Raw genomic sequence first — 41,330 nt, forward strand, 5'->3', positions numbered from 1 at the left:
TCACTGCTCCCCGCCACACAAGGCTTGGATGCCTTAGGAAAGACGGCGGACTTTATTACTCACCCCCAAGAAAAAGCCGAGGCCGCTTATCAGGAGAAGCCAAGCAGGATTATAAAGACCTGCAAAGGCTTTGGAACCAACCCAAAGAAGAAATTTCAAAAGGGACAGAAAAACTGGGCAACGCGGTTCAACACGAGTGGAACGAATTTACGAAACCTTTTGAAAGCAGCAATCCCAATGTGAGGGCCAAGGCTTGGGGTAAAACAAGTTTTGATGTTGGATCGATATTTGTTGGTGCGGGAGAGATGAAAGGAGTAGTGGCGGTTGAGAAAGAGACTTCTCTGCTGAGTAAGGCTGCAGGCCTTGAAGAAGCAGGGTTGAATATTTTAGCTCAAACTGAAAAGAAGATTATCCCCGAGGCAGCAGAGCTCATGGCTCAGGGAGCAAATGGGTTTGAAAAAGAAACTTTGCTTTCAAAAATAAATTCTGAGAATGCGCCCGTTGCACTTTACAAAAAATTACCCGCGGGTTTTTCCTCTCAGAATGAACTGAAAGAATTTGCAAATATTTTCAAAGAAGGATTAGCTCAATCTGCTGATCCTGATGCTCTTGGAATTCTTAGAGGCAGCGCGGTGACTGGCATTAAACATGATTCTGGATTGCCTTTTGATGTGGGGAAGAAAAGTGATTTTGATTTGGCGGTGGTGAGTCCGAAGTTGGTAAAAAGGGTTGAAGAGATGGGCATGCCCTTACGAGGTGGAGGGACTAGGAGTGGGCCACTCGGAATTATAAAGCCAAAAGACAGAACTATTTTAAAACAATTACAATTGTTAGAGAGTGCTGAACAGTTGAAAATATTATCAAACAGAAAAATCTCAATAATGTTTTACGAAACTGAAACACAGCTAAGCCAACGAGGAAAATATATTAAGTTTTAGTTTTTGGAGAATATATTATGGAAAAATCATTAGTATTTGGAATAAAAAATTATGAACAAGATGATATTAAAAATATTTTAGAAAAAGTTTTATCTATAAAATTTAATGAACATTCTTCCGAGGAACAAGACTATTTATTTGCTGGAGATGACAATGCGGAAAATTTTGTAATTCACCATAACTATAATGATGAATACTGGGATTATCCAAATCATAAGGAGTGCAAAATAATATTAATTATAAACGTTACGTCTCGTTACGAATACCTTCAAAAACTCCTCACCGAAAAAATTCCTGAACTAGTTTTGTTGGAAGTGTTTGAAGAGTGATACCTCACCCTACCCTCTCCTACTTTAGGAGAGGGGACATACGGGGAACTAAATTTTTCACCCTCTCCTGAGGCAGGAGAGGGCCGGGGTGAGGTATCACTCGGGCATCACCCGCTTTTTATCACTATGAATCCTCTAACCACGCCCTACAATCATTCTCTCTTAAAAGAAAAAAGAAGAACTCTTCGAAAAGATCAAACCAAAGCAGAGACAATTCTTTGGCATCACCTACGGCATCGCCAATTGAATGGAATCCGCTTTAAACGCCAATACAGTGTCGAATTTTTCATAATAGATTTTTATGCACCTTCACTGCGATTGGGAATTGAACTAGATGGCGGACACCATGATAATCCAGAAATAAGAGCACAAGATCAATTCAGAACCACAGTATTGAACAATATAGACATTCAAATTTTAAGATTTTGGAATAGTGAAATTTATGAAAATTTGAAGGGCGTATTGGAGGAGATAGTCAGGGTGTGTCAGCCGTCTTCATACCTCACCCTGACCTCTCCTAGGGTAGGAGAGGGTTAGGGTGAGGTACGAATCTAAGCTTTCACCTTCCTCAAAATTCTCGCCCCACCCAACACTAAAATTGACGCAATCCAATATTCATACCTCACCCTGCCCTCTCCTACCTTAGGAGAGGGAGATAACGAGCACCCTCCACTGCTAGAAGCTGCTGCGGCAGGGGCTACTGTTACGCTTTGGTCGGTGGTCACGATTGAAGCTGGGTTACCGACCGCATTGTAAGTGCCATCGCTGGCGGCAAAGCGGTAGCTGTGGCTGCCTTCGGCTAGGGTGTGGGTGGCGTGGTAGATTTTGCCGTCGGTGTAAGTCGTGTCGGTGGAATCGGCTGCAGTCATGTCTATCGCTGTGCCATCGACGGTTACCGTGATTGAGCTTGGTGGCTCGTTATCGGCATCGGTGTAGGTGACTTGAAAGACGCCTGTTGTGGAATCTACCAAGGGGCTTGAGAGTGTGGGTTCTTTGTTGCCCAGTAATGTTACAATTTTATTGCTACCAGTGACGGAGATGAGGAGGTCGGCGTGGCCATCGTGATTGAAGTCGTCGGTGACGATTTTGAAGGGGTTAGTACCCAGGTTTTGTGTGAAGATGGGAGTGGTGACAAAAGTGCCATCCCCGTTACCTGCGTAAACTTGCAGCACACCTTGGTTTACAGCCCCATCTGCGTTGCAGATTACTGCAACATCATTTTTAGAGTCGGCATTGAAATCGGCAATCACTAAATTATAGGGGCCATTGCAGACAGAGAGTGTTGTTGCTGTAAAGGCCGTACCAGTACCGTCGTTGAGGAGAATACTCAGGGTGTCATCATCGTGGTTCGCTACAATTAAATCTTGGGAAGTATTGTTATCTAACAAGCCGGCCTGAATACCTTGGGGGTTGTGGCCGACATCTAGGATGGCGATTTTGGGATAGGGGGGAATTGAATCACCAGCCCTACCGGAATAGATAAAAACTTTGTTTGTAGCAGTAGTCACAGCTACATCAGAATAGGCATCGGCATTAAAGTTTGAGACAGTTAATTTATTTAGAGTAACTACAGTCCCTTCTTCGTCTCTAAATGATGGAAAAGCACCAGCACCATTGCCTTGGAAAAAGACAAGGAGATTATCTTCAATAGAAATAATATCCAAATTACTATCATTATTAACATCTGCATCAAAGATATCATTATTATGACTAGTACTCACATTAGTAGAATTAAAATGCACTTTGCCATTAGAGATATTCTGATAAGTCAATAAATCTGCATCAGTTAAATTTGAATAATAATAAATATCTAAATGGCTATCTTTATTAAAATCTCCTGCAATTAAGTCATAGGGCGAAACAATAGTAGAGGTGTTTGGGTCTGCAATTAAAGTATAGGCTCCATTTGCCCCCAAACTCATTTGAGAAATCACATTTTGAGTAGGAAATACAACAAAGGCATCCAAGCTTGTTGAGCCTGTGAAATTCCCAACCAAAACTCCTTGAGGAGCATGATCAAAAGCAGTATCGCTATAACGAGTAAAATAGTTTGGTGCAGCAAAAGCATTCGAGGCTGTAAAAACTAACAAAAGAATTATTCTTTTCATCCCAGAAATCTCCTTATTTTAAGGGCTTGTAAAATTAATCATTGTTTCTGCTTTATTGTACAAATCATTCGCAGTGCACTCAAAACGGTAGCTTCGAATGTCAGCAGAAGCAACAGAAACAGGGTAGTTAACAGGAAAACTAGTCCCAGAAACAAAAGAGGAACCACAAGCTGCACCCTCAATCCTACACCAACTCCCCGTCACCGTTTGTCCAGTTTCAGGACTTACCGGACAATCGCCCTGCAAAGTCACAGTTGCTGTTGGCGTACAACCCGTTGTTCCAGGTCTGCAAGAAAGTCTTCCATCACCGATGGTTTCTATCGTTGCCTCCGGCCTCACATGCACACTAAAGGGCATTGTCGGATAAGATACTGATGTATTATTGGTCTCACTACTCTCCACAAGACTATTCTCCGTATCCACCCTTACCTTTGCCGTAAAATCATTTCCAAAATCAGTGGCCGCAAAAGGAATGTCTGCTGTACCGATCGTAGATGCACCGGCTGCAATGCTCGCGATGTCTTGGGGGGCAGAGCTATAGAGTAAATCTGTTCCCTTGTATACATCCACAATCGCCTTACTAGCTGCGGCTATTGCAGTGCCGTTATTTGTCACTGTAAAGTTTACGGCGATGCTGCTCCCCGCTACTCCAAAGGCACATCGCGTTGTATAAGTAGTGCTTGTACCACTCGTCACAGGTGCTCCACAAGATTGCGGATAGGTAATCGAAGTTACCGCTCCACTCAAATCCACATGAGTCACCGCAAATGTAAGCGTCGTAAATACAGAAGTATTGCTGGCCACGCTGCTATCCAGCTCGGTTAGAGCTTGATTGTCATTCACCTGTACTGCAAATTGATAAGTGCTGTCCATCACTTCTATCGGCAATTGAAAATCAATTTGCTCATCGCTGGTCACCAAGGTTGACGTTGGATTTCCAGCGAGCGCATGGGTGCTTAATGCGATAATCGTAGTGAGGGGTCTCGATGTGGCTGGGATGAGGGCTGTATTTTTTATCCAGAGCACCGCTTCTACCCCTACCGGCACATTGGCAGATGAAGTGCTTTTGAGCCTGTATTTTAATCGATAATGTTTCCCCGTCACCAAGGGGTCTGCAGCTGTCAGGGCTCTTTCTGTGGTTTCTGAAAGAATTTCATACAGTAGGGCCACCATCGGCCTGAAGCTCGATGTGCTTCACATTAAACAGCTCTGTGCTTGTTCTTTGATTATTTGTTGAAGTCAATTCCTCCCCCTCCACACGAGTTGAATTGAGCACCACTTTAATTGCATAAGGCAAAGATTCGTCAAGTGCTGTTGTTCCATTTAGTGCTGGAATTTTTACCCTTACAGATTCAGACACTGGATCATTTGTTCTAAAATCAAAGCTGGGGCTTGCAATGGGAATTCCACTTCCATCCAATACGCTCAAGGCAATATCCGCAGCACCTGCTCGAGTCAAAACGATTTGATAAGGCACGCTTAAAGCTTCCTCGGTTCCACTTTTTGTGGCCTGAAAATGAACTTCATAACTTTGATTCTTCAAAATCTCCGCCCCGCTTGTCAGGGCAGTCTCGGAAGCTGCGGGATATAAACTCACCGTTCCCTCCACCACTTCCAAATCATAATGACGTACTTTAAATGCTGCGCTACTACTATTGTTTGCAGGCGTTGGATCGTCATCGCCTCGCTCTACACTGGCAATCACTTTGAGTTGATATTCCTGATTAGGATTCAGGCAGGCACCCGGGCAGCCAGAAGGAATGTGGAGGGTATCTGTGCTGCGGGACAGATCTTGTCCTACGACTATAGATTCAATCGAGGTACTGCCAGGCAAATCGAGGGGCGTTGATCCGGTGAAAATAGTTCCCGTTGGAACCAGTTGATAACGGATATTCACTCGACCCGAGCTGATGTTCCCATGATTAGTCACATGATAACTCACCGGATAATCGGTATCCGATAAAAGGTGCCCGCTTACGGTAGGGGCCAAAACGCGGTCGACGGATAAATCCACAAAAGGCACCTCATAGCTCACCTGTAGGCCGGCACTCGTTACGGCAGGAATTTCTCTAAACGAATCGGTACCCACTAGTGTGGGGCCTGTGATCGTTCCACTCAGGCTGGAGAGCTGAGAGCCAATTTGGGTGTTGTTCGCTTCGGCGTCTTGCACGCTCAGGTGATTCTTTTCAACAATATTGCCCCAAGGCTGAGAAGAGTTGGTATCTACAAAAATTTGCAGCGCCCGGTGGGCATGGCTATTAGAATCGGTGCTGGCACAACGAACCACATTATTTCGGACGCGAACTGCAACAGGGACTCTTAGAATTTGACCGGGGTTAATCGTCAGCGAATCGGAGGTCGAACTCACAAGAATATTATCGGAATACACGCACGCATCGGCTGTTCCATCACCTACCCGAACATAAAAAGGCCGATTCACGGGGCCGTCCCCATCATTTTTAATATACACGTCGATCGTAAACGAATCATTCACTGGGTGTATTTGATTGTCACAAGTAGCGCTGCTGCAAGCACTCAGGGTATCTCCCCCAATTCCATAAATTCTCAGATCCGGCGCCACCAAGCGGATGGGGAGGTAGGTGATGTTATTATTTTCATGCGTGCCTTCGTAATAATCTCCTACCGGTTTTTCGTGACTGACCGGATCAATCTCCGCTTCGATGGCCACATCCCCGGTGGGGATATTATCCCAGGCGGCAATACTTGCAGCCGTGAAATTAAAAGGGAAGGCAGAAACACTTTGGTGAGAATCTGCATCGCTAATTCCCAGTGGGGGCACTAGAGCGGGTTGTGTGATTAAGCTATAAAGATCTGCGCCCGAATGGTCGGCGCGTTTTAAATTCAGTTTTAAGGTGGAAGTGCCTGAGGTGGCCAGAGTGCCCTGGTTGCGGACCTCGTAGTCTAGAGAAATAGCATCCCCCAAATTAAAGCTTCGAGTCGTAGGAGTTGTGGTACCTGCAAAATTAAGCACATCCACCACCAGATCGACGGCCTTGGCATAGAGGGGAATCTTGAGCACGTTATCGGCATTTTTAAAATCATTCAGCGTCTGGTAAACTCCATCTTTCAGCAGGGGAGTTTTGTCGCTTGCTGTACAAAAGCTTTCTCGGCCCGTGGCCTGGCTATCCGTTTTAATTGCTTCTGCCAGCACGAACAGGCAGGCGGGGCCTTCTACGATTTGATAATTGTTGATGGGAAATACCAAAGGAGGAATGGCCACTTCCTGCCCCGCTTCCAAACGATTCTGGCAGAACTCGGCCCCTCGCAGTTCGATGTCCTGAGTGTCGGCGCTGTTATTCGTGAGCAGGTTGCAATCTCTCGAATACAAGGTACGGATACGAACCGGATACACCTGATTATTTAAATGGCTCGCTTGATCAATCAGGGCCTGCGCTGCAGGTTCGTCCAGGTCCACCTTGCCATTGGCCTCATCCATTTGCCCCGCCAGCTGCAACAGACTTTGATAATAAGTGCCTCTCATGTTGAGGGGGTCGTCGTTGTCGCTATTGCTATACACGGCACTTAGCCCTGTGCCTGTCTTTGCCAGCGGATAGGACCCTGCATTTTTGACTTTGCCCAGGTTGAGGGTGAGGCTGTTTTCTTTCAGCAGATTAAACTCGTAGACCGTGCCGGTAGGAAGGCTGCTATAGCTCGTACTCCCCGCATTCTCCAAACGGAAGGCAGTGGCATCCAAGCCAATGCTCGCGGTATTTTGAGAGATGAGATCGTTGTTGGTTCCAAAGAGTTGCAGATGCAGATTGTGAATAAAACTGGGTTTCTCAGTGGCCAGGATATTATTGTGGTTATCCAGCTCGTCCAACACGCCATAAGCAGAACCTCCAATCACAATGTGGATAGGATCCACATTAATTTTAAAAAAATGATCTTTCCCCTGCGGGGTAGTCCCATCACTTCGCAACAGACTGACATGGGCCGAACGCAGGCCCGCAAAGGCCCCGGAGCTCAAGGGATGCAGACTGGAGCTGAGCGAGGCTGTCTGGGGCTGCACATCCGAAAAAACACTGTCGGGATAGGCCGCTAGATCTCTTCTTAAGGTGACCGGGGCAGGATCGTCGGTAAAATAATATTCCAGAGGTACCCCTTGATCGTAATCTTCAGAGCCCTGATTCACGACCGCATAATTTAAAATAAAATCCTCCCCCGCCAAGGCCACGTAGGGCGCTTTGACCAGGATGGGGAAGAGATCGGGCAACAAATCGTTATTCTGATTTTTTTGTAAAACCACGATTCCCTGGTTGTCTCCACACTGACCAAAAGAATCTTTGCCCGGCCCGGAATATTTGTTGTGCAGCTGCGGATAACCACTCACGGCCTCCTTGGGAATTTTTACCAGCAAGGTGGTAAGAGAAGAACTTTGGGTTTTGATGAGGACTTCAGAAGAAGCAATGCCTTTAGAATCGATAAAAGGAGGAAACAGCACTTCGTTATCCCGCACACTGCTGCCGAAACCGGTTCCGCTGATTTCGATATAACCCACCTCAGCATAAGCGTTGCGGGGGTTGACACTGGTACAGAATTTAACCTCCACCGGCTTGAAGGAAATGCCTTTGTCTACCTCGGCAAGATCCCCCGACAAATCGGGACTGAGCGAAGTAAACTGGGGATTCTCGGCCAGGCTGGGCAGGCTGAGGGTAGAAATTCGGATACGATCGCCTTGCACGCTATTCGGCACGCTGTAATCAAAGCTGCCATCCAGACGGGCGTAAAAGGTGTACACCCCTTTCTCATTTCCCGAGGCATCCAGATGTTCCACGCGAATGAGCACCCCCGATTGCACGGAATGCGCATCCCCCACAATTCGTGCATTGCCGTTAGAATCGGGAGAAAGAGTAGCAATAATGCCTGCGTTGAGCACCATCACATGACCCGGATGCGAGGCAGGATCTTTAGGGTCCGTGGGTGCAGGCTGCCATTCGGAAACAGGATTTCGACTGGCACTCTGCGCAGGCACGGCCCACACGCCATTCATCAACTCGGTCACATTCGCATAGCCATCCGCGTCGTCATCAAAATCGTAACGCCAAGTGGCAGAAGCAAAACTCACTGCGGCGTCCTGCCCATTCACAATCGTTACAGGAGTTTCAATGCTGGCAATCACAATATCACCCTGGGTTTGCGAGCGGTGTGAAAGTGTGATTTTAAAAATAAAGTCGCCTACGGCTAATGCATCCAGATGCAGGCCTTCCGCGGGAATAATCTGTAAGGTCGTGCCCGCTTGGGGATTATTGGCATCCACAGGAACATATTTGATTTCAAGATCCTGGCTGCGAAGGGCTGCTGGGCTCGGATTATCAGTGGTCGGAGGGGGAAGGACTTCGAATTTTCCAATCAGGTTTAGGCTGCTTTGGATATCATTCAGCGAGCTGGATAACCCCAGCTGAGGGGTGGCGAGCGCGGGGGCTTGAGTTTGTGCGGGAGCCGTTTGAGATTGAGAGCTGTCGGCAAGGTCTGGTGTTTCTGATCCAGAACCGCAGGCCAGCAGGCTGCTGCAGAGGATGAGGCTGAGTGTGATTTTGGTGAATAGATTTTTCATGGTGGTTTCCTTCATTTATTCCCCTCTCCACTTGGGGGAGAGGGTAGGGTGAGGGGTTCATTCACTGGCTTCCAATACTGACTCAACGCTCCCTCACGGTTCTCATAAAATTCATTATTTCAATTCTGTAGTTGTACTTTTCTTTCGGAGTAATTTTGAAATGCCCACAAAAGTGCACCCATTTATTTTTCCCCTCACCCTGGCCCTCTCCCCCAAGGGGAGAGGGGAATCCTTATACCCCCCTCTCCTCGAAAATGCTCTCGCATTTTCTCCCCCTCCAGGGGGGAGGAAGTTCCTCCCCTACGGATGCGGCAGCCCGCCCACACTGGCGGATCCCATGGGTACAGCAGCGGGTGGGGCATCTCCTCCTCCGCCCCCTTTTAAGGCCATCGCGGCACCGGCGCCACCGCCGGCAACCACGGCTCCTAAAATCAGATAAAAGGGCCAGGTTTTGTAAAAGGGTTTTTGATGCTTATAGCTCGCCAGATAGCGGCTGCCCTTGCCTTCGACGGCAATCAGGTCGGTCCATTGAGCGGGAGTCTTTTGTTGCAGCAGATCCTGGAGGGCGTGGGCGATGCTCACGTCGTAGTCGCTTAAGTTTGCGTCGATATCCGCATAGGCGCGGCCTAGTTCCTGGCCGCTTTGGGTGTCGACCGCCACTACAAATAAATCGTAATTCTTCTCCGATTTCTCTAAGCGAGCGGCAAATATTTTATCGGAGAGCAGCAGTTTGCCGACATCGGCCATTTTTGAAATTTGAGAGGCGTAATCTTTTTTGCTGATCACCTCGCCAATGAGGGCATCGAGGCTTACGGATTCGCCGGTCTTATTGAGGTTGAGGGCCAGTTTGTTGATGTAATCGTCCGCCGAGTTGGCGACGATCATCACGTTCTTTTCCCAGTCTTCAAAACCATCTTTCTGCAAGGTGATTTTTTGAACACCGAGGGGAAGATCTTTCAGCGTGGTCGGGGTACTGCCCATGTCTTTGTCACCGATAAACACGCGAGCTACGGTCGGGGTAGTTTCGATGCGCAGGCTACCGTTTTTAATCTTTTTGTAACCTTCTTTGGCTTGATAGAATTTTGCAATGACGCCGGGGGAGTATTGAGTGGGGTCCAGTTGCCGATCGGGGTCTAAGGCCGCCGCGTTGAGAAAGGCAGTCTCTGCTTCTTTGTCTTTATTTTGTGCCTCTGCAATCAGGCCTTGAGTGAGATAGGCCTCACTGATCTTTCGGGCGACCGCGGGGCTGGCATCAAAGGCCGAGATGACCGACATCGCCTCTTTCATGATGGCAGAGGCCGAATCGAATTTAAAATCGTCGTAGAGTTTTTTGGCCTGAGAGACGAATTCGTCAATTTGCTTGGCCGCTACAATTTCCTGATCGAGATTTTTACTGAGGGCCTTTCGCATTTCGCTGCGATTATAGACCAGAAACCTGCCGCTGTTTTTCACCTCGCGCCTAAAGGCGTTTGAGATTTCACGCAGCTCCAGGGCAGAGAGGCTGGTGGAATAGACATCGAGCACCGCGGCGATGGGGAGTTTCGATTTGAGAGAGGCAATTTCTTTTTTGGTTTTGGCTTCTTGGACTGGGTTTGCTGCAGCGGGCTCAGGAGTTGGGCTTGCCTTTATTCCTGAAAGATCGCTGGGTTTTAAATCCATGTTTTGTTCTTCGGGTTTTGATTTTATTTCTTCAGTTTTTTCCTGATTGTCTTTTTGAGGGACACTCTTTCGTTGGCTCCAAGGGTCTGCCCAGAGCACTTGGACGTGGAAGAAGCTGAGGAGGACGATGAAGCTGATGTGTTTTAGGATTTGTTTTTTCATAGTTATACCTCACCCTAGCCCTCTCCTACATTAGGAGAGGGGATAAGAATTAATAGCCAAACTCTTTTCTCAACTCCCGCTGGGTCTTCTTGTTCGGGGTTCCTGTGACAGGCAGCCCTTTGTCTTTTTGAAATTGCTTCAAGGCTTCTTTCGTTTGAGCCCCCACATCGCCATCCACCAGACCGGCATTGTAGCCTAGCTGCCTGAGTCTCGCCTGTACGCCTTTCACCTCATAGCCCGGGCGTATGCGTTCGATGTGCACCGGCGTCTGGCTTTCTTCTAAAAAGATTTTATAAGGTTTGTTGTCTTGCAGCATAAACACCACGCGTTTCGAGCCATCGGCTGAAACAGTGCCTGCTGTGGACTCGCGAAGGTTGGAGGGCGTGGAGGGGCTTGAAGTGTTCATCGAAGCAGAAGAGGTATTGCTTTGCGAGCCTTCGAATAAAAGGCCTCCTTCGTCTTCACTGCCCATTTTGAGTTGGGATTCCCGGTCGCCTTTCTGGATGGCGCTAAACAGTTTCGATTTGGAGAGGGCCTCCTGAATTTGTTCGGGAGTTTTCTGGATGCGAAGAATCAGTTCGGTGTCTGTCTTACTAATCTGATACACAGGAAAGTTCTGCACCACGGTATCGATAATAATGCGCAGACGGTCGGGCTTCATGGCGAGGCGCACGCGGGGAATGATATTCTGATCGCTCATTTGACTGAGATTCACAGCCCCCGTATTTTCAACTTTCGGAAAATCGAGGAGGAGTCGACCGGGATTCATCAATTTCTCTTCCACAAGTTCCATCAGGCCGCCAGAGGCTTCTAGCTTGAGCTGGCTGATGGTGGAAGAACTTTCAAAACTCATTTTCTTCAGTTGAAACAAACTTTTTGACGCAGTGCTGGACTTTGTTTCTTGCGCGTGCACGAAGCCCATCACTGGAAATAGCGACAGGCAGACAACAAGAATCCACAAGCCGAAAAAGCGCATGCTTTTGCTCATAAACTCCCCCTTTAATTTTTCTTTCCTGAACCCCGGTGAATTTTAAACGTGAAAGCCCTGCTCTCGAAATAGCAGGCTTTCAGAACCAGTAAACATGCATACCCTAGGGCGATGCACTGTTTTATGTGTTTGTGGAAGGCATTTTGCCGTTATTGTGTTAAAGTTTTTTTGTCAACACAGAAAAGCAATAAATATCAAAAAGCTATGCCGCATTGCGGCAGCGGAAGAGAATTTGACTAGCCTTGATTGAATGAGATAGGCACGCTCATCGCTATGAATTCTACCCAACTCGGTCGCTACCAACTCACCGACAAACTTGCCTTGGGCGGGACTGCGGAAATTTTTAAGGCCAAACTTTTAGGCGTTGAAGGTTTTGAAAAAACGGTGGTCATCAAGCGTATTCTGCCTCACTGGTCTTCCAACCATAATTTTATTTCGATGCTCATCGATGAAGCCAAAATCATGGTGAAGCTTTCTCATGAGCGCATTGTACAGGTGTATGAGCTGGGAAAAGAAGAAGACAATTACTACATCGCCATGGAGTACGTGCACGGTGTAGATTTAAAGCGCCTGCGCGATTGGCTGACTAGAAATAAAACAAAATTATCACTGGCGGAAGTTGTCCATATCACGATCGAAGTACTGAGAGGCATCGATTATATTCATCGTCAGAAAGATGAAGAAGGAAAAAATTTACAAATTGTTCATCGTGATATTTCCCCCCAGAACATTTTAATTTCCATCGAAGGAACCCTGAAAATTACCGACTTTGGAATCGCGCATGCCGCCTCACGTTCTTACGAAACCGCCACCGGAGTGCTGAAGGGAAAGTTTGCCTACATGTCTCCTGAACAAGCACAAGGCAGCTTGCTCGATCAACGCACCGACATCTTTGCCTTGGGAATTATTTTTTATGAATTACTCAGCGGTCAGCGCATGCTCAGTGGAAGAAGTGATCTTCAGGTTTTGGAACAGGTGAAAAATTTTAACGTCGACCGCTTTCCCTTGCAATGGCCGGATGACAAAGAGTTGTGCCACATCATTCGCAGGGCTCTGGAAAGTGATCTCAAAAAACGATATGCCACGGCTCAAGAATTTTTGAAGGATCTGATCGAATATAGGACCCGGCACGGTTTATTTATCGATTCGGACAGCATTGCTGAAAAAGTTTTTCAAGCCCTGGAGTCGCGTAGCCACGAAAATAAAAAACAAAACACAATTCCACAAAAGCAGATCTTGGCGCAATCTGCCAATTTTCAACAGGCCGCTACCCAGGCGGATGGAGAAGCCACACGTTTTTTGGATGAAACCTTGAGCTATCCGATAGCCCTGGAGCGAACCAATACTTTGGTAGAGGCAGACCTTGAAAAAATTATTCCCAAGGCGGCAAAGAAAATCGAGCCCAGCACTGCCCTGAAAAACCATGCTCCTATTTCGCAAAAACAAAAAAATAATTCCTGGCCAAAAGTTCTGGCTTCTTCATTTTTATTTTTTATTTTTTTATTTCTGGGGCTTTTTGTTTACACCAATTTTTTCAAGACAGAAAAAAAATCTACTCTTGCGCCTAAACCCGCGGAGACGCTTCCTGTATCACAGATTATTTCTGAGAGCAGTGAAAGCAAACTCAGTGTGGTAGAGCCCTCCAAAAAACAAGAAACAGAAATGGAATCGAAAAGAAAAAAAGAAGAACCCAAAAAATTGAAAGAAAATAAAAAGGATTTGATCGCGAAAGAAAAATCCAGCGCGGATTTACCCGAAAAAGAATCCGCCCCCCCTAAAGGAAAGGGCCTGCTCTCTGTAAAAGCTAATCCTTGGGGCAAGATATCGGTCTCTGGCGTAGTGAGCGGCAGCGAAAGACCTGTGGCCTCAAATGTTGCTTATGGCAATTACAGCATCAGCGTTGCCTACAAAGGGCTGTCTGGAAATTGGAAGACACTTTCTCGCAATGTTCGGGTAGCAAAGGCGTCTACTTCTTGTATCGCCAATTTCAGACCCGATGGTGAGGGGAGCTTGAGTTGTCGGTGATTTCCGGGTTTCACGATAGCTCAAGTTCCCCGCTCATCGATTTCGATTTACTTAAGAGTCATCTGTGGATCACTCAAATTAACCCCCTTGATCATTTGGGGATCGCTGAGGTTTATTTTGTTGAGCATCTGAGGATCACTGAAAGCTGAGGCTTTTACTATGCCTAAATTCTTTCCATTGATCATCTGCGGGTCACTCAAGTTCACACCCTTAATCATCTGGGGGTCACTGAGATTCACTCCCTTGATCATTTGAGGATCACTGAGAGCTGATGGGGCTTTTCTCACCACGCTTAAATTCTTTACATTAATCATTTGGGGATCACTCAAATTAATCCCCTTGACGTTTACTCCCTTGATCATTTGAGGGTCACTGAGAGCCGAGGCCTTCACCATTTCAAGGTCATTTGAATTCACTTCGTTAGTTATTTGGGGATCACTCGAATCATTCTCATTGTAGACCTCTTTTAATTCAACCTCTTCCCTCTGGATAGCCAAGACAGTTTTTAACTGTTCCAGGCAACTTTGTAATTGCGCTACTTCCAGCTGATCTGAAGCTTGAAAGCAGACCTCATCCACCTCACCCGATTCTGCTGCTTGCAAAGAACCCGCTGCAAGCAAAAAAAAGACAAAGACAGCACCTATGAAAAAAGATCCTTTCATGTCGCCCCCTTTTTTTAACCCAGGAACATCCAAGGTTATTCCTAAGTCTAGGTGCAATGGGCATACCAGTAAGGGCCTATCAAAATTGTTATAGGGTAACAAAATGTGCTGGGGCAATTTTCAAGCCCAGCGTCAAAAAAATAACACTCCTTTGCCAATTTTCCCTCATCAAAAACTACAATGCTAAAGAAAGTCTAAAGGCCCCGTTGTAAAGCAGGGCGGCGGGGCGGCGGGCGCTCCAGGTTCTTGAAGCGGGGCGAAAATAATTCCCCCAGGGTGTTCGCACACTGCCTCCCACCATCATGACACAACCTTTTTCCCCCAGGCTACGAGTGAACTGCCTCACATTTCCAACTACATCGAAAACTCCATAAAGGGAAACATCTGCATAACTATCTTCCTGAATAGGATGGGTTCCTACTGCCACAGGATAAGTGGTTTTTCTGCGATCGGCGTGAATTGCCCGGCTATTCATTTTATTGGGATCAAAACGGTAACCCCAGGGATAAATCCATTGAAAACCATTTCTGGCAACCAGTTCATATTCGTCCGCACTCATAACCTGGTATTTTTTACCCGGGGCAAGGCTGTCCATTCTCCCTCTCCAAGCGGCATAAGCCTCTGCAGCATCCGCTGTAATTGAATGAATGGGTTGCTCATTAAAAACAGGTTCCTCACTTTGGTAGTGAGTGGACCCATGAGGGTCTAACAAGCTCAGTCGTTTTTGCCGCAGATCAAAGCGCAGTTTCCAGTGAAAAGGAGCCGTTTCAAGAAACTGGGAAAGCTGTGCCCAAACATCCTCTCCTGTCCAAGGCGTTTCCAAACGCGGAGTAGCTCGGGGAATAAAATTCAAAAGAGCTTCCAACTCTGCCTGGGCATCAAAGTCTAGTTGCCGTTGAAGAAGAAGATTCACATCTGCAACAAGCGAAGCGATAAATTTTTTATATTGGCTTACGGTCACCGGAGTTCGAGACAGGGCAAAGCTCTTATGCAAACAGGCGCGGAGAGGATAACTGAACACCGCCCAAGGCTCTCCATCGTGATAAAAATCGTGCCCTAGAAAAGCCTTCCCCCTGGGAATCACAACAAGATCCGAAGCAAGAGAAGCTTCTCGATAGAGTTCAAGTTCCAAGTCAAGCCTTGCAGGCAATCCAGCTTCTTCCACTTCTAAAGCTCCCGCCACATCGGCATAGGTTAAATGAAAGGGTTGATCAATCGCAACAAAGCCTTCTCCTTCAAAATGAAGTACATAATATCCCGCTGGAAGTCTTATGCCTTGCAGCTTTCCCAGGCTTCCTGTCCAAACAGTTCGTGTTCCCTGAAAATCTGGATAAACCCTTTTGATCTCAATCTGTGAACGGAAATTTTGAAGCGCCGGGCTATCTCTCACAATCTTTAACTGTACGCTGGCTCCCATTTCCTGCACGGCCCGACTTTTATAAGAAGGAAGGGGCAATCCTGAAACTTCTTCCCAATCATATTTCTGCACCAGTCGTCTCAGGTGCTCCCGTTCTGCATGAGACAGCCGATCCTCCTCTTCGACCAAACGAGAAAAAGCGAGAGTTGTAATAATTTCTCTCGCCCTCTTGGGCATGGCTTCTCCCCCAAAACTAATTTCAAGATAGTCGATCAAATCTCTCCCCCCCTGATGCCAAGATTCTTTCAAGTCTTTCAATTCATAGAGGGGATCATTGTATCTTTCCCAAAACCCTGGAGTAACTTGTTCATCATAGCTAAAATTTTCCCACGTTTTATGAAAGGCAATGGCCTTCTCGTCGTGAGCCCTGCGCAGCTCCAAGAGTTCATCCAGGCGTGCCTCGGCGTAACACATGAGCACCGCCTCACGGAGTTCCAAGGCACTGGAATATCGTTTTGCAGCGTCCGGATGAAAGGCCTTGCGGGCAACTTCATCCAGCTTATCCAGGATTCTGGAATTGCGATAATCCTTTTCAGGAAAGAGGTCGCGAAAATGAGGGACAGCTTCATAGTTTGCCGGAGTCACCAACCACAACATTTTTGGATTTCCATACACATCCAGCGCCAGCACCTGTCTTGCTTCACCCTTTGAGAGATCTCCTGTCCGATAGGAGGCATAGGCAGGAAAGCCTCCACTCATCCATTCGTAAAGGATACAGCCCAAGGCAAAGACATCGGTTTGAGCAGGGTTTTTCATCCCTATCCCCAAGGGTGTTTCAGGGGCAATATAACCCGGAGTGCCCGTAAAGCTCCCGGGTGCTGTCATTCGACGGCTACTTACGGCTATTCGAGAGATCCGAGAATCCTCCGAACTACCATCATTATTGCGCCGAGCCTCTTCAAACCCGAGGCAAATCCCCCAATCGAGGGGGACCGCGTTACCATTCATCACTTGCACATTTTCAGGTTTTAAATCGCGATGAATAATGCCACGCTGATGGGCGGAATCAACGGCCAGACAAAGGCTGGCAAAGACCCCAATTTTTTTCAGAACCTCGTCGTCTGCAAACGAAGGGCTTCCATTCTCTGCTCTGAGAATGCTCTCCATATTCTTTCCCAACATTTTTTCCATGACGGAAATGGGAACCGCTTCGCCTGAATTAAGTGTTACCTCAAAAAAGTCATAAACAGCCACCGTATAATGATTGTCCAGCCTTGCTGCTACCTTGATTTCATGACGAATTCTGTCGAGATATTTTTTATTACTTAATATTTCTACAGTAGGAACCTTGATCACCGCCAAACGCTCCAGCTTGGTGTCGTAGACTTCAAAGACATCGCTGCTTCCCCCCTGACCCAGCAGAGAAACAAGGATATAACGATCGTCAGGACCCACTCGAGTAGCAGCAGGAATAGTCCCTTTTCTAAAGAGGACATTGTCTCTATCTAAATGAATGCTGTACCTAACAGACCTGTCGGTCATGGACACCATACCGGCGACAAGGGCACTACCGAGAGCAGAGGCTAAAAAAAAACACCCGAGCAACAAGAAGAGAGATGCCCGGCCACAAAACTAGCGGCCTCGGAGACCGAAGAAGCGAGGTAAGTGGCAAGTCCAACGGTGAGTGGAAGCATTATCCCCCCCACTGTACGAAGAAACCCCGTGCGCACGATGCGTGCAGGAGCAGCTGGGCCAGCGCCGGGAGGAGTAGATCCAGGGCTTGTTGGGTCGACAATATTGAACTTAAGCGGTCTGCCATTCACAGTAAGTACAAAAGAATCACCTAATTCAAAACTATGTTCCCCGTGTTGATGATGGAAAAGAGGGATCGCTCTGTCCTCTTCACCACCTTTCAAAAAGACTCCTTCTCTTACCGCCCAAGGATTAACCGCCCTCAATTTGTAGACCACCGCACTGTCTTGCATTACAGCAAGCAACTCAAAGTTTTGGAGTGTTTCTCTCTCTGAATGATCTTCTTCCACAAATTCGCTTAAGCGTTTGGTTTCCCCTGTGGGAACCACACAATCAATCCCCTTAGAGCATTTTACGGCTTGAGGGGTATAGAGATCATAGAAAACACCTGCCACCGACAGTTTTAAGATATCCCCATCCGAAAATGAAACTGGGGATTGCTTTAACTCTTCTAAGCTTACCCTTCTGTTTTTTCCATTTGGAGATTGTATACAGACAAAAAGATGATCTTCTATATTTTTTATAAAGGGGTATGGATGTGGAGCCAGGCTTAATTGGTAAGTCTTGCCAGTGCGTTTAAGGCTGACCCGTCCCTCAAGAGTAGAGGCCATCCCATCAATTACTCCTACGCCTCTTAAGCCCCCATCTCCCCACTCTTCCCCTCTCAACTTATCAAGACCGACTTCTCCATTCTCTTCTAACTTAAGATCTACTCGAGTATGGCCAGGGAAAATGCTTTCAATCATTCGCCCCTCTACCAATATATAAACCTTGCTTACTTCTCCTGTAAACTCTTCCCCCGCAACACCCAACCCACCCATATCTTTTATACCCGCTCCCTTTTCATTTAAGAGATGAACCTCAACTCTTCCATCCATATATTTTAAAATGATGGGGATATCTGTTCTTACCCCACCTTCACGCTGAATATAATAATGCACAGCATATGGATTAGCAGTCTGATAAAATGATGATATTCGTGAAATAGAAAATTCATTGCCTTCAGGGAAATCACCTCCTCTACCGAGAGAACACGCTTGATTTAATGGAACCTGAACTCTATGATGTCGATCCCCATAATCCACAACGCCTGAATCCACCACAGCCAGGAGATCCCTTGCCAGAGCCACATCAAAGACGCCAGTCTTTCCTACTTGGCCGATGACCCGAGCAAAAACATCCGTCCCTGCTTCGATGAGTCGGCTTAATTGGGTACTGACAGCAGCAACAGTAGCTACTGAATCGCCCTCTGCAGCACCACCCCCCTTCGGCCCACTGTTTTCTTCTACCAGCCCCCCCAGACAAATTCTCACTCGCTCACCTCGAATCACCAGATCGAATTTGTTTCCTTCCAGCAGCTGGACAATTCGGGGTTTTAAGGGATAGACCAATTCTTGATCATCAATGCGACAAATCACTTGAGGCCTTTCCCCTGCAAATTGAGGATCAAAGCCCTCTCTAAAGCGCAAGGCGCAAGCCTTTCCATTTTCTGTTGTAGAAATTTCCAATTGTTTCAAAATAGCCTCATGCCTGTGCCCAGGAATCACCTGATCCAAAGTCACACGGGCACCAGGCAACAGCGTAAAATTGTAAACGGGAATATCTTCTGAGGCTGCCGGTACTAGATGCTCGGCAGCCGCGGAAAGTCTCGCCGACAGTTCCTCTAAGCCTCTTCGCAAAGCAGCTGCGATATCAACACCTTTATTCCACAATTGCCTTACCCCTGCAGCCATTACATCTCTAGGCAACTGATTCGCGCGCGCTATCACTTCCTGCAAGGCTTCCAATCTTCGCTCGGGCACACGCCTTTTATAGGCGGCCTTGGCGCTTCTTATTTCCTCAATCAACTTCGCTCGTAACTCAGAGGGCTGGATCACCTGGTTTACAGAAGCCACCGCAAGGGCACGCTCCATTCCATTGGCGGCATTGTAAATGGCGGCCTCTTTGTTGACGTACTCTTCAAGAATGGGTTGCAACACAAGCCCTCGCTGCACGTCTTCCAGCTTGGCCTCTCCTTTTTTCACACGCTCATCTGCCTCTGCCTGGGCACGAATGGCATCGGTCACCAAACCCTGCCAATTTTTCATACGTGCATCCCGTTCGGCAGCCTTGAGTATTTCTCTTCCGTAAACCACCAGGGCAACTCCACGCCCATCCAGCACTTGTTCTCTGGCTCCTTCCAAAGCCAACACACGGAAGGCCTCCTGATCTTCAGGAGCAGCCAGTTGCCGATCGACCACCACTTTTCCACCGCCGGTACAGGCCCCAAGATTCACCATGACTTGAGGCCCCTCAAACAAGACATTGGCCGTTCCGTATTTGCCGCCGTTGGTCAATTGACGTTCCTGCATCGCAAGACCAATGGCCATAAAAACCAGATTGTCATAAAGATGAACCAAAGGAAGTCGCCCATCGGCCTTGCCAATGGCCCTCATAATTTTTGCAGAATCACTCGGCGCAAGCACCCCAGGTTGAAACACCAACATCACCGGCTGCCCGCCAATTTGAGCAATAGCCGCTACTGTTTTTGTAGCCATGGGTTCTTTGTTTTTAATTTTCAAGGCATCATTTTGAAGATGAAATTCTCCCTTGTAATCTTTCCATAAAAAGAGAGGGGGCGGGGCATCCTGATCGATTAAGGCTCGAAGGAAAGGAAGAAAATCTTCCTGGGGCATTGGAGCACCTAATTTTTTCATCAGGTCGCCAATGTTTCCCTGTTCAACACCATTCACCATCCACGGAGTTTGGGTCACATCGCGATCTACCGGATCTTTGCTGCGTCGTCTGCTCACAATCTGACCATTGCGTTCCACTGCCGTATAATAATGCAGCAGCAGTAATTGTTTGTGAGCCTCCAGTCGATTGGGTGCAAAAAGTTGCGCTTCACCATTAGGACCATGCACCCCGTTGTATCCGGCCATATCTTGAATGCCGCCCGGAAAGGTTCTTTTGACGATGCCAGGCAGTTGGGTCACCGAGGCAGTTGGATTTGCTGCGGCTGCAAAGGCTTGGGGGCCAGTGAGGGCCAGACTTCCACGAGGAGTCATGATCACCACCCCACCGGTAGCCTCCGCGATGGCAGCAATCGAAATATCATAAGACATGATACCGATACTGAAATCATCCACCACAAAATTCATGCGTACTCGGTGTTTACCAAGCTCTGCATTTTGCTTAATGCAATTTAAAACAATTTCTCTAAAGGTGGCACTCACCGCATCCAGCACCTCTACCCCGGAATCCCTGTCAATAAAGGCCCCGGCGGAGGCCACATGCCAATCGATATCCAAACCATTTTCTGCCGCATAGTGAATGGCCGCAATAATGCGCGCCGTTTCTTCATGGCCAATAGAGCCTTTGGAGGGGTCATGCGAGAGATCGCCAAGGATACTCAAACGGCGAACGGGAAAGCCCAGGCCCATGTCGTTTTCCATCAAACCTATCACCACCCCCGCCTTGTTTCGTCCTATTTCTCTGGCTTGACCGTCGGCATTCACCGCAGGAACAAGTTGCCCCGGATGATTGTAATCAATTTTTCCTGTGGATGGATTGATCGGTGTCGCACTGCCCTTCACCACATGTTCTAGATCCAGTTCCACGAAGCGGGTGTTCCCCTTAAATGCTCTAGGATGTTCTCTAGCCAATGCACTGATGGCGGCATCCATGTGCATAGGCACATGATAGGCAAAGACACCCCCAGTCGCCTGAACTTTTCTAGCTCTCAATTCCACGGGTGTCGCCGTACTCACCTTAGATTCGTCCAAAAACTTATAGGCAATCTCCCCGAGGGGCCTATTTGTTTTTGTCAGCGATGCAACTGTACTGGCATCACTCCAATTCACCATGACTCTTTTCGACTGAAGCTCAGCCCCTGCTGCATTGGCAAACAAGGCCTCTTCAAGCGCTTTCACCTTCACTTCAAAACGATAGCGCGTAGGGTTGGTAATCGTAATTAAAACCTCGCGATATTTATTGGAAGTTTCAGAAACCCTAATACGACCACGCACCACCACTTTTTCAAGATGAAGTTTTCTCAACAACTCCCAGTGCTGGGTGGCCAAGTTTTCAACATAAGCGACAGTCTCGTCATGAGTCATGTCCAATTCGGGAAGTATATTCATAAACAAGCGATTCCACTTCGCCGATTCTTTCGCATTATCCGTCAACGATTGTTCCATCGCCCGAATACTTTTAACAAACAACTCCTCCAATTTTGGAATACCCACTACACCCTGTTCATTACGCAACACCTGGGCACGCCTCACCACCAAGTTTCCAAAAAGACGCACATCTCCCTTCACCTCTTTTTCTTTTCCCGAACCATAATACAAATGCACATCACGGTCTGAATTGACCTGATCACGTCTTAAATCAAAAAGAGAAAGGCGTTCAATTTCAATTAAACGATTGGCCGTGAAAGGCTGAAGAGATCTGAGATTAGTGGCTTCTACAAATTTTTGGGATAGGCCTTGGCCATTGGGTTCTCGAACGAAGGTATAATAAACAGGGTAAGCATTCCCCTCCGTAAAGGCAACCGTCACTCGGCGAAGATTGGACTCACTGACCCAGCTGGAATCGCTGTTCAAACTTTCGGCAAAGCTTTGCAGCCATTTTGCCTCCTCAAAGCCGGCAGGCTTCGCCATCATCAATTCCACCACATTGCTGCCGCAATTTTTACAATCCGAGTTTCTCAGCTTCAAGGTGTGCCCAATATCATGCAAATCTTGGATAGCTTTTTCGGGGCTTGTTTTGACACGGGCAAAAGAACGTTGAATTCGTCTGGCATCCCCATTCCTGCCCTCCACTTTATAAAAGTTCACCACCAGGGCATCTGCATCCAGATGTTTTATGCTCTCCAGATGATGCCCACGAAATTCGCGCCGGGTTTGAATGTTTTCAGCCAGCTGTCGAGCTTTGGGACTCAAAGCCTTGTTATTATAAAGTGCGGTCAAAGGCGTGGTGAGTGATTCTGCAAGAGTTACAATCTGTTTTACAAACTGCCTTTTTTGCTCCATATCAAAACCCTTGGCAATCAACTCAAAAAGATGACCCAAATTTTTGAGAGATTGGGTTCTGTCTTTTTCATCCAGGCCTCTGCTAAAATTCTCAAACAGTTGTACAGCCAGATTTGCATTATTTTCTGCGGATTCCCCGGCAAACAACCTCACACGCGAGGCATTTTCAAAACCCCAGGTGGCGACGCCTTCCGGAGAAAGGCTGATATCCACTTTTAATCGTGCAGGGCTTCCACCCTTCGCTGCCCCAGCAACTTCATATTCCCAGTTATAAAGCCCCTGACGAGCCGCAAGCAAAGGCACGGCTTCCGATTGAAAATAATCACTATTAAATCCTCCCGAAAAATATTCGATGGAAGGGGGCTGAAACAACTCGGAATGTCTGTTATAATGAACGCAGTAAACCATCTCCCCGGCAGGCAAACCCGGAACAGGATCAGAGGCCACATAAACTGTTTTATGCCCCGAGGCCTGACGAATACGAATATTTTTTAGATCACCGATACTGTTGAGCTGGAAAGTAATTTCATTCTTTGGATCTCGCTGAAGCCTTGCCAACTCTTCTCTGAATGCCCTGTTTTGCTGAAAAAATTTGGCCAGGGTTCCTAGTAAAGGATCCGAAGTTCTGAGGGGATCGGAAATAAAAGCTTCGAGGCGTTGTTGCAGCAGATCAATATTTTTGGCAGTGGGAAGTCTAATATTCGCCACACATTCCAGGTGTAAGCTGACCGCTGATCTTAATTTCAAGGCTCTTTTTTCTTTGTAACGATAACTGCTGCGATCTTCAAATTCTTCACGGGGAATTGGGCGCCCTCTGCTTTGCAAGGCCGCTTTTCCCAAGGCTTTCTCGAGGCCATTGCTTGCGTAATGATTATCGTATTCTCCGGTTCGCACCGCTTCGCGCGCCAGAAATCTCAGTTGGCCCAAAATATCCGCCTTGGCTTTTTCAGACTCAAAGACGGTTTTGGATAAGGCCTGAGAGGCTCTTTGAAGCACCTGCAATCTTTTTCCGGGATGATAAACCACAAGCTTGGCAAACATGGCGTCGAAGAAACCGAAAATTCTATCGCCACTCGCGATAGAGGTCTCCACATGAATTCCTTCGCTCTCAGGAAATTCCAAGCGATTCACTGTTCCGGGGGAAGGGGCATTTCTACCGCGATAAAGACTGTTGGGATCTGCTGCTTTCAAACGAACTTCCACCGCTGACCCATGATTTTCAATACTCTCCTGAAGGTAAGAAAGGGGAAGACCTCGACCAATGTCGATAGCATCTGAAATAAGATCGGCCGTTTCGTCCTCTCGTCCGAGAATTCGGGTCACGAGTTCCGTCACGCGATGTTCCACCTGAATTCGCGCGTTCACCTCCATGGCAAAAAAATCACCGGTATCGGGATCCACCATGAATTCTACCGTTCCATGTCCGGTATAATTCACGGCCTGCGCGGCCTTGCGCACCGCTTCATACATCTTTTCTCTTAAACCAGGGAAACGAGCAAAAATTTCAGCCGGATAAATTTCAATGAGTTTTTGATCCCCTTCCTGAAGCGTACATTCTCTTTCACTGAGTATTCCTGTGTTTCCAAAACGGTCGCGAATAATTTGAAATTCCACATGCTGAAAACGGGGAATAAACCGTTCTGCCAAAATTCTTTTGCTTTTACCTTCTTCCTGACAGGTTCCAAATTCATTCACTAATTCTTTTAGAGTATAGACCGTCTGCTGACCTTTTCCACCACCGCCTCCGACAGCTTTGAGGCGAGCCCCAAAGGCCAAGGCAATCTCTTCGAAACTTTCATTTCTCTCAATGTTTGAGAGCACCGCCAAAACCCTTTGCCTATCTTCAGATTTAAAAAATCCAATCTCCAAAAGTTCTCTCGCTAGCGACAAGGCATTCTCGTGTCCCACCTGAGTCCCTTGCACAACGGGAATCCCCGCTTCGATAAAGGCCTGCTTGGCTACATCTTTATCGCCCGCACGAAGCATACTTTTCACAGAAGGGCCAAATAAAATCAACCCCTCCCCATTTAATGCCGTCACCAGCTCATGGGCTTCCGATTTGTAACCGTAGCCTGGATGCACCGCCTGACAATTGGAACGCCTGGCTTCCAGGGCGATATGATTTACATCTTGATACAAATTATTGATCAAATTCTCATCCGTAACGACAGGGTCACCACTACTGATCAAATGTTCCACCTGCCCTGCAGCATCCATTTCTTGCCTCAAGGCCTCGGATAACTTCGCAGGTGCTTCTGCCACCACCACAGGAACAAAGCCCTGGTGTTGACGAATCGCACGAACAGCATCGGCCGTTCCAAAGCTGGTATCAATGGGGGTAGTGGAAGTGTATTTAAAATCTTTTGCTCTTTTTTTGCTGTCGGACTCCGGAGCACGCAGACGCACAAACACCCTGGCCTCGGCGCCAAACTCCTCAACGGCCTTTCTCACCCAGGCATGATTCGCCTCGGCTTCATGCACCATGATCACCGGAGTCATTCCCTGCTTATGTACACTGCGCGCAATACGCACGGCAATTTCACCGCGATGGGGGATAAACACGCGTTCAACATTAGGATTGGTTTGGATATTTAAACCTGGATTTAAGATCGCCTGAAGATCATCCAGGCGTTGAAACAGAACCTTTCTTTGTTTGGCGTCCAGACCTTTATCTGTAATACCGGCCAGGGCACGGCGGGCATTATCGTTTGCCGCCTTGGTTTTAAAATTTTGTTTTTTAAACCTTTCCCAAGCAGTGGAGGCACTCTGGCTTGTATCGGTGAGTCGCGTATAAATCTTTCTCTTGAGGGCTAGGGCTTCCCCTCTGACAGCTGAGGCAGAGGATCCCCTACGCCCCGCAGCCTGCAGCCCTTCCACGCCTTCCCCTTCCACTCGAGACGCCGCGTCCACTCCGGAAATTTCCAAACCCAGTTGCGCCGCTGCACCTTCTGGAGAATTTAATTTTGTTGCTGTCAGGAGTTCTGCAGGCACTGCAGGATTTTCCAAACCCAGAGGATTTTTTGGATCGGATTTTCCATCCGAGAAAAAGCCTTGGGAAGTTCCTTCATCTCTACCTGAACCTGAACCCGCCGCATCTTTTGCAGTCACCCGCGCACGCGCTGCAGACGCCAATCTCTCGGGCTCTGCTTGGGCATGGCGATTCAGCGATTCTTGATCTCGAACTCTCACTTGGGCCGCTAAGGCTTGTTGGATGGCCAAGCCCTCTCTCCCTTGAGGGGAGAGAGTTGGAGAGAGGGCGACCGCGGGTGCACTCGGGGTCACCCTCTCCCTGCCCTCTCCCGTCGAGGGAGAGGGGAAAACTAAATTAGAATGTATAGAAAAAGTTTCTGCAGAGGGATAAGAAGCTCGACCCTCTCTCCCTTGAGGGGAGAGAGTTGGAGAGAGGGGGGTCGCAGGTGCACTCGAGATCCCCCTCTCCCTGTCCTCTCCCGTCGAGGGAGAGGGGAAAACTAAATTAGAATGTATAGAAAAAGTTTCTGCGGAGGGATAAGAAGCTCGACCCTCTCTCCCTTGAGGGGAGAGAGTTGGAGAGAGGGGGGTCGCGGGTGCACTCGAGATCCCCCTCTCCCTGTCCTCTCCCATCGTAGAATTATCAATTGCATCCACTGGCTCTCTCTCTCCTCCCTGCCGCCCCTGAAAATCCCTCACCTCTCCCAAAACGCCTTGCACTGCCTCTAAATCCCGATCCAAGAAAGGTCTCAAATAAAAAGCCAGCTGCTCCGGATTTCCCTCCGACAAGGCTCGAATCCCTGCCAGGGTATGTGCCTCAACGCCCAGTTCCAAGGCATTCTGCAGCAGGCGCAAGCGCTCTGAACTGGAGAGGCCTAAATCCGCAATCGATCTTATCAAGCCCTGGGCATTCAAATTTCGTGTCGCTTCATAAGTAAACGCCTCCATTTGCAGATCGCGCAGATCAAAGCCCGCAGGCCTTTGTTCGCCTGAACTCCGATAAGCTGGGTGCTCTGTTTCAGAACCATGAAGATGAAAAAGTTCTCTCAGGTCCACTTCGTGCCCATTCATTCGTTCGCGCACTTCGGCCAATAGTTCTTCGTGGCTGCAACGTCGCGAAAGATCGATTTCACCCGTCAAATAATGCCATAAACCTTCATGCGAAGAAGCCTGTGCAGCAGGCACTGGGCGCCGCTCCAAAGCCAGCAGCAATTCCGTCATCCTCAAACCTCTTTCGCCAAAAGGAGGAATAGCAAGCTCACGCAGAAAAGGCTGAAAACGTCGAGCCTCTGATAATAGATGATGCCGCCCTTCCACCCCATGCATCCAGTGCCCCGCTCCTGGAACCCCTTCAATCAAGCCTCCGCCGGCCTTCATCTTGAGATCTTCAATCACATTCCCCAAAAACCCTAAACTCCAGGAAGGTTTCCTCGCTTCTTCTTCCAATCCTAAAAATTGATTCACCGTCCCCGAGGCATAAAAACTCCCAGGACCTGTCAGCAAATAATCAAGCACCCATAAAGAACGATTGCTCAACGCCCTCATCGCAGAAGACGAGACATTCTCAAACAAAAGCGTACGCAGCGGACGAGCTAAGGCCTTGAACGCTGCCCCCCAGCCATGACAGGTGGCAAAGGTAATCATCATGCTGGCAAAACCTTTTGCCCCTGCATAAGGCGTCACTTCATGGCTTAAAAAATTTCTATAGGCATCTTGATGCAGAGGGTTCTGGCTGTCCGCATACGCAAAGGCCCCGCCTACTCCCATTCCCGCCACCGTAAAACCCGCGGCCTCTGCCGCACAGGGAAGTAAAAATCCAAGGGCCGCCCCCAAACGGGCAATGCCCATGGCCTTGGTGGCCACCGACAGGCCGCGACCCATCGCAAAGGGAATCAGAAAATGGCTGTAGGTCTGTAAGACATTGTGCCCCAGGCCGGGAATGAAGTTTTGCAACTCCCCAAGCACGGTATTGGCTTGGGCCTTGAGTTCCAGAGTGGCTCGTAAGCCCGCAGGCAAGCTCCCCAGGCTGTGGCGTTGTTCCAAAAGTCCGGCCAGCTGGATGCCGCTCTGTGTATAGCCCCGGTCTTGAGTTCCCAGGCGCAAGGCCAAATCGTAAATCTGCGCATCCACTTCGCCTTCCCCCACCCTCAGCGTCTCTTCATTGGCGGCCACAAAATCGATGAGGAGTTGAGCCACGGTACGCGTATCCGAGCTGTCGTGAAAGAAGTGAGCCCGCATCCAATTTTCTAGGGCAAAAGATTCCGGAGCCGTGTGAGATAAAAAATCCTGAACCTGCACAAAACCTAGAGCCGCCCGAGTATCCGTCAAAACAGAAGCTAGGGCCTCGCTGAGCGTGGCATGTTCGTGATGTTCCAAATATTGCGATACGGCTTGAAGATATGCCTGAATTTCGTGATCAAGCCCTTCTTGCGAAGCATGATGTTCTTGAACTTGTTTCTGCGCCCATTCGGAGAGTACGGTCTGCAGCACTCCTACCAAAAGCCCGCGCCGAGAGAGTTGCAGGGATCCTTCGAGTTGATCTCTCAGTTCGGTGGCCAACACGTTCTCGGGATGGGCCTGTACCTTGGCTCGCAGGCGACTTAGGGCCGCTTCAATGTGTTGGGGTGTTTGCTCGGAGGCGTAAAGGCCTCTCAAGATAGGCAGAATGGACGCCAGTTGCGCCAGTCGAGTCTGATCTTCGGCACTACAAAAGCGGGCCCCTCGGCCCCGATGGGCTAAAGGGTTTTCTGAAACATAGCCTGCCACTCGATCCAGATGCTGCAAGGCCTTCTCATGATCCCCGGCCTGGGCCCAAACACCCGCCATGGCCCGTTCTGCCGAGGCCAAGGCCCAGGGGCTGGTCCAGCTTTGAGTCTCGCGTTCAAATCGAGCCAAAAGTTCTGTCACCCGAGCCGTTCGCCCCACAGCGGCCAAACGCGTAGCGGCTTCTATCAGGGCATTCAGCTGGGTTTGGTTGAGACGAGATCTGCCTTGCAGATTAATCCCCGAAAGCGATTGATCTACCGCGACTTCTACTCCATGAATTTGCTCCGCGCTGGGACCTTCGTGTTCTGTCTGGGCAGGGGTTTCAGAGGCTAATAGCCGCTGGCCATTCAAACGCCTCCATAAATTTTGAGTATTGTGTTGGAGTGCCATCCCCACTTCACGAGCCAAATTGGGCGCTGGAGTAGGATTTGCGGTATCAGTGCCTGAATGAGCATGAGGTACTGTAACTGGCCCCACCGTTGGAATATGAGGAATGGCGTTTTCAGACGAAGGAATACGTGCTGAGGTCATAGAACTCCCTTATAAATAAACAAAAAAGTTACACTTCTGGTGATTGGGGGGCTCTATCGGAAGGACGCAAAAAAAGTTGCTAACTATTTTTAATTTTTTTATTTGTCGCACTGCGTCATTTTATTAAATGGAGATTTTACCCATTGCCTTTGAAAGAAAGTTGCTCTAGCTTTGAGGAGCCATGCAAACCCTTCGAAAAAAAATCAGATTTACCTATACCGATTATCTGCAGATGCCTTCCGAAAGACGCTATGAACTCGTGGATGGAGATTTTCATATGGTTGCTGCACCACTTACTTATCATCAAAAAGTTCTAAGAAAATTATATGAGCTACTTGCACCAACAGCTCGAAATAATGAAGGCGAACTGTTTTTTGCCCCGGTAGATGTCGTCTTTTCTGAAGAAGACGTCGTCCAACCTGACCTAATTTTTATTTCCAAGGCTCGCTTGGGAATTATTACTGAAAAAAATGTAAGTGGCGCCCCTGAATTGGTTGTAGAAATTCTGTCCCCCTCTACCCGGGATTGGGACCGAAGCATTAAAAAACGCTTGTACGAAAAATTTGGGGTTCAGGAATACTGGATCGTCGATCCCGAAGGTCAAAGTTTGGAGATTCTCAGCTTAACCGAGGAAGGCTTTCAGACCTTCCGTTGTTTTCAAAAGAACGCAAGGGCCACTTCCCCCTATTTTAAAGAATTAAGTTTTTCAGTTGAGCAACTTTTCTGATTCTTTGGGGGCATCCCCCTCAAAATACCCCTTCAGCTTCTCCTTGATACGCTCTTCCAACTGCCTCACCCGCTCACGGGTAATTCCATATTCATCCGCGATATCCTGCAAAGTTTTAGGCATATCCGCCACCAGGCGTTCCTGAAAGATCTTAAGCTCGCGAGTATTAAGTGTTTTTGAGAACTGACCTAGTTTTTCGAGGAGCGCATCTTTAACTTGATGCTCGGATAAGGTTTCGTCTACCGGTTTACTACTATCTTTCAGCAAATCGACATGCAAAGTTCCATTATTTTCCCCAACAGGCACATCAATGGAAAGCTCGGAATTGGCCAGACGCAGGCTCATGTCGTTGATGTCCTCTTCCGATACATCCAGGCGCTCTGCCAACACCTTAGAATCGGAAGCGAACCCTTTCTTTTCAAGATCTTCTTTTTCTTTCATCAAGTTAAAGAACAGCTTTCTCTGCACCTGGGTAGTACCAATTTTAATGAGGCGAAAATTATCCAAAATATATTTCAGGATGTAAGACCGTATCCACCAAGAGGCATAATACGCCACTCGCGCACCTTTCTCGGGGTCGTAATTCTTGACCGCCTTGAGCAAACCCACATTGCCTTCCTGAATGAGATCCAAGACATTTTGATAGGCAGAACGGTATTCCATGGCAATTTTCACCACCAAGCGCAAATGCGAGGTCACCAGTTTTTTCGCTGCCTCCACGTCCTTAAACTGATGCATCTTTTCGACCAGTTCTTTTTCTTCTTCTTCAGAAAGCAAAGGATAACGTGAAACCTTTTGAAGGTACTGTTGCAGGGGATCTGAAGGAACCAAGGTCTGATTCTTCTGCAGACCCAAGGTTCTTTTTTTATTTTTAATTTCAGTCATAAATAATAGTTCTCTTTCATAAATCAGCGAACGGTCCAAGTGCAAGGCGCGGAGGGTCCAAAATACCGGAGTTTGCTACTGCAAATGAGGATTTTTTGGATACCGCAACGCCGCAATTGGATCGTGCAGCGATTTATGAAAGAGATCTAATGAATTTCTATTTCTCTGGTAGTTGTATCCACTTTCCTAATCTCCACCCTAAAATCAAAACTCAAGTCTTGTATAAATTTATCGGCCCACTCAACGACCACGATGTTTTCCGTTTGAAGATAGTCCTCAAAACCCAGTTCCTGCAGCTGAGCCAAATTCTCTAAACGATATAAATCCAAATGAACAAGCGTTTTTGCGCCGGCGTAAATTTGCATCAAGCTAAAGGTAGGAGAAGTCACTTCTTCTTCATTTATCCCCAAGGCCTGGGCCATTCCTTTCACAAAATGGGTTTTTCCTGCACCCAAATCGCCGATCAAGGCAATCACTTCGCCGCCTTTTAATTGTTTGGTAAAAGTAGAGGCGATCTCAAAAGTTTTTTGGAGGGAGTGGGAGAGAAATTTCATGCGAACTAAACCCCAATCACTTCAAAGCCCTGAGCCTGGGCAGCAAGAGCTAATTCTTGATCGTGGGTTGCAAACAGAAAATCAGCTTTAACCCGTTCTCTCCAAAATAGGGCTGTCGATAAATGGATACTGTCCAGAGAGGCAAGAGCTGTTGGAAGAGAAGCCTCAGAAAAAGTTAAGATTGCTTCATTAATTGGAATTAAAGTAATAGGAAATAAAATTTTATGAAGGCCCAAATGATAAGCAGAGATATTCTCGCTCTTAATTTTATGTTGGAACTTTATTCGATCAAGGGTTCGATAGCACTCCACACGGAGCAAACGGCTAGACAAAGCTCGTTCAATTTTTCCCCATTCTTTTAATAAATAAGGCTCCCCAAATAAAACCCGCAATACAACTGAACTATCTACATAACAGATCATCTTCGTCTTCTCTCTTTAATCAATTCTGCCACAATATCAATTTCGGGATTTAATCGGGGAAATTTCATCTTTGCAACTTTAGCAAAAGATTTGAGTTTTGGAAGGGCTTCTACGTTTTCTTTCTTATTCTCAAATGAAACAAGCCTCCCAATGGGATGATCACGGTCTAAAATAATAATCTCTTCTCCTAGTCTAATTTTCTTGAGATATTCGCTCAGGTGACTTCTGAATTCGGCTATTTTGACGTTGATCATTTTTTTGTTGTACATGAATGTACACCAAAGTCAACTAGACGCTACTGACGAGTCGCCAATTAAACTGACGCAATGCGACTCTCTAGTACAACCGTCGGTAGGGTAAGCCCTGGTGGGCTGTCAGATAAACTGCCGACTTGTTAGTAACTCCTTCAACACACAAGGAATCTTCTCCGCAATATCCCAGGCCAAGATCCCCTTCTCCCCTTTTTCTTCGGCTACTAAATCTCCCGCTCGTCCATGAATCCAAATCCCCGCCTTCGCGGCCACTTTCATAGAAAGCCCTTGAGCCAGCAAGCCGCCAAGCAAACCTGTGAGCACATCTCCTGCACCTGCGGTGGCCATTCCTGGATTTCCATTGGAGTTGAACCAGAGTTCTCCACTGGGTGTGGCGAGTACAGAACGATAGCCTTTGAGTAAAACCCACACTTGAAATTTTTTGGCAAAGTTTAAAACTTCTTCATATTCCCTCTCCTTTATAAGGAGAGGGTTAGGGGGAGGTAGTCCCTCTAACAGCCGCTGCATCTCCCCCGTATGCGGAGTCAAAAGGACTGGGGCTTTTATTTTTTTGAGGATAGAGAGATCGGTCGCAATCAAATTCAAGGCATCGGCATCCAACACCAGAGGGGTTTGAACTTGTGGAAGAAGAGAAAAAATAAAATTTTTAGTCTCCCCAGAAACTCCCATCCCTGGCCCAATGGCTACAGCCTTAAACTTCCCCCTTTGTAAAAGAGAAAGCGATTCCGGAGAAGAAAGGTTAAAGGGTTCAAACATGATTTCTGAAAATTTGGGGTCAATCTTTTGATACGCCTCTTCCGGCAAGGCTAGCGTAGACAAGCCCGCCCCTGAACGTAAAACTGCCCGAGCCGTCATCAAGGCGGCTCCTATTTTGTTGCGGGAACCCGCAATAGTGAGAGCTTGTCCAAATTTATATTTGTGGCTTTGGCGTGGACGGGCTTTCAAAAAAGATCGGAAGGCTTCGGGCGTAATCAGAAATTCTTTTCGTTTGATTTTTGAATCATAAGCGTCGGGGATCCCAATCGGAAAAACATGAATGTGCCCTGCCAGAAAACAATCCGGTCCTTTCACCAGGCCCAATTTGGGACGATGCAGACTTAAAGTCTCAGACGCATAAATAGCTTCCCCCATTTTTTCTCCACTCGTCGCACAAAGTCCGGAGGGAATATCCACCGAAAGAATGGGGACCTTCATCGCATTCAACTCTGCAACCAAATAGGCAAAATAATCGGTGAGCGGACGAGAAAGCCCTGTGCCAAACAGGGCATCGAGGATGAAGGGAGAGGAGGCAATTTCGTCGTAATAAATCTTGAGTAAACGTTGTGTATGCAAGGGAATGAAGGGAAGAGGTAAACGCCTCAAATTGATTAAGGCGTCCCCGCGGTAAGATTCTTCAGGCGCTGCCAGAAAAACTTTTATTGAAATTTTTGACTCGTGTAAAATTCGGGCAACGACCAAGCCATCTCCACCGTTGTTTCCCGGGCCGCAGAGGATAGAAATTTGCAGGGCCGCCGCTTGTTGCATCCTGATTATATAATCCGCAATCGCGCGCCCCGCATTTTCCATCAGGGCCAGGGAAGGAATTCCCTCTTTTTGGATGGCTTGTTTATCCATCCATTGCATTTCTTCGCGGGTGACGAGGATCATGGTTAGCCCTATTTTAACAACGTTTTCATCTCCCTCACCGCCTGCGCAAAACCCACCATCACGGCACGCGCAACGATAGAATGCCCTATATTGTATTCAATAATTTCTGGAATCGACAAGAGCTTGGACGTATTCTCATAATGTAGCCCATGGCCTGCATAAATTTTGAGGCCGATTTTTTCCCCAAACTGGGAAGCCTGCTTCAAACGCTCAAATTCTTTTTTTTGTGCGGCTTCTGTTTCTGCGTCGGCATATTGGCCTGTGTGCAGTTCGACAGCGCCCACTCCCAAATCGATCGAAAGCTGCAAGTCTTCTACATCAGGATTAATAAACAAACTCACAGGAAGCCCAGCCTGCTGAAGCAGATGAATTTGCTTTTTTAAAAAGTCAAAATTTTGTTTGAGATTTAATCCCCCCTCTGTGGTGAGCTCCAGGCGTTTTTCGGGGACCAAAGTGACCAGATCGGGTCTCACTTGCAGGGCAATCGCCACCATTTCATCCGTGGCCGCCATTTCCAGATTGAGTTTGATCTTTATTTTTTTTCTCAATTCAAAGACATCGGCATCTTGAATATGCCGCCGATCTTCGCGCAGATGCACGGTAATTTGATCGGCTCCCGCTTCCTGCGCAATTAAGGCCGCCGCAAAGGGAGAAGGATAAACGGTGTGACGCTGCTGACGAAGCGTCGCAACGTGATCAATATTGACTCCAAGACGTGGCATATAATCCTTTAAGCTAACACCTTCAACACCTCAGTTTTGATATCCGAAATAATATTTGGAATTAAAGCCTGATTTTCACATTCCACCATAATTCGAACCAGGGCCTCGGTTCCCGAATAACGCAGCAACAAACGTCCCTGTTCACCCAGTTTATTTTCAGAATCTTTCAGAAGTTTTTGCAGCGAAGGAAATTTTAAAAAATCTTCCCGACGCCCTACTTTGATATTTTCCAAAACTTGAGGCAGCGGTTCAAAAAGTTTTTTCAGTTGTGAAAGTTTTTTACCCTGCTGTTTCATAATGGCCAGTATCTGCAAGGCCGCCAGCAGGCCATCTCCCGTTGTTGCATGATCCAGAAACACCATATGCCCCGATTGTTCCCCACCCAGATTATAAGCATTGCTACGCATGGCCTCCACGACATAACGATCACCCACCTGCACTCTCAACAAATCGATTTTCTGTTCTTTTAAAAATCTCTCTAAGGCAAAATTACTCATCACCGTGGCCACCACGGTATTTTTATTGAGCCTGAATTTTCTTTTTAGTTCCAGGGCAGCAATCGCTAAAAAAACATCCCCATCTAAAATTTCTCCCTGCTCATCACACAAAACAACCCGGTCGGCATCGCCATCTAAAGCAACTCCAATATCAGCCCCCAACTCTTTTACTTTCTGAGACAGATTTTGTGGATGAAGCGCACCGCAGCTCTCATTGATATTAAAACCATTGGGCGAAACTCCCATCGCAAAAACCTGAGCCCCCAACTCTTCAAACACCACAGGCGCCACCTTGTAAGCCGCACCATTTGCGCAATCGACCACAATTTTTATCCCTTCCAAAAAAAGATCTTTCGGAAAAGCACTTTTGAGAAATTCAATATAACGGCCCGGCGCATCTTCTACCCGAAAGGCCCTGCCAATTTCCGTACCGCTTGGTAAATCTCCCGATTCTTTTTGATTCAGTTTTTGTTCAAGTTGATATTCCAACTCGTCAGGCAATTTAAAACCTTCATGGTCAAAAAACTTGATTCCATTGTCGTAATAGGGATTGTGCGAGGCGGAGATCACCACCCCCGCATCGGCACGCATGGCGCGCGTGATGAAGGCAATGGCAGGTGTAGGCAAAGGACCCAACAGGATGGCCTCTGCACCTGCCGAGCAAACCCCGCTGGAGAGCGCATTTTCAAACATGTAGCCCGAACGACGCGTGTCTTTGCCAATCACCACCCGGCTTTTATGGGGTGAGCCCTTTTGCTTAAAGAGTTGAGCAATGCCACGACCCAGGCCAAGAGCCACTTCGCTGGTCATGGGATGAATATTTGCTTTTCCGCGAACCCCATCGGTGCCAAATAATTTTCTAATCACACTACCCCCTCTCCCTACCCTCTCCCTCAAAGGGAGAGGGAGAAGATAAAAAATCATTTACTAAAGTACAAGTACGCCTCGCTGCCGCGACATTGTGCACACGTAGAAACTGGATTCCCTGGTTCAGGCACAAGGCATGGGCCACTTCGCTTAAAGTGGATCGATCACGAGGAACATGATCTTCTTCAAAATATTTTTTCAAAAAAGACTTTCGAGAAAGCCCTATCATTAAAGGTCGCCTGAATTTCTGCAATTGTTTTAAGTAGGCCAGCAACTGAACATTTTGGCTCCCTGTTTTGGCAAAACCAACACCAGGATCCAAAATAATCTTTCGCAGATCCACTTTTTTTTTATCGAGGGCTTCCAATTTTTCTTCAAAAAAACGACAGAGCTCTTCCATAATATTTGGATATCGATTCAAGCTCGACATCGTCTGTGGGTTTCCCCGCGAATGCATCAAGACTGCAGGCAGGTGATGCTGGGCCAAAAAAGGAATCATCTCTTTATCAAATTCAAAAGCGCTCACGTCATTGATGAGATCAACACCGTAAGAAAGAAGTTTCTCGGCAACTTTCACCTTTCGCGTATCGAGTGAAACAGGCAAATTTATTTGATCTCTCAACACATCCAAAACAGGAAGAAGACGATCCAATTCTTTCTGCACCGTAATTGCTGTAGCTCCGGGACGAGTCGACTCGGCACCAATTTCAATCAGATCGGCCCCTTGAGCTTGCAAGTCTAAGGCATGTTTCAGAGCCTGCTTGGGATTGTGATACAAATCTCCATCCGAGAAAGAATCGGGGGTCACATTTAAAATACCAATCAAAAAAGGAAAGGGCCCAAAAGAAAAATTTGTGGGACCGAGTTGGAGTGGAGAAAGATCCTGTAACATGAAATCAAATCAAGCCTTCCCCGGCTGTGGACTCACAAAAGGAGACACAATATTTAAACCCACCGGGCTACTCACCGCTTCATTGACCCCAGAACTAGGTGTAGCACCCTCTGAATCTCCTTTTTTAAAGGGAGGAAGTTTCTCTCCAGCAATGACTCGATCAATTTGATCACTATCCAAGGTTTCATATTCCAAAAGGGCTTCCGCTAAATGCTCTAATTTTTCTCGATTGATAGAAAGCAGATGCTTGGAGCGATCATAATTTTTCAGCACTATCGTCTTAACTTCCTGGTCTATTTCCAGCGCAGTCTGTTCGCTGTAATCCTGGTGTTTGGAAATTTCTCGTCCCAGAAAAATTTGTTCTTCTTTTTTTCCAAAAGTAAGAGGGCCTAGTTTTTCGCTCATCCCCCACTCACACACCATGCGTCGCGCAAGATCGGTCGCTCGTTCGATATCATTTCCAGCCCCAGTGGTCACTTGCCCAAGCACCAATTCTTCTGCACAACGCCCTCCCATCAAAATGGAGATATCATTCTCAGTCTGCTCTTTCGATTGAGTAAATTTTTCGCCCACAGGCAATTGCTGAGTCAATCCCAAAGCCATCCCCCTCGGAATAATGGTCACCTTATGAATAGGATCAGTGCCAGGAATTAACCGCGCCACCAGCGTATGTCCCGCTTCGTGGAAGGCCGTATTTTTCTTTTCTTCATCGCTAATCATCAAACTCTTGCGCTCATGCCCCATGAGAACTTTATCTTTAGCCATTTCAAAATCTTTCATTTCCACCATCTTTTTATTTTGCCCCGCCGCAAAAAGTGCCGCTTCATTCACCAGATTTTCAAGATCTGCTCCACAAAAGCCGGGAGTGCCTCGAGCCAGCACCATCAAGTCTACGTCTCTCCCTACCGGAACGCGACGAGTATGAATTTTTAAGATTGCTTCGCGTCCTCGCAAATCGGGCCGTGCAACCACAATACGACGATCAAACCGGCCAGGCCTCATTAAGGCAGGATCCAACACGTCCGGACGATTCGTGGCAGCAATTAAAATAACACCATCGTTCGATTCGAATCCATCCATCTCAACCAGCAACTGATTTAAAGTTTGTTCCCGTTCATCGTGCCCACCTCCCAAGCCTGCACCACGATGACGACCCACAGCATCAATTTCATCAATAAAAATAATACAAGGCGCGTGTTTCTTCCCTTGCTCGAATAAATCCCGTACGCGTGAAGCGCCCACGCCCACAAACATCTCCACAAAATCGGAACCGGAAATAGAAAAGAAAGGAACTCCGGCTTCGCCCGCAATTGCGCGAGCAAGAAGGGTTTTCCCTGTTCCCGGGGGCCCCATCAGCAAAACTCCCTTTGGAATACGCCCCCCCAGTTTGGTAAATTTTTTGGGGTCTTTCAAAAAATCGATGATTTCTTCCAGCTCGCTTTTGGCCTCATTTGCACCCGCCACATCGGCAAAGGTCACTTTTTTCTGATTTTCATTCAAGAGGCGTGCCTTGCTTTTTCCAAAGCTCATTGCCTTGCCACCCCCCATTTGAAATTGGCGCATAAAAAAGAAAAGGAGAAAAAGCAGAAGGAGTACGGGAATCCAGGAAACCAAAAGCTGCTGCCACATCGGAGTATCTTTTCGTTTTTTATATTCGACTTTGGCATCCGTCTTGGAAAGCATTTCCAGGGCCTTCTCTGAATTCACAGGACCTATGGTCTCAAAAAGAATAGGCCCTTCTTTATACTCCTTCTTGAACTGGCCAAAGTATTCTTCTTCTTGGATGGAAATCTGTGCGATCTGGTTACTGGACGCTGCCTCGAGCAAATCACTGAAGCTCACAGGTTTTCTGAATTCAGTCTTGGTATTGAATACATTCACCAGGGAAACAAAAATAAGCAGAATCAAAATCCAGAATGCGAGCGTTTTATGCGTCTGTTTCACAAGAAAGCCTTTCTTAAAATATAATCGACTTAGCCCTTGAAGAGCTAACACCGCCGCATCCAACGGATCAACTAAAAAAACTTATTTTTTGAGCGCTTACCCCTTTTAGAATGCCGTTTAAAGACAAGTTCTGTCTTTTTGACAAATACCTCAATTTCATTGGCCAGGGTCACCCTTGCTTTTGGAGAGGAAGAAAGCAACAAGTGTTGGATGTTAAGCAAATGGACCCTTTTTATTTTATCATAAGTTAAACCAATACATTTTAAACTTTCTTTTAATACCCTCAAACGAAGGACCCCAGGCAACTGCTGCAATTTAGTCCGACTGAGTGAAAGTCTATTCTGCGTTTGCAACTTCTGCTCTTCCAACCAAGATTTCATTTTTTGGGACAAATAGTCTTGTTCCTCCCTTAAAATTTCAAGATTCTGAGCAAAGAGTTCTAAAAATTTGGGGTTTATTTCGTGAAGGGCCTCAAAAAGCCCATGGCGGATTTTATTGCGCAGATACTCTGTTTTCAAGTTGGAAGAATCTTCCCTCCAAAGTATTTTTTTCTCTTGGGCATACTCCAAAATTTGCTTTCGACTGAAAGGAAGCAGGGGCCGAAGCAAAAAAAGCCCATTTTTTTCCAACACACTTTTTTCTCTTAAGCCCACCCAAGCCTCGGGCCCTTTTCCCCGAAGCATTTGGATGAAAAAAGTTTCTGCGACATCGTTGGCCTGATGGGCGGTAACAATAAGGCTACATTGTTTTTGGAGCGCCAGACTCTCCAGTAAACGGTAACGCCAGGCTCTTGCTAAAGCCTGGAGGTTTGTTTTTTTGGAACTGAGTTTTGATTTCAGAGAGCGCTTATGGAAAGGCCGCTGATATCGCTTGGCCAATTCTTTGACAAAACTTGCGTCGTCATCCGATTCTTTTCCCCGCAAACCATGATCAAAATGCACGAAGGACAAGTCAAAACCCAATTCTCGGCCAAGGCGAAACAACAGATCGGCCAACACCACCGAATCCACCCCTCCTGAAATGGAAAGCAAAATTTTATCGCTGGATGAGATCAGTTTTTTGGAAAGGACATGCTGCTTGAACTGAGAGTAGAGGCTCATATTTTTTTTACTGAAACACACTCCTTACAATACCCATAAATCTCATGCACATGACTGACAATTTGAAAATGATAGCGTTTCGCCACCGATTTTTGCAGGGCTTCAATTTCATCTTCTTCAAATTCCAGAATTTTTCCACACTTTAAACAGATCAGATGATCGTGATGATCACCCGTTTTTTCGAAGCGCGAAAAACCATCTCCAAATTGCCACTGGTTGACAAATCCACATTCCTTGAAAATTTTTAAGGTGCGATAAACCGTCACATAACCAATGCGTGGATCCAGTTTCTTCACCTGGAAAAGGATTTCATCAATAGTGAGATGCCCTGCAGCATTAAGCATCGCCTCCAGAACTACTGCGCGCTTTTTTGTAAAACGAACCCCTTTTTCTCCCAAGGCCGCTTGCACTTCATCGGGAGTCCATTTTTTTTCTAGATTTTTTTTCATGAAGCGAATGGCTAAAACAAACTGAAAGCTTCAATCAAGCGCTTTGTTATATCTGCGCTTTGTTATATCTTGAGGAGTGAGGGTAATTTTTAGTCCTGAGGCACAACGACGGCACGAAACCCTAAAATACTGAGGTAATCACCAGGATCTCTGCTGTGCCGCACGGCTGCCCGCGCGAGCTTAAACGAAACGGTGTCCCACTCAACACCGCGCAGCTCTCTTTCTCTTGAAGCATCTTCTTCATCAGATTCATCAGGGTTTAAAGATCCAGCTATGGTTTTAGATAAACCCTCTAAGGGTCCATACCAACCGTTGCACCATTCCAATACCCCCTTAATTCTTACACCCAAGGGATTCACTGGAACAGCATCCACATCCTTCGGGCCATTGTCATCACTATAGATTCTCTCAAAATCATAGGTTCTCCCAAAATCTGCATTGCTTCCGTTAGGTATGGTTCCATCATTGGTCCCATATTTAAAATTGCGGCATTGTTTTGTTTGAGGATCAATCCCCCCTCTTCTCGTAAATTCTTCTTCCGCTGCACTGGGCAGACGACCAGACCGTCCTGTGAGCTTTCGACCTATAAAATCCACAATACTCAAACCCTCCGCCCATCTCAGGGTAGCAGGCCGATTGGCTTTACTCACTCTGGAATCCACTATATGTACAGGCCTTACCCTCACTACTTGTAAGCCATTGGGATTCTCTTGAGAAGCAACACCTGTCTCAAAGATCTTAGATCCAAAAAAATCATTGTAATAACGATGGCCATCACTCGTCGAATAATTCAACTCCGGTATTCTTAGTTCTCCTGCTGAAATTTGTGCAGCCTTTGCGTCTGCCTCTTCTTGGGTTGCAAAGCGTCCTACGATCCAGCAATAAGGATTCTTTTTTTCAGTTCCTATGATCGCATAATCCAAACCCGCAAGATCATCCCATACCCTTCCTGCCTGGGCATTCGTCACTACCGTCTCTCCCATTTTAAAATTAGGAAGCTCAATGTCTTGCACCGGAAGTTCATCCGGGGAGGCATCTGCATCCTCTCCTCCCATCCTGAATTTACCTCCCTGGACTTCGATCAACTTGCCATAAATTATCTCAAGCTCGGCTCTTTGAATAGCAGCTATCCGTTCAACATCGGCCTCTTCAATTTCACGAGTCAGAACTCTTTGCTGCCCTACAATATCACTGACAGCAGCCAAATCACCTTCTTTCAAAGCCTTTAATCGAGCGTCACTCAATTCTGCGTGTCGAACTCTTAATGCAGCAATCCTCTCCTCTAGAGGGCCCAATCCCTCCCCAGCCGCTCCCATCGCCAGCATCAAGGTTTGCAGCTGTGTTTGATGCCAAATCTCTGGGATTCGGCCTGCAAACTCGATGAAGTCTTGGCAGCTGGGAGATTCTACCGTAGGGGCGGCCCTCTCTGTGGCCGCCCGTCACCATTTGCGGTCGGGCACGGAGGCCCAACCCTACGAAGAAGATGACTTCCAACTGCAAACACCCCATGCCCCA

25 protein-coding genes are annotated in these 41,330 nt (G+C 47.2%); 5 read left to right on the forward strand and 20 right to left on the reverse strand.

Annotation, left to right across the window (positions count from 1 at the left end):
* The 3 genes from HQM15_08935 to HQM15_08945 form a co-directional block, all read left to right on the forward strand.
* The coding region (locus HQM15_08935) for a hypothetical protein (GenBank protein MBF0492891.1) at positions 1-938 on the forward strand (938 nt) is incomplete at its 5' end.
* A gap of 17 nt (positions 939-955) precedes the next feature.
* Positions 956-1,267 (forward strand): hypothetical protein, encoded by a 312-nt coding sequence (locus HQM15_08940; protein MBF0492892.1) that lies wholly within the window; start codon positions 956-958, stop codon positions 1,265-1,267.
* Between the two features lie 126 nt (positions 1,268-1,393).
* Positions 1,394-1,804: an endonuclease domain-containing protein gene (locus HQM15_08945; GenBank protein ID MBF0492893.1), complete on the forward strand. Its 411-nt coding sequence runs from the start codon at positions 1,394-1,396 to the stop codon at positions 1,802-1,804.
* Between the two features lie 14 nt (positions 1,805-1,818).
* Here the strand turns inward: HQM15_08945 and HQM15_08950 are convergent, their stop codons facing one another.
* From HQM15_08950 to HQM15_08970, 5 genes are all read right to left on the reverse strand, one after another.
* Entirely contained in the window at positions 1,819-3,375 is a 1,557-nt protein-coding gene (locus tag HQM15_08950) for a VCBS repeat-containing protein (GenBank protein ID MBF0492894.1), read from the reverse strand.
* 18 nt (positions 3,376-3,393) lie between these two features.
* The gene (locus tag HQM15_08955) at positions 3,394-4,548 is read right to left on the reverse strand and encodes a hypothetical protein (protein MBF0492895.1); all 1,155 of its coding nucleotides are present in this window, start codon (positions 4,546-4,548) and stop codon (positions 3,394-3,396) included.
* Entirely contained in the window at positions 4,529-8,950 is a 4,422-nt protein-coding gene (locus HQM15_08960) for a hypothetical protein (GenBank protein ID MBF0492896.1), read from the reverse strand. Before HQM15_08960 ends, HQM15_08955 begins: the two co-directional genes overlap by 20 nt.
* Positions 8,951-9,250: 300 nt before the next feature.
* Positions 9,251-10,771 carry a PEGA domain-containing protein gene (locus tag HQM15_08965; GenBank protein MBF0492897.1) on the reverse strand — a complete coding sequence of 507 codons (1,521 nt, stop codon included), beginning with the start codon at positions 10,769-10,771 and terminating at the stop codon, positions 9,251-9,253.
* 49 nt (positions 10,772-10,820) lie between these two features.
* Positions 10,821-11,432, reverse strand: a complete 612-nt coding sequence (locus tag HQM15_08970) for a peptidoglycan-binding protein (GenBank protein MBF0492898.1) — start codon at positions 11,430-11,432, stop codon at positions 10,821-10,823.
* A 600-nt stretch (positions 11,433-12,032) separates the two neighbouring features.
* Here HQM15_08970 and HQM15_08975 point away from each other — a divergent pair.
* Positions 12,033-13,784 (forward strand): serine/threonine protein kinase, encoded by a 1,752-nt coding sequence (locus HQM15_08975; protein MBF0492899.1) that lies wholly within the window; start codon positions 12,033-12,035, stop codon positions 13,782-13,784.
* Positions 13,785-13,831: 47 nt separating this feature from the next.
* Here the strand turns inward: HQM15_08975 and HQM15_08980 are convergent, their stop codons facing one another.
* From HQM15_08980 to HQM15_08990, 3 genes are all read right to left on the reverse strand, one after another.
* Entirely contained in the window at positions 13,832-14,446 is a 615-nt protein-coding gene (locus tag HQM15_08980) for a hypothetical protein (GenBank protein MBF0492900.1), read from the reverse strand.
* A gap of 175 nt (positions 14,447-14,621) precedes the next feature.
* Positions 14,622-17,354, reverse strand: a complete 2,733-nt coding sequence (locus HQM15_08985) for a serine/threonine protein kinase (GenBank protein MBF0492901.1) — start codon at positions 17,352-17,354, stop codon at positions 14,622-14,624.
* 32 nt (positions 17,355-17,386) lie between these two features.
* Entirely contained in the window at positions 17,387-28,837 is an 11,451-nt protein-coding gene (locus HQM15_08990) for a hypothetical protein (GenBank protein MBF0492902.1), read from the reverse strand.
* Between the two features lie 181 nt (positions 28,838-29,018).
* Here HQM15_08990 and HQM15_08995 point away from each other — a divergent pair, with 181 nt between their 5' ends.
* Positions 29,019-29,564: a Uma2 family endonuclease gene (locus HQM15_08995; protein ID MBF0492903.1), complete on the forward strand. Its 546-nt coding sequence runs from the start codon at positions 29,019-29,021 to the stop codon at positions 29,562-29,564.
* Here the strand turns inward: HQM15_08995 and HQM15_09000 are convergent.
* The 12 genes from HQM15_09000 to HQM15_09055 all read right to left on the reverse strand — a co-directional run bounded on the left by HQM15_09000 (position 29,544) and on the right by HQM15_09055 (position 41,131).
* Positions 29,544-30,449: an RNA polymerase factor sigma-32 gene (locus HQM15_09000; protein ID MBF0492904.1), complete on the reverse strand. Its 906-nt coding sequence runs from the start codon at positions 30,447-30,449 to the stop codon at positions 29,544-29,546. The genes HQM15_08995 and HQM15_09000 overlap by 21 nt on opposite strands.
* 146 nt (positions 30,450-30,595) lie before the next feature.
* Entirely contained in the window at positions 30,596-31,003 is a 408-nt protein-coding gene (tsaE, locus tag HQM15_09005; GenBank protein MBF0492905.1) for a tRNA (adenosine(37)-N6)-threonylcarbamoyltransferase complex ATPase subunit type 1 TsaE, read from the reverse strand.
* A gap of 5 nt (positions 31,004-31,008) precedes the next feature.
* Positions 31,009-31,425, reverse strand: a complete 417-nt coding sequence (locus HQM15_09010) for a PIN domain-containing protein (protein ID MBF0492906.1) — start codon at positions 31,423-31,425, stop codon at positions 31,009-31,011.
* On the reverse strand, positions 31,422-31,694 hold the full coding sequence (locus tag HQM15_09015; protein ID MBF0492907.1) for a type II toxin-antitoxin system Phd/YefM family antitoxin: 273 nt from the start codon (positions 31,692-31,694) through the stop codon (positions 31,422-31,424). The genes HQM15_09010 and HQM15_09015 overlap by 4 nt, the downstream gene beginning before the upstream one ends.
* 105 nt (positions 31,695-31,799) lie before the next feature.
* Positions 31,800-33,344: an NAD(P)H-hydrate dehydratase gene (locus HQM15_09020; protein MBF0492908.1), complete on the reverse strand. Its 1,545-nt coding sequence runs from the start codon at positions 33,342-33,344 to the stop codon at positions 31,800-31,802.
* A gap of 8 nt (positions 33,345-33,352) precedes the next feature.
* Positions 33,353-34,066: a pyridoxine 5'-phosphate synthase gene (locus HQM15_09025; GenBank protein ID MBF0492909.1), complete on the reverse strand. Its 714-nt coding sequence runs from the start codon at positions 34,064-34,066 to the stop codon at positions 33,353-33,355.
* 8 nt (positions 34,067-34,074) lie between these two features.
* Positions 34,075-35,427, reverse strand: coding sequence for a phosphoglucosamine mutase (locus tag HQM15_09030; GenBank protein MBF0492910.1), 1,353 nt, complete (start codon positions 35,425-35,427; stop codon positions 34,075-34,077).
* A gap of 4 nt (positions 35,428-35,431) precedes the next feature.
* Entirely contained in the window at positions 35,432-36,322 is an 891-nt protein-coding gene (gene folP, locus HQM15_09035) for a dihydropteroate synthase (GenBank protein MBF0492911.1), read from the reverse strand.
* A gap of 9 nt (positions 36,323-36,331) precedes the next feature.
* Positions 36,332-38,266 (reverse strand): ATP-dependent zinc metalloprotease FtsH, encoded by a 1,935-nt coding sequence (gene ftsH / locus HQM15_09040; GenBank protein MBF0492912.1) that lies wholly within the window; start codon positions 38,264-38,266, stop codon positions 36,332-36,334.
* A 71-nt stretch (positions 38,267-38,337) separates the two neighbouring features.
* A complete protein-coding gene (gene tilS / locus HQM15_09045) occupies positions 38,338-39,366 on the reverse strand; it encodes a tRNA lysidine(34) synthetase TilS (protein MBF0492913.1) in 1,029 nt (342 codons plus the stop codon).
* Positions 39,363-39,815, reverse strand: coding sequence for a transcriptional repressor (locus HQM15_09050; protein ID MBF0492914.1), 453 nt, complete (start codon positions 39,813-39,815; stop codon positions 39,363-39,365). The genes tilS and HQM15_09050 overlap by 4 nt, the downstream gene beginning before the upstream one ends.
* 89 nt (positions 39,816-39,904) lie before the next feature.
* The gene (locus HQM15_09055) at positions 39,905-41,131 is read right to left on the reverse strand and encodes an SUMF1/EgtB/PvdO family nonheme iron enzyme (GenBank protein ID MBF0492915.1); all 1,227 of its coding nucleotides are present in this window, start codon (positions 41,129-41,131) and stop codon (positions 39,905-39,907) included.
* Positions 41,132-41,330: the final 199 nt, after the last annotated feature.

The sequence above is a fragment of the Deltaproteobacteria bacterium genome (assembly GCA_015233135.1).
In the GTDB taxonomy this organism is placed as follows: Bacteria; UBA10199; UBA10199; order JADFYH01; family JADFYH01; genus JADFYH01.

What these genes read in the sequence shown, in the direction of transcription:
- HQM15_08940 (MBF0492892.1), top strand. Translation starts at nt 956, where the DNA reads ATGGAAAAATCATTAGTATTTGGAATAAAAAATTATGAACAAGATGAT.
- HQM15_08945 (MBF0492893.1), top strand. Translation starts at nt 1,394, where the DNA reads ATGAATCCTCTAACCACGCCCTACAATCATTCTCTCTTAAAAGAAAAA.
- HQM15_08950 (MBF0492894.1), bottom strand. Translation starts at nt 3,375, where the DNA reads ATGAAAAGAATAATTCTTTTGTTAGTTTTTACAGCCTCGAATGCTTTT.
- HQM15_08955 (MBF0492895.1), bottom strand. Translation starts at nt 4,548, where the DNA reads ATGGTGGCCCTACTGTATGAAATTCTTTCAGAAACCACAGAAAGAGCC.
- HQM15_08960 (MBF0492896.1), bottom strand. Translation starts at nt 8,950, where the DNA reads ATGAAAAATCTATTCACCAAAATCACACTCAGCCTCATCCTCTGCAGC.
- HQM15_08965 (MBF0492897.1), bottom strand. Translation starts at nt 10,771, where the DNA reads ATGAAAAAACAAATCCTAAAACACATCAGCTTCATCGTCCTCCTCAGC.
- HQM15_08970 (MBF0492898.1), bottom strand. Translation starts at nt 11,432, where the DNA reads ATGAAGCCCGACCGTCTGCGCATTATTATCGATACCGTGGTGCAGAAC.
- HQM15_08975 (MBF0492899.1), top strand. Translation starts at nt 12,033, where the DNA reads ATGAATTCTACCCAACTCGGTCGCTACCAACTCACCGACAAACTTGCC.
- HQM15_08980 (MBF0492900.1), bottom strand. Translation starts at nt 14,446, where the DNA reads ATGAAAGGATCTTTTTTCATAGGTGCTGTCTTTGTCTTTTTTTTGCTT.
- HQM15_08985 (MBF0492901.1), bottom strand. Translation starts at nt 17,354, where the DNA reads ATGGTGTCCATGACCGACAGGTCTGTTAGGTACAGCATTCATTTAGAT.
- HQM15_08990 (MBF0492902.1), bottom strand. Translation starts at nt 28,837, where the DNA reads ATGACCTCAGCACGTATTCCTTCGTCTGAAAACGCCATTCCTCATATT.
- HQM15_08995 (MBF0492903.1), top strand. Translation starts at nt 29,019, where the DNA reads ATGCAAACCCTTCGAAAAAAAATCAGATTTACCTATACCGATTATCTG.
- HQM15_09000 (MBF0492904.1), bottom strand. Translation starts at nt 30,449, where the DNA reads ATGACTGAAATTAAAAATAAAAAAAGAACCTTGGGTCTGCAGAAGAAT.
- tsaE (MBF0492905.1), bottom strand. Translation starts at nt 31,003, where the DNA reads ATGAAATTTCTCTCCCACTCCCTCCAAAAAACTTTTGAGATCGCCTCT.
- HQM15_09010 (MBF0492906.1), bottom strand. Translation starts at nt 31,425, where the DNA reads ATGATCTGTTATGTAGATAGTTCAGTTGTATTGCGGGTTTTATTTGGG.
- HQM15_09015 (MBF0492907.1), bottom strand. Translation starts at nt 31,694, where the DNA reads ATGTACAACAAAAAAATGATCAACGTCAAAATAGCCGAATTCAGAAGT.
- HQM15_09020 (MBF0492908.1), bottom strand. Translation starts at nt 33,344, where the DNA reads ATGATCCTCGTCACCCGCGAAGAAATGCAATGGATGGATAAACAAGCC.
- HQM15_09025 (MBF0492909.1), bottom strand. Translation starts at nt 34,066, where the DNA reads ATGCCACGTCTTGGAGTCAATATTGATCACGTTGCGACGCTTCGTCAG.
- folP (MBF0492911.1), bottom strand. Translation starts at nt 36,322, where the DNA reads ATGTTACAGGATCTTTCTCCACTCCAACTCGGTCCCACAAATTTTTCT.
- tilS (MBF0492913.1), bottom strand. Translation starts at nt 39,366, where the DNA reads ATGAGCCTCTACTCTCAGTTCAAGCAGCATGTCCTTTCCAAAAAACTG.
- HQM15_09050 (MBF0492914.1), bottom strand. Translation starts at nt 39,815, where the DNA reads ATGAAAAAAAATCTAGAAAAAAAATGGACTCCCGATGAAGTGCAAGCG.
- HQM15_09055 (MBF0492915.1), bottom strand. Translation starts at nt 41,131, where the DNA reads ATGGGAGCGGCTGGGGAGGGATTGGGCCCTCTAGAGGAGAGGATTGCT.